Source organism: Geodermatophilus marinus, from assembly GCF_003428645.1.
Lineage (GTDB): Bacteria > Actinomycetota > Actinomycetes > Mycobacteriales > Geodermatophilaceae > Geodermatophilus.
In genome coordinates this window covers 62,997-120,667 of the sequence record NZ_QVQH01000002.1, presented here as the reverse complement: position 1 = coordinate 120,667, position 57,671 = coordinate 62,997, and the positions used below count along the sequence as shown (strand labels likewise).

At 75.3% G+C, this 57,671-nt stretch carries 50 protein-coding genes and 1 tRNA gene (1 of these 51 only partly in view); 15 read left to right on the top strand and 36 right to left on the bottom strand.

What is annotated here, in order from left to right; all coding sequences use genetic code 11:
* Together glpK and D0Z06_RS02860 are read right to left on the bottom strand one after the other, a co-directional pair.
* On the bottom strand, positions 1-696 hold the start of the coding sequence (gene glpK, locus D0Z06_RS02865) for a glycerol kinase GlpK (RefSeq protein ID WP_117375870.1). Its footprint begins 819 nt before the window's first position; only the first 696 of its 1,515 coding nucleotides appear in the window; it begins with the start codon at positions 694-696; the stop codon falls past the left edge of the window.
* Positions 697-1,443 (bottom strand): IclR family transcriptional regulator, encoded by a 747-nt coding sequence (locus D0Z06_RS02860; protein ID WP_117375869.1) that lies wholly within the window; start codon positions 1,441-1,443, stop codon positions 697-699.
* 247 nt (positions 1,444-1,690) lie between these two features.
* Between D0Z06_RS02860 and D0Z06_RS02855 the strand changes: the two genes are divergently transcribed.
* Positions 1,691-2,242, top strand: a complete 552-nt coding sequence (locus tag D0Z06_RS02855) for an AMIN-like domain-containing (lipo)protein (RefSeq protein ID WP_117375868.1) — start codon at positions 1,691-1,693, stop codon at positions 2,240-2,242.
* A gap of 21 nt (positions 2,243-2,263) precedes the next feature.
* Here D0Z06_RS02855 and D0Z06_RS02850 read toward each other — a convergent pair whose 3' ends face one another.
* A complete protein-coding gene (locus D0Z06_RS02850; protein ID WP_117375867.1) occupies positions 2,264-2,587 on the bottom strand; it encodes a hypothetical protein in 324 nt (107 codons plus the stop codon).
* On the bottom strand, positions 2,584-3,471 hold the full coding sequence (gene mca, locus D0Z06_RS02845; protein ID WP_117375866.1) for a mycothiol conjugate amidase Mca: 888 nt from the start codon (positions 3,469-3,471) through the stop codon (positions 2,584-2,586). The genes D0Z06_RS02850 and mca overlap by 4 nt, the downstream gene beginning before the upstream one ends.
* A gap of 214 nt (positions 3,472-3,685) precedes the next feature.
* On the opposite strand from mca, the gene greA reads away from it, so the two are divergent.
* Positions 3,686-4,189, top strand: coding sequence for a transcription elongation factor GreA (gene greA / locus D0Z06_RS02840; protein ID WP_117375865.1), 504 nt, complete (start codon positions 3,686-3,688; stop codon positions 4,187-4,189).
* Positions 4,190-4,217: 28 nt separating this feature from the next.
* On the top strand, positions 4,218-4,547 hold the full coding sequence (locus D0Z06_RS02835) for an RNHCP domain-containing protein (protein ID WP_117375864.1): 330 nt from the start codon (positions 4,218-4,220) through the stop codon (positions 4,545-4,547).
* A 205-nt stretch (positions 4,548-4,752) separates the two neighbouring features.
* Here D0Z06_RS02835 and D0Z06_RS02830 read toward each other — a convergent pair whose 3' ends face one another.
* From D0Z06_RS02830 to ilvA, 4 genes are all read right to left on the bottom strand, one after another.
* On the bottom strand, positions 4,753-6,822 hold the full coding sequence (locus D0Z06_RS02830) for a M3 family metallopeptidase (RefSeq protein WP_117375863.1): 2,070 nt from the start codon (positions 6,820-6,822) through the stop codon (positions 4,753-4,755).
* A gap of 73 nt (positions 6,823-6,895) precedes the next feature.
* Positions 6,896-7,705, bottom strand: a complete 810-nt coding sequence (locus tag D0Z06_RS02825) for an ABC transporter permease (protein WP_117375862.1) — start codon at positions 7,703-7,705, stop codon at positions 6,896-6,898.
* Positions 7,702-8,703, bottom strand: a complete 1,002-nt coding sequence (locus D0Z06_RS02820) for an ATP-binding cassette domain-containing protein (protein ID WP_117376091.1) — start codon at positions 8,701-8,703, stop codon at positions 7,702-7,704. The genes D0Z06_RS02825 and D0Z06_RS02820 overlap by 4 nt, the downstream gene beginning before the upstream one ends.
* A gap of 166 nt (positions 8,704-8,869) precedes the next feature.
* The gene (gene ilvA, locus D0Z06_RS02815; RefSeq protein WP_117375861.1) at positions 8,870-10,093 is read right to left on the bottom strand and encodes a threonine ammonia-lyase; all 1,224 of its coding nucleotides are present in this window, start codon (positions 10,091-10,093) and stop codon (positions 8,870-8,872) included.
* Between the two features lie 70 nt (positions 10,094-10,163).
* Here ilvA and D0Z06_RS02810 point away from each other — a divergent pair, with 70 nt between their 5' ends.
* The 3 genes from D0Z06_RS02810 to D0Z06_RS02800 all read left to right on the top strand — a co-directional run bounded on the left by D0Z06_RS02810 (position 10,164) and on the right by D0Z06_RS02800 (position 14,231).
* Entirely contained in the window at positions 10,164-11,630 is a 1,467-nt protein-coding gene (locus tag D0Z06_RS02810) for a sigma 54-interacting transcriptional regulator (RefSeq protein ID WP_117376090.1), read from the top strand.
* Between the two features lie 5 nt (positions 11,631-11,635).
* On the top strand, positions 11,636-13,627 hold the full coding sequence (locus D0Z06_RS02805) for a VWA domain-containing protein (protein ID WP_233517408.1): 1,992 nt from the start codon (positions 11,636-11,638) through the stop codon (positions 13,625-13,627).
* Between the two features lie 106 nt (positions 13,628-13,733).
* A complete protein-coding gene (locus D0Z06_RS02800; RefSeq protein WP_233517407.1) occupies positions 13,734-14,231 on the top strand; it encodes a GNAT family N-acetyltransferase in 498 nt (165 codons plus the stop codon).
* A gap of 28 nt (positions 14,232-14,259) precedes the next feature.
* Here D0Z06_RS02800 and D0Z06_RS02795 read toward each other — a convergent pair whose 3' ends face one another.
* A complete protein-coding gene (locus D0Z06_RS02795) occupies positions 14,260-15,621 on the bottom strand; it encodes a DUF2252 domain-containing protein (protein WP_199522091.1) in 1,362 nt (453 codons plus the stop codon).
* A gap of 62 nt (positions 15,622-15,683) precedes the next feature.
* On the opposite strand from D0Z06_RS02795, the gene D0Z06_RS02790 reads away from it, so the two are divergent.
* On the top strand, positions 15,684-16,730 hold the full coding sequence (locus D0Z06_RS02790) for an SGNH/GDSL hydrolase family protein (protein WP_117375859.1): 1,047 nt from the start codon (positions 15,684-15,686) through the stop codon (positions 16,728-16,730).
* Positions 16,731-16,790: 60 nt separating this feature from the next.
* Entirely contained in the window at positions 16,791-18,011 is a 1,221-nt protein-coding gene (locus D0Z06_RS02785; RefSeq protein ID WP_117375858.1) for an acetyl-CoA C-acetyltransferase, read from the top strand.
* A 167-nt stretch (positions 18,012-18,178) separates the two neighbouring features.
* On the opposite strand, the gene D0Z06_RS02780 is transcribed toward D0Z06_RS02785, so the two are convergent.
* The 5 genes from D0Z06_RS02780 to D0Z06_RS02760 all read right to left on the bottom strand — a co-directional run bounded on the left by D0Z06_RS02780 (position 18,179) and on the right by D0Z06_RS02760 (position 23,561).
* Positions 18,179-19,036 carry a Bax inhibitor-1/YccA family protein gene (locus D0Z06_RS02780; protein WP_117375857.1) on the bottom strand — a complete coding sequence of 286 codons (858 nt, stop codon included), beginning with the start codon at positions 19,034-19,036 and terminating at the stop codon, positions 18,179-18,181.
* Positions 19,037-19,255: 219 nt separating this feature from the next.
* Positions 19,256-20,851, bottom strand: a complete 1,596-nt coding sequence (locus D0Z06_RS02775) for a M28 family metallopeptidase (protein WP_117375856.1) — start codon at positions 20,849-20,851, stop codon at positions 19,256-19,258.
* Between the two features lie 365 nt (positions 20,852-21,216).
* A tRNA-Leu gene (locus tag D0Z06_RS02770) sits at positions 21,217-21,290 on the bottom strand.
* A 29-nt stretch (positions 21,291-21,319) separates the two neighbouring features.
* Positions 21,320-22,708, bottom strand: a complete 1,389-nt coding sequence (locus D0Z06_RS02765) for an NAD(P)/FAD-dependent oxidoreductase (protein WP_117375855.1) — start codon at positions 22,706-22,708, stop codon at positions 21,320-21,322.
* A 10-nt stretch (positions 22,709-22,718) separates the two neighbouring features.
* Positions 22,719-23,561: a uracil-DNA glycosylase gene (locus D0Z06_RS02760; RefSeq protein ID WP_117375854.1), complete on the bottom strand. Its 843-nt coding sequence runs from the start codon at positions 23,559-23,561 to the stop codon at positions 22,719-22,721.
* A 61-nt stretch (positions 23,562-23,622) separates the two neighbouring features.
* Between D0Z06_RS02760 and D0Z06_RS02755 the strand changes: the two genes are divergently transcribed.
* Positions 23,623-23,934, top strand: a complete 312-nt coding sequence (locus D0Z06_RS02755; RefSeq protein ID WP_117375853.1) for a DUF4235 domain-containing protein — start codon at positions 23,623-23,625, stop codon at positions 23,932-23,934.
* 1 nt (position 23,935) lies between these two features.
* Here the strand turns inward: D0Z06_RS02755 and D0Z06_RS02750 are convergent, their stop codons facing one another.
* The 4 genes from D0Z06_RS02750 to eno are packed head-to-tail and all read right to left on the bottom strand — an operon-like array spanning position 23,936 to position 27,293.
* On the bottom strand, positions 23,936-24,886 hold the full coding sequence (locus tag D0Z06_RS02750) for a Ppx/GppA phosphatase family protein (protein WP_117375852.1): 951 nt from the start codon (positions 24,884-24,886) through the stop codon (positions 23,936-23,938).
* Positions 24,883-25,407: a DUF501 domain-containing protein gene (locus D0Z06_RS02745; RefSeq protein ID WP_117375851.1), complete on the bottom strand. Its 525-nt coding sequence runs from the start codon at positions 25,405-25,407 to the stop codon at positions 24,883-24,885. The genes D0Z06_RS02750 and D0Z06_RS02745 overlap by 4 nt, the downstream gene beginning before the upstream one ends.
* The gene (locus D0Z06_RS02740; protein ID WP_117375850.1) at positions 25,400-25,999 is read right to left on the bottom strand and encodes a septum formation initiator family protein; all 600 of its coding nucleotides are present in this window, start codon (positions 25,997-25,999) and stop codon (positions 25,400-25,402) included. The genes D0Z06_RS02745 and D0Z06_RS02740 overlap by 8 nt, the downstream gene beginning before the upstream one ends.
* A gap of 13 nt (positions 26,000-26,012) precedes the next feature.
* On the bottom strand, positions 26,013-27,293 hold the full coding sequence (eno, locus tag D0Z06_RS02735; RefSeq protein WP_117375849.1) for a phosphopyruvate hydratase: 1,281 nt from the start codon (positions 27,291-27,293) through the stop codon (positions 26,013-26,015).
* A 102-nt stretch (positions 27,294-27,395) separates the two neighbouring features.
* Between eno and D0Z06_RS02730 the strand changes: the two genes are divergently transcribed.
* On the top strand, positions 27,396-27,773 hold the full coding sequence (locus D0Z06_RS02730) for a hypothetical protein (protein ID WP_117375848.1): 378 nt from the start codon (positions 27,396-27,398) through the stop codon (positions 27,771-27,773).
* A gap of 30 nt (positions 27,774-27,803) precedes the next feature.
* On the opposite strand, the gene D0Z06_RS02725 is transcribed toward D0Z06_RS02730, so the two are convergent.
* Positions 27,804-28,730, bottom strand: coding sequence for a MazG family protein (locus D0Z06_RS02725; RefSeq protein ID WP_117375847.1), 927 nt, complete (start codon positions 28,728-28,730; stop codon positions 27,804-27,806).
* Between the two features lie 4 nt (positions 28,731-28,734).
* Positions 28,735-29,727 (bottom strand): peptidylprolyl isomerase, encoded by a 993-nt coding sequence (locus D0Z06_RS02720; protein ID WP_158579861.1) that lies wholly within the window; start codon positions 29,725-29,727, stop codon positions 28,735-28,737.
* A gap of 126 nt (positions 29,728-29,853) precedes the next feature.
* On the opposite strand from D0Z06_RS02720, the gene D0Z06_RS02715 reads away from it, so the two are divergent.
* Together D0Z06_RS02715 and D0Z06_RS02710 are read left to right on the top strand one after the other, a co-directional pair.
* Positions 29,854-30,522, top strand: a complete 669-nt coding sequence (locus D0Z06_RS02715) for a 4'-phosphopantetheinyl transferase family protein (protein WP_117375845.1) — start codon at positions 29,854-29,856, stop codon at positions 30,520-30,522.
* Between the two features lie 37 nt (positions 30,523-30,559).
* A complete protein-coding gene (locus D0Z06_RS02710) occupies positions 30,560-33,493 on the top strand; it encodes an acetoacetate--CoA ligase (RefSeq protein WP_117375844.1) in 2,934 nt (977 codons plus the stop codon).
* A gap of 54 nt (positions 33,494-33,547) precedes the next feature.
* On the opposite strand, the gene mfd is transcribed toward D0Z06_RS02710, so the two are convergent.
* From mfd to D0Z06_RS02690, 7 genes are all read right to left on the bottom strand, one after another.
* Positions 33,548-37,078, bottom strand: coding sequence for a transcription-repair coupling factor (gene mfd / locus D0Z06_RS02705; RefSeq protein WP_117375843.1), 3,531 nt, complete (start codon positions 37,076-37,078; stop codon positions 33,548-33,550).
* 101 nt (positions 37,079-37,179) lie between these two features.
* Positions 37,180-37,311 (bottom strand): hypothetical protein, encoded by a 132-nt coding sequence (locus D0Z06_RS26670; protein WP_255419327.1) that lies wholly within the window; start codon positions 37,309-37,311, stop codon positions 37,180-37,182.
* A gap of 306 nt (positions 37,312-37,617) precedes the next feature.
* Positions 37,618-37,761 (bottom strand): hypothetical protein, encoded by a 144-nt coding sequence (locus D0Z06_RS25205; RefSeq protein ID WP_158579860.1) that lies wholly within the window; start codon positions 37,759-37,761, stop codon positions 37,618-37,620.
* A 34-nt stretch (positions 37,762-37,795) separates the two neighbouring features.
* A complete protein-coding gene (locus D0Z06_RS26080) occupies positions 37,796-37,945 on the bottom strand; it encodes a hypothetical protein (protein ID WP_233517406.1) in 150 nt (49 codons plus the stop codon).
* A 43-nt stretch (positions 37,946-37,988) separates the two neighbouring features.
* The gene (locus D0Z06_RS02700) at positions 37,989-38,762 is read right to left on the bottom strand and encodes a polysaccharide deacetylase family protein (RefSeq protein WP_199522090.1); all 774 of its coding nucleotides are present in this window, start codon (positions 38,760-38,762) and stop codon (positions 37,989-37,991) included.
* On the bottom strand, positions 38,759-39,229 hold the full coding sequence (locus tag D0Z06_RS02695; protein WP_117375842.1) for an adenylyltransferase/cytidyltransferase family protein: 471 nt from the start codon (positions 39,227-39,229) through the stop codon (positions 38,759-38,761). The genes D0Z06_RS02700 and D0Z06_RS02695 overlap by 4 nt, the downstream gene beginning before the upstream one ends.
* Before the next feature lie 159 nt (positions 39,230-39,388).
* Positions 39,389-40,060, bottom strand: a complete 672-nt coding sequence (locus D0Z06_RS02690) for a CDP-alcohol phosphatidyltransferase family protein (protein WP_233517405.1) — start codon at positions 40,058-40,060, stop codon at positions 39,389-39,391.
* A 539-nt stretch (positions 40,061-40,599) separates the two neighbouring features.
* On the opposite strand from D0Z06_RS02690, the gene D0Z06_RS02685 reads away from it, so the two are divergent.
* Together D0Z06_RS02685 and D0Z06_RS02680 are read left to right on the top strand one after the other, a co-directional pair.
* Positions 40,600-41,370 carry a 2OG-Fe(II) oxygenase gene (locus D0Z06_RS02685; protein WP_158579859.1) on the top strand — a complete coding sequence of 257 codons (771 nt, stop codon included), beginning with the start codon at positions 40,600-40,602 and terminating at the stop codon, positions 41,368-41,370.
* A 61-nt stretch (positions 41,371-41,431) separates the two neighbouring features.
* On the top strand, positions 41,432-42,694 hold the full coding sequence (locus tag D0Z06_RS02680; RefSeq protein WP_158579858.1) for a glycosyltransferase family 4 protein: 1,263 nt from the start codon (positions 41,432-41,434) through the stop codon (positions 42,692-42,694).
* A gap of 449 nt (positions 42,695-43,143) precedes the next feature.
* On the opposite strand, the gene D0Z06_RS02675 is transcribed toward D0Z06_RS02680, so the two are convergent.
* The 5 genes from D0Z06_RS02675 to D0Z06_RS02655 form a co-directional block, all read right to left on the bottom strand.
* Positions 43,144-43,755 carry an arsenate reductase/protein-tyrosine-phosphatase family protein gene (locus tag D0Z06_RS02675; protein WP_117375838.1) on the bottom strand — a complete coding sequence of 204 codons (612 nt, stop codon included), beginning with the start codon at positions 43,753-43,755 and terminating at the stop codon, positions 43,144-43,146.
* Positions 43,756-43,771: 16 nt separating this feature from the next.
* Entirely contained in the window at positions 43,772-46,657 is a 2,886-nt protein-coding gene (locus tag D0Z06_RS02670) for a tyrosine-protein kinase domain-containing protein (RefSeq protein WP_117375837.1), read from the bottom strand.
* On the bottom strand, positions 46,658-48,178 hold the full coding sequence (locus D0Z06_RS02665) for a lipopolysaccharide biosynthesis protein (protein ID WP_117375836.1): 1,521 nt from the start codon (positions 48,176-48,178) through the stop codon (positions 46,658-46,660).
* The gene (locus tag D0Z06_RS02660) at positions 48,175-49,254 is read right to left on the bottom strand and encodes a polysaccharide pyruvyl transferase family protein (protein WP_117375835.1); all 1,080 of its coding nucleotides are present in this window, start codon (positions 49,252-49,254) and stop codon (positions 48,175-48,177) included. Before D0Z06_RS02660 ends, D0Z06_RS02665 begins: the two co-directional genes overlap by 4 nt.
* Before the next feature lie 106 nt (positions 49,255-49,360).
* Positions 49,361-50,746 (bottom strand): Coenzyme F420 hydrogenase/dehydrogenase, beta subunit C-terminal domain, encoded by a 1,386-nt coding sequence (locus D0Z06_RS02655; RefSeq protein WP_117375834.1) that lies wholly within the window; start codon positions 50,744-50,746, stop codon positions 49,361-49,363.
* 200 nt (positions 50,747-50,946) lie between these two features.
* Between D0Z06_RS02655 and D0Z06_RS02650 the strand changes: the two genes are divergently transcribed.
* Positions 50,947-51,972: a glycosyltransferase gene (locus tag D0Z06_RS02650; protein WP_199522089.1), complete on the top strand. Its 1,026-nt coding sequence runs from the start codon at positions 50,947-50,949 to the stop codon at positions 51,970-51,972.
* 7 nt (positions 51,973-51,979) lie between these two features.
* On the opposite strand, the gene D0Z06_RS02645 is transcribed toward D0Z06_RS02650, so the two are convergent.
* From D0Z06_RS02645 to D0Z06_RS02630, 4 genes are all read right to left on the bottom strand, one after another.
* Complete coding sequence (locus D0Z06_RS02645) at positions 51,980-52,735, bottom strand: polysaccharide deacetylase family protein (RefSeq protein WP_199522088.1); 756 nt, start codon at positions 52,733-52,735, stop codon at positions 51,980-51,982.
* Positions 52,732-53,736, bottom strand: coding sequence for a glycosyltransferase family 2 protein (locus D0Z06_RS02640; protein ID WP_199522087.1), 1,005 nt, complete (start codon positions 53,734-53,736; stop codon positions 52,732-52,734). Before D0Z06_RS02640 ends, D0Z06_RS02645 begins: the two co-directional genes overlap by 4 nt.
* Positions 53,737-53,741: 5 nt before the next feature.
* The gene (locus tag D0Z06_RS02635) at positions 53,742-54,764 is read right to left on the bottom strand and encodes a glycosyltransferase family 2 protein (RefSeq protein WP_117375833.1); all 1,023 of its coding nucleotides are present in this window, start codon (positions 54,762-54,764) and stop codon (positions 53,742-53,744) included.
* Between the two features lie 157 nt (positions 54,765-54,921).
* Positions 54,922-57,671, bottom strand: a 2,750-nt coding sequence (locus D0Z06_RS02630) for a PKD domain-containing protein (RefSeq protein ID WP_199522086.1), incomplete at its 5' end; no start/stop codon positions are given.

Below are 57,671 nucleotides of genomic sequence, written 5' to 3'. Positions count from 1 at the left end.
GGCGACCGCCGTCCCGTGCCGGTCCATGGTCGGCCGGATCTCCGGCAGCGCGGCCCGGGGGACGTCGAGGGCGGCCAGCAGCTCGTCGTCCCAGTCGAGGGTCTCGAGGTCCACGAGCATCGTGCGGCTGGCGTTGGTGACGTCCGTGAGGTGCCGCCCGCCCGACGGCCCACCGGTGAGGTTCCACACCAGCCAGGACTCCATCGTGCCCAGCAGCAGCTCGCCGCGGGCGGCGGCGGCGCGCGCGCCGGGGTGGGCGTCGAGCAGCCAGGACATGCGGGGCCCGGCGAAGTAGGGGGCCAGCGGCAGGCCGCACCGCTCGCGCACCCGGTCGGCCAGCCCGTCGGCGGCCAGCCGCTCGACCCGGTCGGCGGTGCGCACGTCCTGCCACACGACGGCCCGGTCGAGGGGCGCCCCGGTCCGGCGGTGCCAGGCGACGACGGTCTCCCGCTGGTTGGCGATGCCGAGAGCCGCCACGTCGTCCAGGGACAGCCCGGCCCGGCGCAGCGCCTCGGGCACGACCCTGCCCACGTTGGCCCAGATCTCCGCCGGGTCGTGCTCCACCCAGCCGGGCCGCGGGTGGAACTGCCGGTGCTCGACCTGGGCCACCGAGACGAAGCGTGCGGTGCGGTCGAAGACGATGCAGCGGGTGGACGTGGTGCCCTGGTCGATCGCCAGGACGTGCCGGCCGGCCACTCAGATCCGGGCCAGCTCGGCGGAGACCGCCCGGACGGCGTCGGCGAGCTGCTCCAGCAACCAGGGGTGCGGGGCGCCGTCGCGGCCGAGCAGCCGCTCGGGGGTGCCCGTGACGCCCGCTGCCGCCACCACCCGGCCGCCCCGGCCGCGCACCGGGCGGGCCACCCCCGCCTCCCCGGTGACGCGCTCTTCGACCTCGACCGCCCACCCCCGGTGGCGGACGGCCGTCAGCTCGGTGGCCAGCCGCCGGGCGTCGGTGACGGTGCGGCGGGTGAAGGGGGTGAAGTCCGACGCCAGCTGGCCGCCGTTGGCCAGCAGCACCTTGCCCAGGGCGCAGGCGTGCGCCGGCCGCTCGGTGCCCACCTCCAGGACCTGCCGGCTGTCGTCGGGACGGAAGACGTGGTGGACGACCACGACGCGCCCGGCCTCGGGGACGGCCAGCCGCACCGACTCGGCCGCCCGCACCGCCAGCCCGTCGAGCCAGTTGGCCGCCAGGCTGCGCAGCTGGTGGACGTCGACGGGAGCGCCGCCCAGTTCGGCGAGGCCTCGGCCGACGCGGTAGCGGCCGGTGCCGGGGTCCTGCTCCACGAGCCCGACCTCGCAGAGGGTGCGCACGATGCCGTGGGTGGTGCTCTTGGCCAGCCCCAGCGACTCGGCCAGCTCCGTCACGCCCATCTCGGCCGGGGCGGTGGAGAGCAGCTCCAGCACCGCCGCCGCCCGCTCGATCGACTGGACGGGCCGGGCCATGAACCATTGTGCGCGACCTGCCACCCGGTCGCGCAACGCCTCCTCGGGGCTCCGGGGTGCAGGTCACCGACAGCACATACCGCGGGACGCACCGGGCAGGCGCGCCGAGGGATAGGCGAGGTTTGCCACGGACCAACGCGTGGCTTCGTCTACTCGGCGCCACATCGTCCCTGGTGGCCGCCCGGCGCGTCGGCGGATCCTGACGAACGCCGCACTGATGCGGCTTCCGCCAGGAAGGGGATCTGCCATGACCCGCACCCGCTCCCTCGTCGCCCTCGCCTCGGCCCTGACCGCGCTGGGGGTGGCCGCTCCCGCCGTCGCGAACGCCGGTACCGGCTGCTCGGTCACCTGGGGGTCGCTGCCCGAGCAGTCGGCGACGCACACCTCCGCGCCGGTCACCGGCCTGCGCAGCGGCGAGCACGCGTGCTTCGACCGGCTGGTGGTCGACGTCGGCGACGGCCACGGCGGCGTGGGATTCCGCGTCGGCTACGTCGACCGCGTGGTCCAGGACGGCTCCGGCACGACCGTCCCGCTGCGGGGGGCCGCCGACCTGCAGGTCGTCGTCCTGGCGCCGGCCCACGACGAGGACGGCGAGCCCACCTACGACCCGCGCCGCGACGCCGAGGTGCTCGACGTCACCGGCTACGACACCTTCCGGCAGGTCGCGTGGGCCGGCTCCTTCGAGGGCCAGAGCACCATCGGCCTCGGCGTCCGGGCGCGGCTGCCGTTCCGGGTGTTCGTGCTCGACGGCCCCGGCGACGGGCAGCGCCTGGTGGTCGACGTGGCGCACCGCTGGTAGCAGCCGGCGGCGGCCGGCCGGTCAGCCCTGCGGGCGGTCCGGCCGGCCCTCGGGCCGCGGCCGCGGGGGTTCGATGGCCCGCGGCGCGCGGCGGAGGGTGTCGAGCAGCTCCTGCCCGGGGCGGTCCGCCACGAGCTCGGCGGGGGTGTCGGGGACGACGACGTCCGGGCCGTCGGGCTCGTCGAAGCTGCGCGGCAGCTTCTTGAGGTGCCCCGTCATCGACCGGACCAGCAGCGCCGTGGCGATGAGCAGCACGAGGATGAGCGTCAGCCCCAGCGGGCCGGACTTGCCGACGTCCTCCGGCAGCTGCTCGGTCCCCTGGGCGACGGCGTCCAGCACGGTCATCGGACTCCCACCTCACTGCGCACGCCGGCGAACAGGTCGTCCTCCGGGACGGGCGCGTCGACGACCGACCGGGCCAGCTCGTAGTCCTCGGTCGGCCACACCTGCTGCTGGACCTCCAGGGGGCAGGCGAACCACCGGCCGAGGGGGTCGATCTGCGTGGCGTGCGCGATGAGCGCCGCGTCGCGGACGGCGAAGTAGTCGGCGCAGTGCACCTTCGTCGTGACCCGGTGCGACAGGTCCCGGTCGGGGTCCCAGTTCTCCAGCCACTCGGCGTACGGCGACTCCCCGCCGGAGGCCAGGATGGCCTCGTGCAGCGCCCGCGTGCGGGGCAGGGTGAAACCCATGTGGTAGTAGAGCTTCAGCGGCTGCCAGGGCTCGCCGAGCCCGGGGTAGCGGTCGGGGTCGCCGGCCGCCTCGAAGGCGTGCACCGAGACCTCGTGGGTCTTGATGTGGTCGGGGTGGGGGTAGCCGCCGCGCTCGTCGTAGGTGGTGATCACGTGCGGCCGGAACCGGCGGATCAGCTCCACCAGCGGGGCCGCCGCCTCCTCGGTGGGCACGAGCGCGAAGCACTCCTCGGGCAGCGGCGGCAGGGGGTCGCCCTCGGGCAGGCCGGAGTCGACGAAGCCGAGGAACTCCTGCTCGACGCCGAGGATCTCGCGCGCCCGGGCCATCTCCTCGACCCGGATCTGCGGCAGCCGCTCCCAGACGTCGGGACGGTCCAGCGCGGGGTTGAGCACCGAACCGCGCTCGCCCCCGGTGCAGGTGGCCACCATGACGCGGACGCCCTCCGCGACGTACTTCGCCATCGTCGCGGCGCCCTTGCTCGACTCGTCGTCGGGGTGGGCGTGCACGGCGAGCAGGCGCAACGGGTCTGCTTCGGTCACCGGGACATCATCCCCCGCCGTGGGGACACCGCGCCGCCGCCGGCGGCCACGAACGGGTGGACGTGGCGCGGGTCACGCGACGATCCGGTACCGTTCCGTCTCCACCGCCGTTCGGCCGGAACACCGGGCCGCCGCGAGGTGTTACGTTGACCGTTCTGAACGAGGCCGTCCCCCACGGTGGGGGGCGGCCACCGACATTTCAGGAGCAACCACCGTGTCCACCCCCACTGACGAGCAGCCCCAGGGCGTCTGGCTGACCCAGGAGGCCCACGACCGGTTGAAGGCCGAGCTCGACCAGCTGGTGGCGGGCCGTCCGGCCATGGCCGCCGAGATCAACGCCCGCCGCGAGGAGGGCGACCTCCGCGAGAACGGCGGCTACCACGCCGCCAAGGACGAGCAGGGCAAGCAGGAGGCCCGCATCCGGCAGCTGGAGGACCTGCTGCGCAAGGCCCGGGTCGGCGACGCACCGACGACGGCGACGCACGCGGCCACCGGCACCGTCATCACGATCAAGTTCGCCGGCGACGACGAGACCGAGAAGTTCCTGCTGGGTTCGCGCGAGATCGCCGGCACCACGGACCTGCAGGTCTACTCGCCGGAGTCCGCGCTCGGCTCGGCGATCCTCGGTGCCGCGCCCGGGACGACGGTCAGCTACGAGGCGCCCAACGGCCGGGAGATGACGGTCGAGGTCGTGGCGGTCGAGCCGTTCGCCCCCTGACCGGCGGGGCCCCGGTCGGGGTGGCGGCGTGAGCCGCCCGGCCCGCTCCCGGCGGGCGGAGAACACCGCGTTCGTGTGCGTGCACTGCGCAGCGTCGGTGCCGGCCACCACCGACGGGCACTACCGCAACCACTGCCCGGTGTGCCTGTGGTCGCTGCACGTCGACGACCTGCCCGGCGACCGGGCCAGCGACTGCGGCGCCCCGATGGAGCCGGTCGGCCTGGTGGAGAAGTCGGGCAAGGGCTGGCAGGTGGTCCACCGCTGCACCGCGTGCGGCCACCGCCAGCCCAACCGGCTGGTGCGCGAGGGCGCGGCCCCCGACGACCTCGACGAGGTGCTGCGGCTGCCCTGGTTGTGACCGGGCGGCGGCCAGGAGCGGGGCCCGGAGGGTCCCCCGACGCGCGACCCGACCGCAGCGGCTCCCCTCACCGGGGACGGCACCTGGCCGCGGTGGGTCGGGCGGAGCGGGGGCCCGGAGGGCCCCCCGACGCGCGACCCGACCGCAGCGGCTCCCCTCACCGGGGACGGCACCTGGCCGCGGTTGGAGGCCGGTAGGCCGACCATCAGCAGAGCCCCCGGCGGCGGAGCAGGGGCCCGGGATCGGCGTCCCGGCCCCGGACCGCGCGGAAGGCCGCCATCGGGTCCACCGAGCCGCCCACCGAGAGCAGCCGCTCCCGGAAGACGTCGCCGTTGACCCGCCGCAGGCCGCCGTTCTCCCGGAACCACTCCACGGTGTCCGCGTCGAGGACCTCGGACCAGATGTAGGAGTAGTAGCCGGCCGCGTACCCGCCGGCGAAGACGTGCTGGAAGTACGTGGTCCGGTAGCGCGGGGGCACCAGGTCGAGGGCGATCCCGGCCGCCTCCAGGGCGGCCCGCTCGAACTCCGCCGGGTCGCCGACCTCGGTGTCCGGGGTGATCCGGTGCCAGGCCTGGTCGAGCAGCGTGGCCGCGAGGTACTCGACGGTCGCGAAGCCCTCGCCCCACAGCCGGGCGGCCTCGAGCGCGGCCACCGCCGCCTCGGGCAGCGGCTCCCCGGTGTCGACGTGCCGGGCGTAGCCGGCGAGCACCTCCGGCCAGGGCGCCCACATCTCGTTGACCTGGCTGGGGAACTCGACGAAGTCCCGGGGAACGCTCGTACCGGCGAACCGTGGGTACGTGACCGCCGAGCTCAGCCCGTGCAGGGTGTGCCCGAACTCGTGGAACAGCGTGTTCACCTCGTCGAGGGTCAGCAGCGTCGGCTGCCCGTCCCCGCCCGGGGTGACGTTGAGGACGTTGACCACCACCGGCCGGGTGCCCAGCAGCCGGGACTGGGTGACGAAGGAGCTCATCCACGCCCCGCCGCGCTTGCCCTCGCGGGCGAGGAAGTCGCCGAGGTAGAGGCCCACGGTCCCGCCGTCGGCGTCGGTCACCTCCCACACCCGGACGTCGGGCTGGTAGCCGACCAGGTCGGGACGCGGGGTGAACCGGTAGCCGTAGAGCAGCTCGGCGGCGCGGAAGACCCCGTCGACGAGCACCCGGTCCAGCTCGAAGAACGACCGCAGCGCCGCGGTGTCGACGGCGTAGCGCTCGGCCCGGACCCGCTCGGCGTAGTACGCCCAGTCCCACGGCGCGAGGTCGGTGACCCCGTCGCGTGCCGCGTGCTCGGCGAGCACCCGGGCCTCGGCCCGGGCGTTGGCCACCGCGGCCGGCACCATCGGGCGCAGCATGGCGTCGACCGCGGCCGTGGTTCCCGCGGTCTGGTCGGCGAGCACCAGGTCGGCGTGGGTGGCGAAGCCCAGCAACCGGGCCCGCTCGGCGCGCAGGCGGGCGATCCGCGCGGCGACCGGCCCGTTGTCGTGCGCACCGGTGGAGGCCCGGCCCACCGAGGCCCGGTGGAGCCGCTCCCGGAGGCCCCGGTCGCGCAGCCGGGCGAGCACCGGCTGACCGGTGGGCAGCACGAGGGTGAGCAGGTACCCGGTCAGCCCGCGGTCGGCGGCGGCCCGCGCGGCCGCGGCGGCCGCCTCCTCCCCCAGCCCGTCGAGCTCGGCCGGGTCGGTCACCAGGACGGCGGCGGCCTCGGTGGCCAGCAGCAGGTTCTGGCCGAACGTCGTCGACAGCTCCGACAGCTCCCGGTTCAGCGCCGACAGCCGGGCGCGCCCGTCGTCGTCGAGCCGGGCGCCGGAGAGCACGAAGTCGGTGTGGTACCGCTCGACCAGCCGGACCGACTCCGCGTCGAGGCCCAGGTCGTGCCGGGCGGCGTGCACCGCGTCGACCCGGGCGAACAGCGCGGGGTCCAGCCGCAGGGCGTCGGCGTGCGCCGCCTCCAGCGGGGCGAGCTCGCGCTCGACCTCCCGCAGCCGGTCGGTGGCCAGGGAGGAGGCGAGGTTGTGGAACACCGCCGCCGCGCGGCGGTGGAGCCGGCCGGAGCGCTCGAGCGCCACGAGGGTGTTCTCGAACGTCGGCGGCTCGGGTGAGCCGACGACGGCCGCGACCTCGGCACGCTGCTCGGCCATGCCGGCCAGCAGCGCCTCGCGGCAGTGCTCGACGGTGATCGCCGCGAACGGCGGCAGCTCGAGCGGGAGGGCCGAGGGCTGCGCCAGCGGGTTGTCGGCGGGCAGGGTGGCGGGGGTGGCGGGGGCGAGGTCGGCGCTCATCGCCGTCCATCCTGCGCTGCCCCGCCACCCCCGGGGCACCCGGCCGGCGGGGACCCGCCGGCCGGTGCCCCGGTCACCGGGTGGACGTGCGCTGGTAGAGCCGCACCGACAGCGGGACGAACACCGCGAGGATGATCGCCGACCAGATCAGCGTGTAGAGCACCGGGTTCTGCAGCGCCCACACGTCGGGCACCGGGTAGGAGGGCGGCCAGTTGCCGAACAGCTCCCGGGCTGCCTGCACCACCGCCGACACCGGGTTCCACTCGGCGAAGGTCCGCAGCACCGCCGGGAAGGTCTCCAGCGGCACGAAGGTGTTGGCGATGAACGTCAGCGGGAAGATCACGATGAAGCTGGCGTTGTTGACCACCTCCGGCGTGCGGACCAGCAGCCCGACGACCGCCATCAGCCAGGACACGGCGTAGGCGAACACGAGCAGCACCAGGAACCCGGCGACCGCCTCCCCGATCGAGGAGTTGATCCGCCAGCCGACGACCAGGCCGGTCAGCGCCATCACCGCGATGGAGATGACGTTGAGCCCCGCGTCGGCGACCGTCCGCCCGATGAGGACCGCCGACCGCGACATCGGCAGCGAGCGGAACCGGTCGATCAGGCCCTTCTGCAGGTCGTCGGCGAGGCTGGCCCCGGTGATCGTGCTCCCGAACACCACCGTCTGGGCGAAGATGCCGGGCAGCAGGAACTCGGCGTAGCTGATGCCCTCCGGCAGCCCGCCGATCGCCCCGCCGAACACGTAGCGGAACAGCACCACGAACATGATCGGCGACAGCGTCGCGAAGACGATCAGGTCGGGCACCCGCTTGACCTTGATCAGGTTGCGCCGGGTGACCGTGGCGCTGTCGGACAGCGTCTGCGCGAGCGTGGTCATCGCGGCGCACCTCCCGTGGCGGCCGGCGTCCGGTCGCCCTCGGTCCCGGCCGGCTCCTCCTCGGCGGCGTGACCGGTCAGGGTGAGGAAGACGTCGTCGAGGTCGGGCCGGCGCAGGGCCAGGTCGAGCACCTCGACCCCGGTGCCGTCGAGCCGCCGCACCGCCTCGGCGATCACGTCCATGCCGCCGCTCACCGGCAGGCTGAGCCGGCGGGTCGAGTCGTCGAGGTGCGGCTCGTCGGTGCCCAGCGGCCGCAGCCGCTCGGCGGCCGGCACGAGGTCCCCGGCGCTGGCCAGGGTCAGCTCCAGCCGCTGGCCGCCGACCTGCGCCTTGAGCTCGTCGGCGGTGCCGCGGGCGATCACCCGGCCGCGGTCGATCACCACCATGCGGTCGGCGAGGCGGTCGGCCTCCTCCAGGTACTGGGTGGTGAGCAGGACCGTCGTCCCACCGGTGGCCAGGTCGGCGATGAACTCCCACATGGCCAGCCGGCTGCGCGGGTCCAGCCCGGTCGTCGGCTCGTCGAGGAAGACGATCCGCGGCCGGGCGATCAGGGAGGCGGCGATGTCGAGCCGGCGGCGCATGCCGCCGGAGTAGGTCTTCGCCGGCCGGTCGGCCGCGGCGGTCAGGTCGAACCGCTCGAGCAGCTCGCGGGCCCGCTCCCGCGCCTCCCGCTTCCCGAGCCGGTACAGCCGGCCGACCATCTCCAGGTTCTCCGTGCCGGTCAGGTACTCGTCGACGGCGGCGTACTGGCCGGTGAGGCCGATCGAGGAGCGCACCGCGTCCGGGTCCCGGAGGACGTCGACCCCCGCGACCTGCACCCGGCCCGCGTCCGGCTGCAGCAGGGTCGTGAGGATCCGCACCACGGTGGTCTTGCCCGCCCCGTTGGGGCCGAGCAGGCCCAGCACCGTCCCCTCGGCCACGGTCAGGTCCACCCCGTCGAGGGCGGTGGTCGCGCCGAAGCGCTTCACCAGCCCCTCGACGACTATCGCATCGGTCATGACCACCACGCTAGGACCCGGTGCGGACAACTCCCGACCGCTTTCCGACCGATCCACGCGGTGTTCGCGCACAGCTGACCCACGGTTCTCCCTCACCACGCCCCGCCGGGTGCGGGGCTCCGGCGGTAGGACCGGTGCGGCGCCGGGAACCGATCGCCGTCCGCCCTCAGCCGCGGGTCACCGGCCACCCGGCCCGGTCGAGGACGGCGACGACGTCGTCGGCGTGGTCGGGGCCCCGGGTCTCCACGACGACGAGGACCTCCACCTCGCCGAGGTCCAGTCGGGTCGACGTCCGCTCGTGCCCGACCTCCAGGACGTTGGCGCCGACGGCCGCCAGCTCGGCCAGCACCGCCACCAGCGAGCCCGGCCGGTCGGGCACCCGCAGCCGCAGCCGCAGGTAGCGGCCGGCCGCCGCCATGCCGTGCTGGACCACCTTGAGCAGCAGCACCGGGTCGACGTTGCCGCCGGAGACCACCGCGACCACCGGCGGCGGGAAGGCGGCGGGGTCGGCCAGCACCGCCGCGACGGCGGCCGCGCCGGCCGGCTCGACGACCAGCTTGGCGCGCTCCAGGCAGAACAGCAGCGCGCGGGAGAGGTCCTCCTCGCTGACGGTGCGCACCTCGTCGACGAGGTGCGCCACGTGGGCGAGGGTCAGCGCGCCGGGCGCGCCCACGGCGATGCCGTCGGCCATCGTCGCCATCGACGCCAGCGGCACCGGGCGCCCGGCGGCCAGCGAGGCGGGGAACGCGGCGGCCGCGGCGGCCTGCACGCCGACCACGCGGACGTCGGGACGGCGGCCCTTGACGGCGGCCGCGATGCCGGAGACCAGCCCGCCGCCGCCGGTGCACACCACCACCGTGGCGACGTCCGGGCACTGGTGGAGCAGCTCGATGCCGACCGAGCCCTGGCCGGCGATGACGTCGGGGTGGTCGAAGGGGTGGATGAACACCGCGCCGGTGCGCTCGGCGTGCTCACCGGCGGCGGCCAGCGCCTCGGTGAGCGTGGCCCCGCCGAGGCGGGCGTCGGCGCCGTACCCGCGGGTGGCGGCGACCTTCGGCAGCGGGGCGGCCTCGGGCATGAAGACCGTGGCCCGGATCCCGAGCATCTGCGCGGCCAGCGCCACCCCCTGCGCGTGGTTGCCCGCGCTGGCCGCGACCACGCCCCGGGCCCGCTCGGCCGGGTCCAGCCGGGAGAGCCGGGTGTACGCGCCGCGGAACTTGAACGACCCGGTGCGCTGCAGGTTCTCGCACTTGAGCCAGACCGGGCCGCCGACCCGCGCGGCCAGGGCCCGCGAGTGCTCCAGCGGCGTCCGCCGGGCGACGTCCTCGAGCAGCGCGGCGGCCACCGCCACGTCGGCGGCGCTGACGAGGGGCACCGGGGCAGCGGCCATGGCCGGATCCTCGCAGGCGGCGGACCGGGGACGGTGCCCGACGGGCGCCCGGAGTCGTACCGTGGCGGGGGTGACGGACCCCGGCACCACCGCCTCCGCTCCTCCCCCTCCGACCACCCTCGGCGAGCTCCGCGACGGCGGCGCCGCCTTCCGGCCCGTGAAGGCCGAGATCCGCGCCAACCTGCTCGCCCGCCTCGCCGACGGCGAGCCCACCCTCCCCGGCATCGTCGGCTTCGAGGACACCGTCGTCCCCGAGGTCGAGCGGGCCCTCATCGCCGGCCACGACCTCGTCCTGCTCGGCGAGCGCGGCCAGGGCAAGACCCGGCTGATCCGCACCCTCGTCGGCCTCCTCGACGAGTGGACGCCGGTGCTGGTCGGCAGCGAGCTCAACGAGCACCCCCTGCACCCGATCAGCGTGTGGGCGCACCGGCAGGTCGCCGAGCACGGCGACGACACCCCCGTCGGGTGGCTGCACCGCAGCGACCGCTTCGGCGAGAAGCTGGCCACCCCCGACACCTCCGTCGGCGACCTCATCGGGGACGTCGACCCCATCAAGGTGGCCGAGGGCCGCACGCTCGGCGACCCGGAGACCGTCCACTACGGCCTGGTCCCGCGCACCAACCGCGGCATCTTCAGCGTCAACGAGCTGCCCGACCTCGCCGAGCGCATCCAGGTCGCCCTGCTCAACGTGCTCGAGGAGCGCGACATCCAGATCCGCGGCTACCGGGTGCGGCTGCCGCTGGACCTGCTCCTGGTCGCCAGCGCCAACCCCGAGGACTACACCAACCGGGGCCGGATCATCACCCCGCTCAAGGACCGGTTCGGCACCGAGGTGCGCACCCACTACCCCATCGAGCTGGCCGACGAGATCCGCCTGCTGCACCAGGAGGCCGACGTCAGCTGGCGGGGCCGCGGCGGCGGCGAGGCCGCGGTGGACGCCCCGATCGTCCCCGAGCACCTGGCCGAGATCGTCGCCCGCTTCACCCGGCTGGTGCGCGAGTCCAACCACGTCGACCAGCGCTCGGGGGTGAGCGCCCGCTTCGCCATCGCCGCGCTGGAGACCGTGGCGGCCTCCGCCGTCCGCCGGGCCGCGGTGGCCGGGGAGACCCGGCCGGTGGCCCGCGTGGTCGACCTGGCCGGGGTCGTGCCCGCCAGCCGCGGCAAGGTCGAGTTCGCCGACGCCGGCAGCGACCCGGACGACGAGCGCGAGCTGGAGGTCCTCGACCACCTGCTGCGCCAGGCGACCGCGCAGACCTTCCGCGCCCGCTGCGCCGGACTGGACCTCACCGGGCTGCAGGAGCACTTCACCGGCGGTGAGACGGTGGAGTCCGGCGACCTGGTGCCGGCCGCGGCGCTGCTGGGCCAGCTGGGCACCGTCCCGCGGCTGGCCGAGCTGCTGGGCCGGCTCGGCGTCCCCGAGAGCGAGCAGTCGGCCGAGCAGGCCGCCGCCGCGGTGGAGTTCGCGCTCGAGGGCCTCTACCTGACCCGGCGGCTGGCCAAGGACACCGACGGCGGCCGCACCGTGTACGGGGCCTGACCGTGGTGAGGCGGCCCGGGAAGGGCTACCGGTACGGACGCTGGCGGGGCGGGCCCGACCCGCTGGCCCCGCCCTACGACCTGGGCGGGGCCGTCGACGAGATCGGCGACTCGGTGCTGGCCGGCAGCGGCGTGCGCGAGGCGCTGCGCGAGCTGCTCCGCCGTGGCATGGACGGCCGCCGCGGCCTGGACGAGCTGCGCCGCTCGGTCCGCGAGCGGTTGCGGCAGGCCCGCAGCGCCGGGCGCATGGACGGCACGCTCGAGGAGGTCCGGGAGCTGCTGGACCGGGCGGTGGAGGCCGAGCGGCGGGAGCTGTTCCCCGACCCGGACGACGCCGCCCGCCTGGCGGAGGCCGAGCTCGACGCGCTGCCCGACGACACCGCCGGCGCGGTCCGCGCGCTCAAGGAGTACCCGTGGCGGTCCGACGAGGCCCGCCAGGCCTACGACCGGATCCAGGACCTGCTGCGCCACGAGGTGCTCGACAGCTCCTTCCAGGGCATGAAGCAGGCGTTGCAGGCCATGCAGGACGGCGACTCCGCCGCCATGCAGCAGGTCAAGGACATGGTCGCCGACCTCTCCGCGCTGCTCGACGCGCACAACCGCGGCGAGGACACCGACCAGCAGTTCGCCGACTTCATGGACGAGCACGGCCAGTTCTTCCCGGACGACCCGCAGTCGGTCGACGAGCTGATCGACTCGCTGGCCCGCCGGGCGGCCGCGCAGGAGCGGATGATAGCCGGCCTGTCCCCCGAGCAGCGGGCCGAGCTGGCCGACCTGATGGCGCAGACGATGCAGGACATGGGGCTGGCCAGCGAGATGGCCCACCTGCAGGACGCGCTGCGCCAGGCCCGCCCCGACCTGCCGTGGGGTCAGCGCGGGCAGGTGCCCGACGGCGAGCAGGGCCTCGGCCTCGGCGACGCGACCAGCGCGGTCGCCGAGCTGGCCGACCTCGAGGCGCTGTCCAACCAGCTCTCCCAGGGCTACGCCGGCGCCTCGCTGGCCGACGTCGACGAGGAGCTGCTGCAGCGGGCGCTGGGCCGCCCGGCCGTCGACGACCTCGCCGCGCTGCGCCAGATGGAGCGCGAGCTGGAGCGGCAGGGGTACCTCAACCGCACCGACGGCCGGCTCGAGCTCTCCCCCAAGGCGGTGCGCCGGCTCGGGGCGACGGCGCTGCGCCGGGTGTTCGCCGAGCTCGACGCGACCGGCCGCGGGGAGCACGACGTCGCGGACGCCGGCGCCGCCGGGGAGCTGACCGGCGCCTCGCGGGAGTGGCACTTCGGCGACGAGCAGCCGCTGGACGTCGTCCGCACGGTGCGCAACGCCGTGCTGCGCACCGCCGGCGACCCCCGGTTGGACGCGGACCGCGGCGTCCGCATCGCCGTCGAGGACTTCGAGGTCGTGGAGACCGAGCGGCGCACCGGCGCCGCCGTGGCCCTGCTCGTCGACCTCTCCTACTCGATGGCGCTGCGCGGTACGTGGGGTGCGGCCAAGTCCACGGCGATGGCGCTGCACTCGCTGGTGACCACCCGCTTCCCGCAGGACGCGATCCAGATCATCGGCTTCTCCTCGACCGCCCAGGTGCTGCGCCCGGAGACCCTCGCCGAGCTCAGCGTGGACACGCTGCAGGGCACCAACCTGCAGCACGGGCTGATCCTGGCCCGGCGGTTCCTGGCCAGGCACAAGGACGCCGAGCCGGTGGTGCTGGTGGTCACCGACGGCGAGCCGACCGCGCACCTGGAGGACGACGGGACGCCGTTCTTCTGCTGGCCGCCGATGCCGGAGACCATCGCCCGCACCGTCGCGGAGGTGGAGCGGGTCGCCCGGTCGGGGGCGACCATGAACGTCTTCGCGCTCGACCCGGAGCCCGGGCTGGTGCACTTCGTCCACGACATCACCCAGCGGGCCGGGGGCCGGGTGTTCACCCCCGACAGCAACCGGCTCGGCGAGTACGTCGTCGCAGATTATCTGCGCACCCGGAGGGGGCGGCGGAGCCGGTGAGGCCTGCTCCCGGGCCCCGGCCCGAGCTTGCGAGGGCCGGGGAGGAGCAGGTCCTTCCACTGCGCACGCGGCGGGGACGGCGCGCCCGCTGAGGGAGACTGGGCGGGTGACCTCCGACGCGAGCGCCGCCCCGACCGTCGAGCCGGTGCCCGTCGACGTCGTCCTCCCGCTGCGCAGCGCCGTCCTGCGCGGCGGTGGGCCGGCCGGCCTCCCGGGGGACGACGACCCGGCCACCGTGCACCTGGCCGCGCGCGCCGCCGACGGCCGGGTGACCGGTGTCGTGCGGCTCGCGCCGGCCGCCTGCCCCTGGCGGCCGCACGCCCGGGCCCCCTGGCAGCTGCGCGGCATGGCGACCGACCCCGCGGTACGCGGCAGCGGCGCCGGCCGGGCGCTGGTCGAGGCCGGGCTGGCGGTGGTGGCCGGGCGCGGCGGCGACCTGGTGTGGTGCAACGCCCGGGTCCCGGCCGCCGGCTTCTACGCGCTGATGGGGTTCACGACCGTCACCGGCGAGTTCGACGTGCCCGGCATCGGCCCGCACGTCGGGATGCTCCTCGACCTGCCGGCCAGGGCACAGGAAGCTCTTCCCGCGTTCCCGGCACCCTGACGGGGGAAGAGCTTCCTGTGCCGGGGGGTCACCGGGGAACCGGGTGCGCCCCGCTCGAGCTGATGCCGGGGATCAGCCCGGCGCGGAAGGCGTCGACGAACGACCGGTGGTCCTCCTGGGTCCGCCGGGCGTAGTCGTGGGCGAAGGCGACGAGGTCCTCGACGAACTCGCCGCGCCGGTCCCCCACCATCGCGGTGATGGCCTCCTCGGTCTGGAAGGGCACCAGCGCGGGGTCGGCGTCGGCGTCCCCGACGCAGTGCATCTTCGCCGTGGCCCGCCCCAGCTGGGTCATCACCGGGGCGATCTCCTCGGGCTCGGTCAGGTCGTCCCACTCCAGGTCGGACTCGTAGGGCGAGAGCTCCTTGACCACGAAGCCGACGCGGTCGATCTCGGTCCAGCCGAGGAACTGGGAGGCGTTGGCCTGCAGCGCCCGCTCGGAGACCGCCGTCCGGTGCCCCTCGTGCTCGAAGGCGGCACGGATCGCCGGGTCCCGGACCACGCGGCTCGGCGCGGCCACGTTGCCCTGCTTGAGCGAGAGCACGACGTCGTTCTCCAGCGCCTGGTCGTACCCCTCCAGGAGCACGTTGTAGGCCGGCAGGCCGGCGCTGCCGATGCCGAATCCGCCGGTGGCCACGACGTCCTTCACGTCGTAGGCGACGTCCCGGCGGCGGGCCGGCGGGCGGACCGTCCCCCTCCAGCGCTCGAGGGCGTCGAGCACCCGCGCCCGCTCCTCCTCGCCCAGCCGCCGGGTGCGCGGGCCGTCGGCGAAGCGGCGCTCGAAGTCCTCGACGACGGTCGAGCGGGCCAGCAGGTCGAGGCGGGTGCGCGCGGCGGTCCGCAGGATGACGTCGTGCACCGCGCCCTCGGTGTTCTCGCGGACCAGCGCGAACGAGCGGTCGTCGGCGGTGCGCGTGAAGGCGGCCACCTGGTCGAGGTAGGCGCCGAGGTAGCGGCGGAGCAGGTCGGCGATGACGTCGTCGGAGAACGCCTTGCGCCAGGCCAGCAGGGCGAAGCTGGCGCAGAACCGGCGCAGGTCCCAGCTGACGTGACCCAGGTAGGCCTCGTCGAAGTCGTTGACGTCGAAGACGATCCGGCCGGTGCCGTCCATGTAGGTGCCGAAGTTCTCCGCGTGCAGGTCGCCCTGGATCCACACCCGCCGGGTCCGCTCGTCGCTCCAGCGGTCCTCGAGCCCGGCCATGTCGGCGTAGAACAGGCAGGCGCTGCCGCGGTAGAACGCGAACGGGTCCGCGGCCATCTTGCGGAACTTGGTCCGGAAGGCGTCGGCGTCGGCCCGCATGAGGTCGGAGAACGCCTCGACGAGGACGTCGACGATCTGGCGGGTGCGGACGTCGGGGGATCCCGGGGGCACCCCTGCGGGGGAAGCGGTCACGGCTGCACCGTAGGGGCGGTTAGCCTGCGGGGAACAGGAGGGACGGCGGGACGGGGGCGGCGGTGACGCGGGCGAGCACGGCACGCAGGCTGGCCACCGGGGCCGCCTACGGCAGCGGGGGCCTGGGCCTGGCCGGTGCCGGGATGGTCGCCCTGCTGCGCCAGCAGGCCCGGTCGGCGCGCCGCCGCGTGGAGGCCCGCAAGGAGGCCGACCCGCCCGCGGGGGACGGCGTCTACGGCCACGCCGCCGGGCGAGGCCGGGGCAAGCCGATCGTCTTCGCCGTGCTCGGCGACTCCAGCGCGGTGGGGCTGGGTGTGCAGCGGGCCGCGGAGACCCCCGGGGTGCTGCTGGCCGCCGCGCTGGCCGAGCTGGCCGAGCGGCCGGTGCGGCTGGTCCGCCTGGCGCGGTCGGGGGCGAGGTCGGCGGACCTCGGCGGGCAGGTCGCCGGGGCGCTGGCCGAGCGGCCCGACCTGGTCCTGGTGATGATCGGGGCCAACGACGTGACCTCCCGGACCGCCCTCGCGGTCTCCGTGCGGCACCTGCGGGACGCGGTGCGCCGCCTCACCGCGTCCGGCGCCGAGGTCGTCGTCGGCACCTGCCCCGACCTCGGCACGGTCCGGCCGATCGGCCAGCCGCTGCGGGGGCTGGCCCGCCGCTGGAGCCGGCAGATGGCCGCCGCCCAGACGATCGCCGTGGTGGAGGAGGGCGGGCGCACCGTCTCGCTCGGGTCGGTGCTCGGCCCGCGCTTCGCCGAGGACAGCGGGTTGTTCAGCGGCGACGAGTTCCACCCCAGCGCGGCCGGGTACGCCGCGGCGGCCGCGGTGCTGCTCCCCTCCCTGGCCGACGCGATCGGCGTGTGGCCGGCGGCGGCCGACCGCGGGCTGCGCAACCTGCGCCGGGACACCATCCGCCCCGTCGACCGGGCCGCGGTCCGCGCCGCGGGCCGGACCGGCACCGAGGTCCAGCCGACCGCGGTGCGCGGCTCGGAGACCGGCCCGCGCGGCCCCTGGGCGCGGCTGCGCCGCCGGCGGCCGCCGGACCTGCCGGCCCCCGGCGAGGCCGAGGACGCCACCCCCGCGCCGGGCACCACGCGCGTTACCGCGGAGTAGGTTCAGGGGGACAGCACCGCCCGGCCCACCGTGCCGGCCAGCCCTCGCCGTGGAGGACCCATGCCCGAAGCAGTCATCGTCTCGACCGCCCGCTCGCCGATCGGCCGGGCGTTCAAGGGGTCGCTGAAGGACCTGCGTCCCGACGACCTGACCGCCACGATCGTGCGCGCCGCGCTGGACAAGGTGCCGGCGCTGGACCCGACCGACATCGACGACCTGATCCTCGGCTGCGGCCTGCCCGGCGGGGAGCAGGGCTACAACATGGGCCGGGTGGTCAGCGTGCTGCTCGGCATGGACCACCTGCCCGGGACGACGATCACCCGCTACTGCTCCTCCTCGCTGCAGACGACCCGCATGGCGATGCACGCCATCAAGGCCGGCGAGGGCGACGTGTTCATCTCCGCGGGCGTGGAGATGGTGTCCCGCTTCGTCAAGGGCAACTCGGACTCGCTGCCCGAGACCCACAACCCTGTGTTCGCCGACGCCCAGGCCCGGGTGGCCAAGACCGCCGAGAGCGGCGCGGACTCCTGGACCGACCCGCGGGAGAACGGCGAGATCCCCGACATCTACGTCGCGATGGGGCAGACCGCCGAGAACCTGGCCCTGCTCAAGGACGTCTCCCGCCAGGACATGGACGAGTTCGCCGTGCGCAGCCAGAACCTGGCCGAGCAGGCGATCGCCGACGGGTTCTGGGCCCGGGAGATCACCCCGGTGACCACGCCGGACGGCACCGTGGTCAGCACCGACGACGGCCCCCGCCCGGGTGTCACCCTCGAGGCCGTCTCGCAGCTCAAGCCGGTGTTCCGCCCCGACGGGCGGGTGACCGCCGCCAACGCCTGCCCGCTCAACGACGGCGCGGCCGCGGTGGTCGTCATGAGCGACGCGAAGGCCCGCGACCTCGGCCTGACGCCGCTGGCCCGGATCGTCTCGACCGCGGTCACCGGCCTGTCGCCGGAGATCATGGGGTACGGCCCGGTCGAGGCCTCGAAGCTGGCCCTCCAGCGGGCCGGGATGAGCATCGGCGACATCGACCTCGTCGAGATCAACGAGGCCTTCGCCGCCCAGGTCATCCCGAGCTACCGCGACCTGGGCATCGACATCGACCGGCTCAACGTGCACGGCGGGGCGATCGCGGTCGGGCACCCGTTCGGCATGACCGGCGCCCGCATCACCGGCACGCTGCTCAACGGGCTGCAGACCAAGGACAAGACGTTCGGCCTGGAGACCATGTGCGTCGGTGGCGGCATGGGCATGGCGATGGTGCTCGAGCGCCTGAGCTGAGCCGCTCCCCGCGCTCCCCGCGATCATGAGGTCCGGGACGCGGCACGCCGGTGACCCGCGGCGTGCCCGTTCCCGGACTTCATGATCGCGGCGCGACCGGGCCCGGACAGGCCGGTGGCCCGGCCCCCTCGCGGGGACCGGGCCACCGGTCTGCGGTGCGCTGCGGGTCAGTTGTCCTGGAAGTAGGACAGCAGCCGCAGGATCTCCAGGTACAGCCAGACGACCGTCACCAGCAGGCCGAAGGCGATGTACCAGGCGAACTTCGCCGGGGCGCCGCGGCGGATCGCCTCGTCGGCCATGTCGAAGTCGAGCAGCAGCGAGAAGGCCGCCACACCGATCACGACCAGGCTGAACACGATCGCCAGCGGGCCACCGTCGCGCAGGCCCAGGCCACCGTCGACGAAGAAGCCGGCGACCAGGTTGACCAGCACCAGGGCCAGCACACCGAACAGCGCGCCGACGATCCAGCGGGTCAGCTTCGGGGTGACGCGGATGGCACCGGTCTTGTAGATCACCAGCATCCCGGCGAAGACGCCGAAGGTCCCGATCAGCGCCTGGCCGACGATGCCCGGGTAGATGCTGTTGAACGCCTCGCTGATGGCACCGAGGGCGATGCCGTACAGCGCGCCGTAGGACAGCGTGGCCACCGGGTTGGCGATCTGCTTGAAGGCGATCACCAGGCCGAGGACCAGCGCCACGAGCACGGCCGGCAGGGTCAGGCCCCACGCCAGCGACTCGGGGAGGACCGCCCACGTCACGGCCGCCGAGAGCACCGTGACGAGGAACGACAGACCCGTCTTCTGGACGACGTCGTCCATCGTCATGTACTTGGTGGTGGTGCGCGTGTACGGCGCCTGCTGGTAGGGCGCCGGCGCACCGTACTGCTGCGGAGCCCCGTACTGGGGGGCGCCGTGCTGCGGGGCACCGTACTGGGGGGCGCCCCACTGGCCGTACTGCTGGGCCTGCGGCCGGCCGTTGCCGGCGTCGCCGAAGGCCCGGCTGAAGGCCGGGTTCTTGCTGGGCATCGTCATCTCCTCGAGGTGACTGGCGGTCCGTGGGGTCTACGGTCCTGCACCCCACTCGATGAGGTCAACGCCGGAGGTGGCCTGCGCGTTCCTGGGCGCCCACGGGACACCCGGACGGGGGGGTCCCGGCGTGCCGACCACGCTGCGCGACCCCCGAGCACGCGACCGCGGCGCCGCCCCCGGGATCGGGGACGGCGCCGCGGCCGTGCGCTCAGGAGGTCAGGCCTCGACCCCGCCGTGGTCGTGGTCGTGGTCCGGCGAGAGCCCGCCACCGCCGGCCTTCTGCTCCGCGGTCACGCGGAACTGGCGGTCGGTCGGGTCCTCCTGGAAGGTGCCGCCCGGCACCGGCCGGCCCTGGACGCCGTTCACCCGTGAGCTGTCGTAGGCCAGGGTGAGCACCGCATAGGCGATGGCGTCGGAGTTCGTGTCGAGCGCCTTCGGGTCGACGTTGTCGATCGTGTCCCCGGCCTCGTGGTAGTTCGGGTCGTAGGCGACGCCGGCGGTACCGCCGTACAGCGGCACCTGGTACCCCTCCTTGAGGACCTCCGCGCCGGTGAACAGGCCGCCGGAGGGGATGCCGTTCTCGATGAAGGCCTGGTAGTCGCTGCGGCCGCTGAACTCGCTGCCCTCGTACCACAGGGAGTTGGCCTCGAAGTAGTCCTCGAGGACGTACTCGATCTGGTCCGAGCCCGCGGGCACCTCGACCGGCGCCTCGAAGTCGGACTGGTCGCCGTCGTAGATGAACCGGGCGAAGTTCGGCGAGCCGACCATGTCGAAGTTCAGGTACAGCCCGATGTCGGCCCGCTGCTCCTCGGTCAGCTGCGCGACGTAGTGCTCGGAGCCGAGCAGGCCCAGCTCCTCGGCACCCCACCAGGCGAAGCGGACCGTGTTGGGCAGCTTGGCCTTGGTGAGGTTCTCGGCCACCTCGAGGATGGCGGCGCTGCCGGAGCCGTTGTCGTTGATGCCCGGGCCGGCGAGCACGGAGTCCAGGTGCGCCCCGGCCATGACGACGTTGTCCGACGTGCGGCCGGGCAGCTCCGCGAGCACGTTCTCGGTGGTGCGGGTCTCGCTGGTCGAGTCGACGGCGAGGTCGACGGTCGTGCCGGTGGCGGCGAGCTCGGTCCCCAGCTCCGGCGTCACGCCGACGACCGGGATGCCGGTGCCGGGCTCCCCCAGGGTGCCGTTGAGCAGCCCGGGCACGTTGTTGACGACGATGACCGCGCTCGCCTCGGCCGCCTCGGCGTTCGCCGCCTTGACCGCGAAGGCGCACGCTCCCCGCTCGACGAGGGCGACCGTCCCGGCGGCGAAGCCGGCGAAGTCCTCGGCCTCGCAGCCGCTGTTCCCCGAGCCGAGGTCGACCGGCGTGACGGCGCCGTCGTCCACCGTCCCGGAACCGGTGTAGGTCATCGGCGCGTAGTCGGTGTCCGCCTCGTACGGCGCCGGCGTGGGGGCGACCCGGCTGAACGAGCTGCTCCGCAGCTCGAAGAACGGGAACTCGAACTGCTGCCGGGTGACCGACCAGCCGGCCGCCTTCAGCCGCTGCTCGACGTAGTCGACGGAGGCGTCGTAGCCCGGGGTGCCCGAGGCCCGGTTGCCGTCGTTCGCGTCGGCGATCGCCTGGAACGCCTCGAGGTGCTCGGTGACGCCGTCGACCGTGACGCACTCGGTCAGCTTGGCCACGGTGTTGTTGTTCCGGTGCTCGCAGCCGTTGGCCGCGGACGCCGGCAGCGCGGTGACCACGCTGCCCGCCAGAGCGAGCACACCGGCCGTCCCGGCCACGGCGAACCGCGACCGGCGGAGGTGGGCATGGGTCATGGACTTCCCCCTCGATCCGTTGCGTCACTCCGTTGCGACGCCCCGTACAGAACCTTGCGGACCTGTTGCGAGGTGCGTCAAGCCCTGGATTTCTTCGCGCGCATCAGGTAGGGACCCGGAGGAAGTCGTTACCGGTGCGAACCTCGAGTGGTGGCCGTGCGAGCCCCGGCGTAGCGTCCCGGCCGGGCGGCGACCGGTCGAGGAGGCGCCGGTGCGCGGGGCAGCAGAGCCCCTGGGCCGCAGGGCCATGCTGCACCGGGCGGCACCCTCCCGCGACTCGACGAGGGGGGATGACGGATGACGCCGGGTGGCCGGCGGGACGGGCGGCGCGGGCACCAGGTGGCGGCCGCACGGGCAGCGCGGGGTGCCCCCGGTGGGGTTCGAACCCACACTCGGACCCTTTTAAGGGGCCTGCCTCTGCCGGTTGGGCTACGGGGGCGGTCGTCGGGACGGCGGGCGGAGGGGAGCTCAGCCCGCCTTGGCCGCGCCACCCCCCGACGGCGCGTCGTCCTCCGCCGGGGGCGGCGGCAGCTGCCCGGCGCGCCCGCTGCCCGCCGCGGCCACGAACTCCTGCCGCGGGTTCTGCAGCTGGCCGAGCGAGATGACCTCGCGGCGGAACAGCAGGGCCTGGGTCCAGTCGGCGATCACCCGCGCCTTGCGGTTGAACGTCGGCACCCGGCTCACGTGGTACGTGCGGTGCATGAACCAGGCGGGGAAGCCCTTCAGCTTCACGCCGTAGACCTGGGCGACGCCCTTGTAGAGCCCGAGGCTGGCGACCGAGCCGGCGTAGGAGTGCTGGTAGGGCACCGGCTGCTCGCCGCGCAGCGTCAGCACGACGTTGTCGGCCAGCCGCTTGGCCTGGCGGACGGCGTGCTGGGCGTTGGGCGCGGTGGTCGCGCCGTCCGACCCCTTGGTGAGGTCCGGGACGGCGGCGAGGTCCCCGGCGGCCCAGGCGTCGGGCAGCCCGCGCACCTGCAGCGTGGGCTCGCAGACGACCCGCCCGCGCTCGTCGAGGGGGAGGTCGGTGTTCGCCAGCATCGGGTTCGGCTTGGTCCCCGCCGTCCACACCAGGGTGTCGCTGGCGAAGGAGTCGCCGTCGGAGAGCCGGACGACGCACTCCCCCGACACCGACTCCAGGCGGGTGTTGAGCCGGACGTCCATGCCGCGGGCGGTGAGTTCCTTGACCGTCCAGGCGGCCATGTCCAGGTCGACCTCGGGCAGGATGCGGCCCATCGCCTCGACCAGCACCCAGTGCATGTCGGCGGTCGACAGCCGCGGGTAGTAGTGCTCGATGGCGTAGCGGGCCATGTCCTCGAGCTCGGCGAAGGCCTCGACGCCGGCGTACCCGCCGCCCACGAAGGTGAACGTGAGCGCGCGGCGGCGCACCTGCGGGTCGTCGGTGGAGCTGGCCGCGTCCAGCCGGGCGAGCACGTGGTTGCGCAGGAAGATGGCCTCGCCGACGTTCTTGAAGCCGATGCCGTGCTCGGCCAGGCCGGGGATCGGGAGGGTGCGGGCGACCGAGCCCGCGGCCATGACGAGGACGTCGTAGGAGAGCTCGAAGGTCTCGCCCTCGATGGGGGCGACCGTCGCCCGCTTCTCCGCGTGCGACAGCCCGGTCACCGCGCCGGTGATCACCCGGCAGCGGGGCAGGGTGCGCCGCAGCGGCACCACCACGTGCCGCGGCTCCACGGACCCGGCGGCGGCCTCGGGGAGGAAGGGCTGGTAGGTCATGTGCGGCTGGGGGTCGACGACGACGATCTCCGCCCGCCCGCGGGAGAGCTTCTTCTGCAGCCGCAGGGCGGTGTAGAGACCGACGTAGCCGCCACCGACGACGAGGACCACGGGACGCTGCGCCATGCCTGCGAGCCTAGGGGCGCGGGTGGGGGTCGGGCACGGTCGCGGCCAACTCGGTGGCCCGGGCCAGGACGGCGTCGAGCATCGGCTCGGTGAGCCGGCCGGTGAACGTGTTCTGCTGGCTGACGTGGTAGCTGCCCAGCAGGGTCAGCGGCCCGCGGGGGCCGTCGAGGGCCACCTCCGCGCCGTGCCCGAACGCCGGCCGCGGCCGCGGCAGCGCGTACCCGGCCCCGGCCAGCACCGGCCACAGCGCGCTCCAGCCGAACCCGCCGAGGACGACGACGACCCGCAGCCGCGGCAGCAGGGCCAGCTCGCGCGCCAGCCACGGCGAGCAGGTGTCCCGCTCCGCGGGCGTCGGCGCGTTGCCCGGCGGCGCGCACCGGACGGCCGCGGCCACGCGGACGTCGTGCAGCCGCAGCCCGTCCCCCACGTGCGTGGACGTCGGCTGGTTGGCCAGCCCGGCCCGCCACAGCGCCGCGAAGATCCAGTCGCCGCTGCGGTCGCCGGTGAAGACCCGGCCGGTGCGGTTGCCGCCGTGCGCGGCCGGGGCCAGCCCGACGACGGCGATGCGCGCATCCGCAGGGCCCAGACCGGGCACCGGGCGACCCCAGTAGTCCTGGTCGCGGAAGGCCGCCCGCTTCACCCGCGCGACCTCCTCGCGCCACGCGACCAGCCGGGGGCAGGCGCGGCACCCGGAGACGCGGGCGTCGAGCGCGGCGAGGTCGCGGGCGGCCCGGGCCGCGCGGGGAACGCCGGCCGGGGTGCGGGCGGCCCTGGTGCAGGGGCCCGCGGCGAGCTCGCGAGGCGCGGGGGCATCGGGGTCCTCTCTCGGGAAGCCGGCGGGGTCGGGAGCCACGGCGGACAGCAGACCAGACGCCCACCGGGTGCCCGCGACGGACCCGGGGCATGATCACCCCGTGGCCAGGAAGACGACAACCAAGCCGCCGAAGGCGCCGATGACCTGGAAGCTGCTCTCCGCCGGGTTCGCGGTGCCCGCCGGGATCGCCGTCCGCAAGCTGACCGACGCCGCCTGGTACGGCGTGCGCGGCACGACGCCGCCGAAGAACCCCGCCGCGCCGGGGGTCAGCTGGGGCGACGCCCTGGCGTGGGCCGCGGTGTCCGGGCTGGCCGTCGCCGCCGGCCGGCTCCTGGCGGCCCGCGGCGCCGCGGCGAGCTACGAGAAGCTGACCGGCAAGCTGCCGCCCGGGCTGAACCAGGGCACGACCTGAGTCAGCGGCCGGCCAGCCGCAGCGCGATGCCGTCGAGGATGTCGTGCTCGCTGACGACCACGTCGTCCAGCGCCAGGGCGTCCATCACCACCCGCAGCACCAGCGAGCCGGCGCCGATGACGTCGACCCGCCCCGGGTGCATGACCGGCTCCGCGGCCCGCCGTGCCCGGGTGGCGGTCAGCAGGCCGGCGGTGACCGACCGGACGGCGGCCACCGGGATCCGCGAGCCGTGGATGGCGACCGGGTCGTAGGCGGGCAGGCGGAGGGCGAGCGCGGCCACCGTGGTCACCGAGCCGGCCAGCCCGACGAGGGTGGCCGCCTCGCCGACGGGCACGGCCGTGACCACCTCGGCGAGGGCGGCGCGGATGTCGGCCTCGGCCCGGCCGATCTCGTCGGGGGTCGGCGGGTCGCCGTGCAGGTGGCGCTCGGTGAGCCGGACGCAGCCGACGTCCACCGACCGGGCGGCGCGGACCCCGCCGGCGTCGCCGAGCACGAACTCGGTGGACCCGCCGCCGATGTCGACCACCAGGTACGGCGGCCGCGGCGCGGGCTGCCCGTGCGCGGCGACCGCGGCGTCGAGCGAGGCCGTGGCGCCGAGGAAGGACAGCCGCGCCTCCTCGTCCCCGGGCACCACGTCCGGCGGCTGGCCCAGGGTGGCCAGCACCATGTCCTCGAAGTCGGCGCGATTGGCGGCGTCCCGGCTGGCGCTGGTGGCGACCATCCGGACCGCCGTCACGCCGAGGTCGCGGGCCTGGGCGGCGTACTCCGCGAGCACGCGGCGGGTGCGCTCGACGGCCTGCGGGGCCAGCCGGCCGGTGGCGTCGACGCCCTCGCCGAGCCGGACCACCTCCATGCGGCGCAGCAGGTCGGTGTGCGGCCCCTCCGGGGGCACGTCGGCCACCAGCAGCCGGATCGAGTTCGTGCCGCAGTCGACGGCGGCCACCCGGGTCATCGGTCCTCCTCGGGGAGCACGCAGGGGCCGGCGGCCCACCACTCCCCCATCTCGGCGACGGCCCGGTCGCCGACCGGGTTCGCCCCGGGACCGGCGGCCAGCGCGTGCCCGGCCAGCGCGTGCAGGCACTTGACCCGGTCGGGCATGCCGCCGGCGGTGGTGCGGGTGGGCAGCTCCCCGAGGGCGTCGCGCTCGGCGAGGTACTGCTCGTTGGCGGCCCGGTAGCCGGCGGCCAGGGCGGGGTCGCGGGCCAGGTCGGCCTGCCACTCGCGCATCCGGCCGGCCGACTCCAGCCGGCTGGCGGCCGCGGCGGCCCGCGGGCAGGTCAGGTAGTACAGCGTCGGGAAGGGGGTGCCGTCCTCCAGCCGCGGGGCGGTCCGCACCACGTCGGGGAGGCCGCAGGGGCAGCGGTGCGCGACCGCGTGCAGGCCGCGCGGGGGCCGGCCGAGCTGCCGGGCGACGACCTGCCGGTCGTCGGGGCCGACGGGGCCGCGCTCCCGCCGTCCGGGGTGCTCAGCCACCCGGGCTCCCGTCGGCGGTGTCCCCGCCGGAGGTGTCCCCGCCGGAGGTGTCCGCGTCCGCCGTGGCGAGCGACCCCATCAGCGCGTCGTACCAGGGCACCTCGGCGGCCGGTTGCGCGGGCAGGGTGCCGGCGTCCCCCTCGGCGGTCTCGCCGTCGACCACGACGACCAGCCGGTCGCCGGGCAGCACGTAGCGGAGCCGGTCCCGGGCCTCCCGGGCGGTCCAGCCGGGGTCGGACTGCCGGTCCAGCTCGTCCTGCAGGTCCTCGATCCGCTGGTCGAGCGCGGCCCCCTCCGCGGCCAGCCGGGCCAGCTCCGCGCGCCCGGACAGGTACTGCCGCACCGGGCCGGCGAGGGTGAGCGCCAGGAGCAGCACCAGGCCGGCCAGCAGCACCGCCCGGCCGGTGAACAGCGGCCGCCGGGGCTGCCCCACCGCCGTCGCGCCCCGGGCGGTGCGGCGGCCGGGACGGCGCTGGTCCGGCCGGCCGCCCGCACCGGAGCGAACCCCGGCCGGGACCGGGCGGGAGGCCGCGGAGGCCAGCGGCCGCCCGGTGGCGCGCCGGCCGCCGCGGCGGGCGCGCGGACCGCTCATCGGGGGACCGGGCTCACCGGCCGCCCAGGCGCGGGAAGGCCCCGGCGCCGGCGTACCGGGCGGCGTCGTCCAGCTCCTCCTCCAGGCGCAGCAGCTGGTTGTACTTGGCCACCCGCTCGCTGCGGGCCGGGGCGCCGGTCTTGATCTGGCCGCAGTCGGTGGCCACCGCGAGGTCGGCGATCGTGGTGTCCTCGGTCTCGCCGGAGCGGTGGCTCATCATGCAGCGGTAGCCGCTGCGGTGGGCCAGGCCGACCGCGTCGAGGGTCTCGGTCAGCGTGCCGATCTGGTTGACCTTGACCAGCAGGGCGTTCCCGGCCTTGCGGGCGATGCCGTCGGCCAACCGGGTCGGGTTGGTGACGAAGAGGTCGTCGCCGACCAGCTGGACGCGGTCGCCGAGCGTCGCGGTGAGGGCCACCCAGCCGTCCCAGTCGTCCTCGGAGAGGGCGTCCTCGATGGAGACGACCGGGTAGGAGTCGACCAGGTCCCGGTAGTAGTCGGTGAGGAACTCCGCCGAGCGGGTCTGGCCCTCGAAGTCGTAGCCGTCGTCGCCGTGGAACTCGGTCGCGGCCACGTCGAGGGCGAAGGCGATGTCCGTGCCGAGGCCGTAGCCGGCCTTCTCCACGGCCTCGGCGATGAGGTCGAGCGCGTCGCGGTTGCTGGGCAGGTCGGGGGCGAACCCGCCCTCGTCGCCGAGGCCGGTGGACAGCCCGCGGCCCTTCAGCACCGCCTTGAGCGCGTGGTAGGTCTCGGTGCCCATGGCCAGCGCCTCGGAGAAGGTCGCCGCGCCGATCGGGGCGATCATGAACTCCTGCACGTCGACGTTGCTGTCGGCGTGGGCGCCGCCGTTGAGGATGTTCATCATCGGCACCGGCAGCAGGTGCGCCGAGGGGCCGCCGACGTAGCGGAACAGCGGCAGGCCGGCGGAGTCGGCGGCCGCCTTGGCCACGGCGAGGCTCACCCCGAGGATCGCGTTCGCGCCGAGCCGGGACTTGTCCGGCGTCCCGTCGAGGTCGATCAGCCGCTGGTCGATGAGCCGCTGCTCGCTGGCGTCGTAGCCCACGAGTTCCGGGCCGATGACGTCGAGGACGCCGTCGACGGCCTTGGTCACGCCCTTCCCGCCGTACCGCTCGCCCCCGTCGCGCAGCTCGACGGCCTCGAAGGCACCCGTCGAGGCACCGCTGGGGACGGCGGCGCGGGTGATCGTCCCGTCGTCGAGGGCGACCTCGACCTCCACGGTGGGGTTTCCGCGCGAGTCGAGGATCTCCCGCGCGCCTACGGCGTCGATGCTGGCCACGGTGGGCAGCCTAGCCAGCCACCGCGCCGCCCACCGCCTGCCGTGCCGCGTCCCGCGCCACCGCCGGGATGCGCGGGCGGGCGGCCGGGCTACGGTGCCGCGGTGGTCACGGTCGCCGCGGTGGTCGCCACCGCCCTGCTCGTCGCCCTGGCGGCGCTGCAGGTCGCGCTGGCCGCGGGGGCGCCGCTCGGCCGGCTCGCCTGGGGCGGCCACCACCGCGTCCTGCCGACCCGGCTGCGGGTCGGCAGCGCGGTGTCGGTGCTGCTGTACGCGCTGTTCGCCTGGCTGGTGTGGCGGGCCGCCGGGATCGCCGCCCGGCCCGGGGAGGAGCCCGGCGGCGTGGCGATCTGGGCGCTCACCGTCTACTTCGCCGTCGGCGTGGTCGCCAACGCCGCCTCCCGCAGCCGGCCCGAGCGGGCGGTGATGACGCCGGTGGCCGCCGTGCTCGCCGCCTGCTGCCTGGTCGTCGCGCTCGGCTGACCCCGGTGCCGGCCGCGGCCGCGGGGACGGTCAGTCCGCCGGGCGCTCCAGCGCCGCGGCGTCCAGCTCGCCGGCGTAGCGGCGCACCGCCTCCCGCAGGGCGTCCTCGACGTCCCAGCCGCGCCCGGCCGCCGCGCTGACCACCGCGAGCAGCCGCTCCCCCAGCTCCTCGGGGCTGCGGGCCGCGAGATCGGCCGGCTCCGGCACCGGGAGCCCGGCCCGGCCCGCCCGCCGCACCAGGGCCGCGCCCCAGGAGGCCGCGGGCTGCGAGCGGGACACCCCCTCGGTCGGCGACCGGCGCTGCTTCTCGGCCTTCTTGATCTCCTCCCAGCCGGCCTCGACCGCGGCCGTGTCAGGGCGTGGCCCCGCGCCACCGGCGTCCCCGAACACGTGCGGGTGCCGGCGCACCAGCTTGCCGACCAGCTCGCCGGCCACGTCGTCGACGTCGAAGCGCCGGCCGGGGGCGGCCTCCGCGGCCACGCGGGCGTGGAACACCACCTGCAGCAGCACGTCGCCGAGCTCCTCGCGCATGGCGACCGGGTCGTCGTCCACGATGGCGTCGTAGGCCTCGTGCGCCTCCTCCAGGAGGTAGCCGCGCAGCGAGGAGTGGGTCTGCTCGGCGTCCCACGGGCAGCCGCCCGGCGAGCGCAGCCGGTCCATCACGGCCACCACGTCGAGCAGGCCGGCGCCGACCGGCTCGGGCGCACCCTCGACGACCTCGGCGCCCTCGGGTCGCTCGTCGCCCACGAGGGCCACGACCGCGTCGGGCCGGGCCTCGGCGACGGCGGCGCCCGGGAGGTCGGTCACCGCCCAGCCGGCGGCCCGCAGGGCGGCGGCCGTGGCGGCGGCACCCGGCAGCGCCACGACCGGGCGCTCCCCGGTCAGCGCCCGCCAGCCGGCGGGGCCGAGCAGCCCGGGCAGTCGGGGGCTGACGGTGACGGCGAGGGCGACGGGCACGCCGTCATTCTCCGGCACCCGCCGCGCCGGCCCCGTCCCCGGTCCCGAGGATGTCCACGACCTCCTGGTCGACCGGCACGACCTCGCCCTCGGAGATCGTGCCGTATCGCGGGTTCACGGTGATGTCGACGTCCTCGCGCACGCCGCCGACGACCTCCTGGGCCGCGGCGTCGGCGGAGGACCGCGCCGCCTCCTCGAGGTCGGGCCGGACCTCCTCGAAGGTGGGCACGACCGGCTCGCCGACGAAGACCACCAGGACGCCGCTGATGCCCGGGTCGGTCACGGTGAACGCGGTGTTCGGCGCGGCGGCCGCGACCTGGTCGGCCAGCACGCTCGGCACCTGGTCGGCCGCGCGCGGCTCCACCGCCGGCAGCGTCGTGGGCCCCGGGTACTGCGCCGCGACCGCCGGGTAGGCGCCCGGGTCGGCCTCCAGCTGGGCGACGACGGCGTCCGCCGTGGCCTGGTCGGGCACGGTGACGTACCCGAGCGCGGTCTGCGTGAGCCCGGGCAGCGCCTCCTCGTAGGCCGCCCGCAGCTCCTCCTCCGACGCCCCCTGGACCAGCCCCTCCTCCTCGGCGATGCGCTGCCGGACCAGCTGCTGGCGCACCGTCGCCAGGACGTCGGCCCGGCCGACGCCCTGGGCGGCGGCCTGCGCGTAGAGCGCCTCGGGGTCCTGGCCCTCCAGCAGCTGCTCGAGGCGGTCGCGCACCTCGGCGTCGGTGGGCGCGACGCCGTACCGCTCGGCGACCTCCGCGTAGACCTCGGCCTCCACGAGCCGGGTGAGCACCAGGCGGGTGTACTCGTCCTCGCGGCCGGCGACCGCCTCGGCCAGGGCGGGGTCCTCCAGGCGCTGCTCGACGGCGGCGTCGAGCTCGTCGACGGTGACCGTCTCCTCGCCCACGTAGGCGGCGACGGTCGGCGAGGTCCGGCAACCGGAGAGCCCGGCGAGCGCGACCAGGCCGGCGGCCAGCGATGCGGTCAGGCGTCGGGTGCGCACCAGCGGAGGGTGCCACACCCGGTGTGACCGGCGACGCAGGCGGCCCTCCCCCGGTGAGGGTGTTCTGGGGAGCCCGTCCCCCCGACGGGGGATCCGGGCGGCGGGCGCCGCTGCCAGCATGCGCGCGTGACCGCCCTGCTCCCCACGCCCCCGGGTCGCGCGACCACCGCGCCCCCGGTCGCCGTGCGCTGGGTCGACGTGCGGCTCGTGCACCTCGGCAGCGCCGCCGACCTCGCCGCCGCCGAGCGGGTGCTCGCCCCGACCGAGCTGGTGCGCGCCCGCCGGGGCACGGCCCCGGTGCACCGCCGCCGCGTCCTCCTCCGCGCCGCGCTGCGCGGCGCCGCGGCCCGGCACCTCGGCTGCCGGCCGCGGGAGGTCCCCCTCGACCGCACCCCGGCCGGCCGGCCGCACCTGCCCGGCACCGGTCTCGACGTCAGCTGCTCGGCGAGCGGGGTGGTGGGCCTGGTCGCCGTGGCCGCCGGCTGCCGCATCGGGGTCGACGTGGAGGCGCTGGCGCCGTGGTCCGACGACGTCCTCGACGAGGGCTGGCTGGCACCGGCCGAGCAGCGGGCGCTGCGGGCGCTGCTCCCGGCCGGGCGACCGCAGGCCGCCGCCCGCGCTTGGACGGTCAAGGAGGCCGTGCTCAAGACCCACGGGAGCGGGCTGGCCGGCGGCCCGGCCTCCGTGGTCACCACCGACCCGCTGGGCGCCGGCTGGGCGCTGCAGGAGATCCCCGTCCCCGACGGCTGGGTGGCCAGCCTCGTCACCGCACCGGAGCAGGAGCCCACGTCATGACCCAGGGAGCCGAAGGCACGACCCAGGAGCCGAGGGCATGACCCTCGCCCCCACCGCCCCCGTCGCGGTGCCCGGCCGCCCGAGCCCCCAGCTGGCCGGCTTCCGCGCCCGCTGCGCCGAGGTGGCCGGCGTGCCGCTGGAGGCCCCCGGCGCCCTGCACGCCTGGTCGGTCGGCTCCCCGGAGGCGTTCTGGCGGACGCTGCTGGAGTGGAGCGGGCTGCCCTGGTCCGGCTCGGCCGACGTCGTCCGCACCGGGGACGACGTGCGCACCGCCCGCTTCTTCCCCGGCGTCTCGCTCAACTACGCCGAGGCCCTGCTGCGGCCGCTGCCCGACGCGGGGGACGACGCCCCGGCGCTGACCGCCGTGCACGCCGACCGCCCGGCCGAGCACCGCACCCGCGGGCAGCTGCGCGCGGAGGTCGAGGCCACCGCCGCCGCGCTGGCCGGGGCCGGCCTGTCCGCGGGCGACCGCGTCGTCCTCGTCGCCCCGCACGCCCTGCCGGCCACCGTCGTCGCCCTGGCCGTGGCCGCGCTCGGCGCCGCCGTCGCCACCGCCGCCCCGGACATGGGGGTGCCCGCGCTGCTTGGCCGGTTCACCCAGGTGGACCCGGCCTTCCTGGTGGTCGACCGGGCCGCCACCGGGCGGGGGACGGCGGACGCGCTGCTCGCCGGCCTGCCGACCGTGCGGCGCCTGGTCGTCCTCGACGACCTGCCCCTGCCCGCCGCGGACCTGCCGGCCGACCGGCTCGCCGACCTGGTGGCCGGCGCGGGCCCGGCCCCGGCGTGGGAACGCCGGCCGTTCGACACCCCGCTGTTCGTCATGTTCTCCTCCGGCACCACCGGCCCACCCAAGGCGATGGTGCACGGCGCCGGCGGCACGCTGCTCGAGCACGTCAAGGAGCACCGGCTGCACGGGGCCCTCTCCCCCGCCGACACCCTGTACTTCCACACCACCACCGCCTGGATGATGTGGAACTGGCAGCTCTCCGCCCTGGCCGTCGGCGCGCACGTGGTCAGCTACGACGGCCCGGTGAGCGGCCCGGGCACGTTGTGGGAGCTGGTCGCCGGGCACGGCGTCACCGTCCTCGGCACCAGCCCGGCCTACCTGCAGCTGTGCCAGGACGCCGGCTACCGGCCGGCCGACCGGGTCGACCTCTCCCGGCTGCGCGCCGTCCTGGCCACCGGCGCGGTGCTGCACGACTGGCAGTTCGACTGGGTGGCCGACGCGGTGGGCCCGGTCCCGCTGCAGTCGATCTCCGGCGGCACCGACATCATCGGCTGCTTCGTGCTGGGCGACCCCGAGGCGCCGGTCCGCCGCGGCCGCTGCCAGACCCGCAGCCTGGGCCTGGACGTCGCCGCGGTCGACGAGGACGGCACCGAGGTCGTCGGCGCGGTCGGCGACCTGGTCTGCCGCAACCCCTTCCCCTCCCGCCCGGTCGGCTTCCTGCGCGACCCGGACGGCGCCCGCTTCCGGGCCGCCTACTTCACCGAGCACCCCGGCACGTGGAACCACGGCGACCTCGTCGAGTTCGACGCCGACGGCTCGGCCCGGCTGCACGGCCGCTCCGACGGGGTGCTCAACGTCGACGGCGTCCGGATCGGCCCGAGCGAGATCTACACCGTGCTGCGCGACCTGCCCGAGGTCGCCGACGCCATGGCGGTGGAGCAGCGCGACCCCGAGCGGCCGGGCACGGCGCGCGTTGTGCTGCTCGTGGTGCCGCGCGACGGCGCGGCCGTCGACCGGGAGCTGGCCCGGCGGATCCGGCGCACCCTGCGCGAGCGGGCATCGGCCGCGCACGTGCCGGCGCTGGTGGTCGGCGTCCCCGAGCTGCCGCTCACCCACAACGGCAAGCGCTCGGAGCGGGCGGCGCGCGACGCCGTCAACGGCGACCCGGTGGCCAACGCGAGCGCGCTGCGCTCCCCCGGCTGCCTGGATGCGATCCGCGCCGCGGTGGCCGCGGCGACCACCGCACCGACGGCGGCCCCGACCCCCGGCAGCGACGTGCTCGCCGCCGTCACCGCGCTGTTCGGGGAGCTGCTCGGCACCGCGGACCTCGGCCCGGACGACGACCTCGGCGACCTCGGCGGCACCTCGCGCCAGGTGCTGAGCCTGCTGCGCCGCGTCCGGCTGGACCTCGGCGCCGACGTGCCCGTCGAGGTGTTCGCGCAGGCGCCGACCCCGCGCGGCCTCGCGGCCGCAGTCGAGGCGGCGGTCGGGTCCCCGGCCGAGGACGTCGTCGTCCTGCGCCCGGGCACCGGCCGGCCGGTGTGGCTGCTCCCGGACGCCTGGGGCCAGCTCAACCTCTACGCCGGTCTCGTGCAGCGGCTGGCCACCGACCGCCCGCTGCTCGGCCTGCGGCTGCGGCTCACCGGCACCGACGGGGGGCACCTGCCCGTCGCGGACGTCGCCGCGCAGGCCGTCGAGCGGATCCGCGGGCACCAGCCGGAGGGGCCGGTCAGCCTGCTCGGCTACTCCTTCGGCGGCCTGGTCGCCTGGGCGGCGGCGACGTCGCTGGGCGAGGGCGGTGCGGAGGTGGCCTGGGTCGGGCTGCTCGACGTCCGCCCGCCGCGGGCCGCGCTCACCCCCGGCGAGCTCGCCCGCCAGCGCTGGACGGCGCGGGCTCGGACGCTGTCCTCCCGCCGGGCGCTGGCCGGGCGGCTGGCCCGCACCACCCTCCCTGCCGTCGCCGCCGCCTCGGCCGACCCCGAGCTGGCGTTCTTCACCGGATCGGAGGAGGTCGGGGAATCCTTCCGCCCCGGCCGGTTCGACGGGCCGGTGACGTACTACCTGGCCGAGGGCTCACGGGACGCCGTGCGCGGAACGCTGCGCGCCTGGCGCCGGGTGGCCCCGGGGCTGGCGGTGGTCGACGTTCCCGGGCACCACGGCGACGTCGACGACGACCGGGTCGGCATGCTCAGCGAGCAGCACGTGGGCACGCTCGCGGCCCGGGTCTCCGCCACCCTCCGATGATCGGAGTGGATCCGCCGGGGTCACATCGGGGTCACGCCGACGGATCCACTCCGCTCACGCGGCGGCCGGCTGGTCCAGGAGGGCCGTGAGCAGGGAGTGCAGGTTCTCCAGCAGCGCCACGTCGCGCAGCGGGGTCCGCCGGTCCGGGCCGACGGGCACCCTGAGCGAGATCGTGGCGACGGCGGACTTGTACGTGGCGCCGTCGGCGAGCCGGGCCAGCCGCATCTGCTTGGACTCCGGCAGCGGCACCGGGCTGATCCGGATCGTGCGCCCCTGCATCGACACCTCGGTGATGCCGAAGCGCCGCACCGCCGCCCGGAAGCGGGCGACGGCCAGCAGGTTGAGCACCGGCGCCGGCGGGGCCCCGTAGCGGTCGGTCAGCTCGTCCAGGACCGCCTGCGCCTGCTCGTCGGACTGCACCGAGGCCACCTTGCGGTAGGCCTCCATCCGCAGCCGCTCGCCGGGCACGTAGTCGTGCGGCAGGTGCGCGTCGACCGGGAGGTCCACCCGCACCTCGACCGGCTCGGCCGGGGCCTGCTCGCCGGTGACCTGGGCGCGGTAGTCGGCGACCGCCTCGCCGACCAGCCGCACGTAGAGGTCGAACCCGACCCCGGCGATGTGCCCGGACTGCTCCCCGCCGAGCAGGTTGCCCGACCCGCGGATCTCGAGGTCCTTCATCGCCACGGCCATGCCGGCACCGAGGTCGGTGTTGTGCGCGATGGTCGTCAGCCGGTCCACCGAGGTCTCGGTGAGCGGCCGCGACGGGTCGTAGGTGAAGTAGGCGTAGGCCCGCTCCCGGCCGCGGCCCACCCGGCCGCGGATCTGGTGCAGCTGGGAGAGGCCGAAGGTGTCGGCCCGGTCGACGATCAGGGTGTTGGCGTTCGGGATGTCCAGGCCGGACTCGACGATGGTCGTGGCGACCAGGACGTCGTACTCCTTCTCCCAGAAGCCGACCATGATCCGCTCGAGCTCGGCCTCCTTCATCTGCCCGTGCCCGACCGCCACCCGGGCCTCGGGCACGAGCGCCCGGATCTTCGCCGCGGCCTTGTCGATCGACTGCACGCGGTTGTGGATGACGAAGACCTGCCCGTCGCGCAGCAGCTCCCGGCGGACCGCCGCGGCCATCTGCTTGTCGTCCCAGGCCCCGACGTAGGTCAGCACCGGGTGCCGCTCCTCCGGCGGGGTGAGGATCGTCGACATCTCCCGGATGCCGGTCAGGCTCATCTCCAGGGTGCGCGGGATCGGGGTGGCCGACATCGACAGGACGTCGACCGCCGTCCGCATCGTCTTCAGGTACTCCTTGTGCTCGACGCCGAAGCGCTGCTCCTCGTCGACGATGACCAGCCCGAGGTCCTTGAACCGGGTGGTCGGCTGCAGCAGCCGGTGGGTGCCGACCAGGATGTCGACCTCGCCGTCGGCCAGCTCGCGCAGGATCTGCGTGGTCTCCGCGTCGGACTGGAACCGGGAGAGCACCCGCACCTCCACCGGGAACTGGGCGATCCGCTCGGAGAAGGTCTTGTGGTGCTGGTTGGCCAGCAGCGTCGTCGGCACCAGGACGGCGACCTGCTTGCCGTCCTGCACCGCCTTGAACGCCGCCCGCACCGCGATCTCGGTCTTCCCGTAGCCGACGTCGCCGCAGATGATCCGGTCCATCGGCACCGGGCTCTGCATGTCGGCCTTGACCTCGTCGATCGCGGCCAGCTGGTCGGGGGTCTCCTGGAACGGGAAGGCGTCCTCGAGCTCGCGCTGCCACACGGTGTCCGGGCCGTAGGCGTGGCCCTTCGTGGCCATCCGCGCGGAGTACAGCCGGATCAGCTCCGCGGCGATCTGCTTGACCGCCTTGCGCGCCTGCCCCTTGGTCTTCTGCCAGTCCGCGCCGCCGAGCTTGGACAGCGCCGGCTGCTCCCCGCCCACGTAGCGGGTGAGCTGGTCGAGGGCGTCGGTGGGCACGAACAGCCGGTCCGGCGGCTGGTTCCGCTTGGACGGCGCGTACTCGACGATGAGGTAGTCGCGCTGCCCGCCGTTGACCGTGCGGCTGACCATCTCCACGTACCGGCCGATGCCGTGCTGCTCGTGGACGACGAGGTCGCCCGGCTGCAGCTGCACCAGGTCGACCGCGTTGCGGCGGCGGGCCGGCATCTTCACCGCGTCGCGCATCGTCGTCCCGCGCTGGCCGGTGATGTCGTGCTCGGTGAGCAGCGCCAGGCCCACGCCGGGGAAGGCGAAGCCGGCCTCCAGCGTGGCCGTGGTGACGTGCACCAGGCCCGGGGCCGGCGCGTGCGCCACGTCGGGCACCAGCCGGACGCCGAGGTCGGACTCGGTGAGCCGGTCGGCCGCGCGCTCCGCCGGGCCGTGGCCGGGGAAGGTCAGCACGGTGCGCCAGCGCGCCCGGTGCCAGCCGTGCAGCTGCGCCAGCACCTTGACCTGGTCGCCGTGGAACCGCTCGACGGTGGTGGCGTCGAGGGTGAGGTGGGTGTCGTCGTCCTCTGCCTGGAGCGTGAAGGCGCCGGTGGTCCACCAGGGCAGGCCGCGGCCGCGGGCGGCGGCCTCGACGTCCGCGAGGTCGCGGAAGGACGACGCCCCGAGGTCCAGCGGCGCCTCGCCGGCCTCCGCGGCGTTGGCCCAGGAGGCGGCGAGGAACTCCTCGGCGGTGCGCACCAGGTCCGCGGCGCGGCCGCGCACCCGCTCGGGGTCGCAGACCAGCACGTGCGTGCCGGCGGGCACCAGGTCGGTGAGCAGCTGCAGCTGCCCCTCCACCAGCGCCGGCGTCAGCGACTCCATGCCCTCCACCGCGATGCCCTCGGCCAGCTTGCCGAGCAGCTCGGCCAGGCCCGGGTGCTCGGCCGCCAGCTCGGCGGCCCGCGCCCGGACGGCGTCGGTGAGCAGCAGCTCCCGGCACGGCGGCGCCCACAGCCGCTCGGGCCGCTCGTCGAGGGAGCGCTGGTCGGCGGCGGAGAAGTAGCGCAGCTCGTCGACCTCGTCGCCCCAGAACTCGACCCGCACCGGGTGCGGCTCGGTGGGCGGGAAGACGTCGAGCAGCCCGCCGCGGAGGGCGAACTCGCCCCGCTTCTCGACCAGCTCCACCCGGGTGTAGGCGGCGTCGACCAGGGCCCGGGCGACGTCGTCGAGCTCGGCGCCGTCACCGGGGCGCAGTTCCACCGGCACGAGGTCGCCGAGGCCCGGGGCCAGCGGCTGCAGCACGCTGCGCACCGGGGCGACGAGGACGTCGATGCCCCGCTCCCCGGGGTGGGTGAGGTCGCGGAGCACCGCCAGCCGGCGGCCCACGGTGTCCGCGCGCGGGGAGAGCCGCTCGTGCGGCAGCGTCTCCCAGGCCGGGAACACCTCGGTGCGCCGCTCGGGCACGAAGCAGCGGAGCCCTTCTGCGACGGCGTCGGCGTCCCGCTCGCCGGCGGTGACCACCAGGACGGGGACACCGCCGTCCGCGCCGCGCGCGAGGGCGGCCGCGACCAGCGGCTGGACCGGCGGCGGGGCGGTGACGGCCAGCTCGGCGCTGCCGGTGGCGGCCACGACGCGGGCCATGCCGGGGTCGGTGAGGACGACGTCGAGCACGCCGCGCAACGTCACTGGGGCACTCCTGGGGTCCGGGGGCCGCGCACGACCGCCGGGTGCGGCGGGGGCCGGCTCCCCAGGTTAGTCGCGCACCACCGGTGCCGCGCCCGCCCGGCTCAGGGGGCCGCCGGCCGCCACACCCGGACCCAGTCGACGAACACCGCGCTGCCCGGCTCCGGCTGCTCGCCGGCGTACACCGCCAGGTTGAGGATCACGAAGTGCGCCAGGTCGTCGGCGCGGATGGGCACGCCCACCTCCGGCCGCGGCTGCCCGTCGGCCGAGCCGGACGAACGGCGTCTCCACCAGCCGGTGCGCCAGGTCGGCGGCCAGCTCCCCCGGAGTGATGCCCCCATGGCAGCGCGCGAATGCAGCTCGCACAAGAGCTGACGAAGTACTGCCAGGCGGACGGGCAGCACACTGCGCGGACGGCGCCGTCCAGGCGGACCGGGGACAACGCGCTCAGGGCCCCACCCACCCCCGAGCCGTACGCCGCGTCGATCGCCCCGGCGAACTCGTCGTTGACCGACCCCAGGTCACACAGCGGTTGGATGCCGTCATAGGTCCGCAGGCCGGGGGTGCGCCTGCCCTCGACGAGCCGGGGCGCCCGCCAGGTCGCCCATCGACTCGGCCACCAGGGAGACGTCCGTGGCGTCGAACAGGTCGGTCACGGCGGCGGCCACCGCCACGTGGAACTCCACGCTGGCCGCGTCACACCAGGCGTCGCCCCCCACGTCACTGGCGGGCTATCACGTACCCCGCGCCGACGAGCCCGTCGGCGAGCGCGCCAGAGGCCTCGTCCTTGAGCACGGCCGTGGCCCGGGCGTCAAGGCCGTGCGCGTAGACGACCACCCCGCCGTCGGGTCGCTCCGGCAGGCGGACCACCGCGTCGGGCGACCGGCCCGACGCGGTGACCTACCCGGCCGGGTCACCGGGCCGGGGCAGGGGCCACGCTGCGCATCCGCCACCGGTACCGGCCGAGCTTGGCCAGCAGGTGCGGCGCCCCGTCACCGGGGGCCACGTAGGCGCGGGGCAGGGTGAAGCGGTCCCCGGGCAGGTGGTCACCGGTGACGCAGGCATGGTCGTACCCGGCCCTCCGCACCGCCTTTGCGGCGGCGCCGTCGAAGCGACCCCACGGGTAGCAGAAGCCCGGCACCTCGGCCTGCAGCACGTCCTGGAGCACCCGGCGGCTCTCACCCACCTCGTGCGCCAGGGTCACCGGATCGGCGCCGCGCAGGTCGGCGTGGGTGAGGGTGTGGCTGCCGACCTCGTGCCCGGCCGCAGCCACGGCACGCACCCCTGCGGCGTCCAGCAGGTCCAGCCGCGGGCCGTCGTCCCAGTCGTTCCGGCCGCCGAGCAGCCCGGCGACGACGTACAGCGTGGCGGTCACCTGGTGCCGTGCGAGGACGGGGAGCGCGTGCTCGACGAAGTCGGCGTAGCCGTCGTCGAAGGTCAGGGCGACCAGCCCCGCGGCCGCGCCCCGCTCCCGGGCTGCGAGCAGTTCGGCGAGCGAGACCCCCCGCAGGCCGAGCCGGCGCAGCAGGCGCAGGTGACGGTCCAGCCGGTCGGGTGAGACCCGCACCCGGTGGGGGTCGGGCTGCGCGGACGGGCTCACCGAGTGGTACATGAGCACGGGCGGGATGCGCACCCGCCGCCGGCCGGCGGCGTCGAGTTCCCCGGCCGTCGGCGCCCGGCCACTCACCGGCGGCCGTCCGCGGCCAGCGCCGGGCGCGGCAGGCGGCTGTCGCGGGCGGCACCGCCCTCGAGGGCGATCAGGGCCCGGCGCAGGGCCGTGCTCGAGGTGTGCACCGTGTACGGGAAGTAGCGGACCTCGACGCCGACCGCGGCGAAGTCCCGCTCCAGGCGCAGGCCCTTCTCCGTGCCGCGCCAGTCGTCGCCCTTGAAGATGACGTCGAAGCCGACCTGGCGCCACGTGTCGAGCTTGTCCGGGACGACCTCGGCGTGGACCTCATCGACGATCCGCAGGCTGCGCACGATCTCCATCCGCTCGGCCAGCGGGATCACCGGCGGGCGGCCCTTGGTCAGGACGAGCATCTCGTCGGAGACCACGCCGGCGATGAGGTGGTCGCACTGCTCGGCGGCCTGCCGCAGCAGGTTGAGGTGGCCGATGTGGAACAGGTCGTAGGCGCCCGGCGCATAACCGATCATGTTTCCCCCGTGCTGCTCAGAAGGTGGCTCCGGCTCGATGAGTCATCCCCGACTCGACCACGGAGAGTGAGCGAAACCGCTCGCGTCCACGCTCATCTTCGCCGTCGTCGGCTCACGTTAGCCAGGGCGGTGACATTGAGTAACTGGCGGCGGCGGCCTTCACCTCATCGGGTGCGCCGTCGTCCCGGTGGCGGGCAGCGCTCGGGCGCCGAGCCGGACCATCTCGCTGCGCCAGTGCGGGAGCGCGAGGAACAGGTAGCCGGCAGTGCCCACGAGCATCAAGCCGTACGCCGACAGGAAGGCGACCGGCGAGCCGAGGAGGACGAAGACGAGGCAGAGCACGCCGTAGTCGGTGGGCAGGACCACCACCGACCGGAGCACGCTCGGTCGCCCCTCCGTCGGCGTCGACCGGGTCGTCGCTCCGTGCTGGCTGCGCAGCGCTTCGTTGAGCAGGGTGGCGAAGAAGTGCACGACGTCCACGACGCAGAACGCCAGTGGTATCAGCAGCCAGGCGTGGTCGACGTCCTCTCGGCGGTAGAGGCCGACCAGCACGGCTTGGTGGAGGCTGGCCGACTTCGCCGCATCGACCATGTGATCGAGCCACTCCCCAGCCGGCGAGCCTCCGCCCCGGAGCCGTGCGAGCTGCCCGTCGGCGGCGTCCAGCGCGTAGCCCACCACGAGGCACGTGGCCACCAGGATGCCGACGACCCAGGTGTGCGGCGCGAGGGCGATCGCCGCGATGCCGACGGCCGTGCAGCAGGCACTCAGGCCGGTCACGGCGTCGGGGGTGAGCCCCCGGTGGAAGGCCGCCGCGGCCAGCAGGCGACCCATCGGTCGGTTGACGAAGCGACCGTAGGCAGGTGCTCCCCGCGCTCCCTTCTGCACACCCACCAGGCGGCGCACGGTCTCCCCCACCGTCTCGCCCGGGGCAGGTGCCAGTGCCGCGGTGACCGGACGCGTGGCCACGGCGCCCCTCGGGGGCTCGACCGATCGCGACGTCATCGGACGCCGCCCCCCCGTCCCGACACCACGACGACAGTTCGCTGCAGCACGCTTCCCCCTTGCGGCGATCCCGCGATCCCACGACCTCGCTGCCTGCCGGGGGTCTCGGTGGCACGACCTCCGTCGCAGCGCACTGGCAGTCTCCACAAGAAGTGATCCGATCGGCCCTGCACCAGTGGAGCCCTCACCCGATGGAGGGCCGGAATGCTCCTCTGGCACGGCACTCCGGAAATGGCACGGACACCTCTTCCCCCCAAAGGGGTAACCGCGGGTGGAGCGAGGTGGCCGGCCTCATTAGCGTCCTGCCCCTGCGAGGCGTGTCCTCGCCGACGGAAATGCAGACATCCGCCTCGCCAGGGAGAGAGACGTTGTTCAACGCATGGATCAACCAGGCAGATGAACTCGCACACGAGTTCCGGGCAGCGCGACCGTTCCCGCTGCTCGTCCTCGACGACTTCCTCGACACGTCCACCGCGGAGCAGCTGCTCGAGGAGTTCCCCGCACCCGACGCGATGCCGAAGTCGCGCGACTACGTCTTCGGCAACAAGCACGAGCTGTCGAGCGTCGCGGAGCAGGGGCCCACGAGCAGGGCGTTCTACGACGCCCTCATGGGCGAGGAGTTCAAGCAGTTCATCAGCACGCTCAGCGGGAAGGACCTCTTCGTCGACCCGGATTTCCACGGTGGCGGCTTCCACCAGAGCGGTGACGGCGGCTTCCTCGACACGCACGTCGACTTCAACATGCACCCGCTGCACCCGAACTGGCGGCGGACCCTCAACGTCCTGCTCTACCTCAACAAGGACTGGAAGCCGTCCTACGACGGACGACTGCTGATCAAGGCGAGCGCCGACGAGGAGCCAAGGGCCATCGAGCCGCTGTTCAACCGCGGGCTCATCATGGTGACCGACGACCACACCTACCACGGGTTCAAGAAGATGAGCCTCCCGCCCGGCGTCACGCGGAAGTCCATCGCGACCTACGCCTACGAATTGGTCCCTGAGGGGAGCATGGTCGCCCGCACGACGGGTTGGTCCCCGGAATCCGCCGGACCTCTCAAGCGCGTCTTCGCCCGCCACTACGACGCGGCGGTGAAGGTCAAGACGAAGCTGTTCGGCAGCGCGACCGCCCACAACAGATGACCTCATGGGTCCGGCTGTCCAGCAGGTGCAGGGCCTGCACTGGCCGGACAGCCGGACCGCCGTGAGCGCGCGCGAGGCCCGCGCTCGATGCCGGATCACGCGATCGGTCCACGCACGACGCCTCGGCCGCGCCGGCCAGGACACCCGAGCCCCGGTGGATGGGAGTTTCGCTGTGGTGATCCCACGGGCCGGCCGCACCGTGGCCGTGCACCCTCATGCGGACCTGTACGGCAGCGACCGGGTGTTCCTCGAGAGCGTCTCCACCATGGCGACGGATGTCCTCGCGGTCGTGTCGAAGGACGGGCCCCTGATCGACGCTCTGCGGCACCGGGACGTCCCTCATGTCATCAAGGACTTCCCGGTCCTCCGCAGGGTCGAGATCAGGACACCGCGCCATGCGCTGGCCTTCCTCCTCCGGCTGCTCCGCTCGGTGGTCAGCCTGACGTGGTGGCTGCGTGCGCAGCGGACGTCGGTGGTGTACGTGAGCACGATCGCCGCGCCCGAGTGGCTGCTCGCGGGCCGGTTGAGTGGCGCCCGCGTCGTCTGCCACGTGCACGAGAGCGACGTCCCGATGTCCCGTCCGACCAGGACCCTCCTCCTGTCGCCCCTCGTGGCGGCCCACCTGGTCATCGCCAACAGCGAGAACTGCCGGGCGTGGATCAGGTCCTCCCTCGGTGATCGTGCGGCCCGCCGCAGTCGCGTGATCCACAACGGCGTCGCGGACCCGGCACCCGCTGCCGTTGCCCCGCGACCGAGCCGAAGTGGAGCCCGCCGCAGGCTCGTCGTCGTCGGCAGGTTGTCCGCGAACAAGGGCCAGGACATCGCGATCTCCGCGACGGCGCTCGTCCGACGAGCCGGGTTCGACGTGACGCTCTGCCTCGTCGGTGACAGCTACCCCGGATACGAGGACTACCTGGCCGGTCTGCACACCCTGGCTGCCGCCGAGCAGGTCGATGACGTGACGGTCTTCACCGGGTTCCAGGACCCGAGGCCCCACGTCGAGGCTGCCGACGTCGTCCTGGTGCCGTCGCGGATCGAGTCGTTCGGGCTCGCCGCCGTGGAAGCACTTCTCCTCGGGCGACCGGTCGTCGCCACGCGGGTCGGGGGCCTGCCGGAGGTCATCCGGGCCGGCGAGACGGGCTTGCTCGTCGATCCGGACGCCCCTCGTGCGCTGGCCGACGCGATCATCGACCTGCTGGGCGATCCGGAGGCGGCCGCCGCCATGGGGCGGGCGGGACGGGAGGACGCGCGCGCACGCTTCTCCATGGCGGCGTACTCCGAGCGCCTGTCGGAAGCCGTCTTCGGGCCCCCGGGGAGCCCGTGAGGGCAGCCGCACCGTGACCGAGCCCGCCCGCCTCGGCCGAGCTGCCCCACGTCCGGTGCCGGCCACGCGGGACGTCACCTGGTGGCCGGGCAGCTGACGCCGCGACGGTAGCGCCTGCCACGAGGGCGCGGTGAGCGCGTCGCGGCGGTGACGGAGGTCCCCGGACCGCCTCCCTCCCGGTCCCGCACGACCGGGATGTCCGGCCCCGGGGAGGATCTCCGGGCGGTCGGATCCGGCTCGCACCGGAGCAGGGGCGTGGCAACTGCCGGCGCGGTCGCAGACGTCGGTTCCCGGGCCTGCGGTCGGGTTCCCGCGCTGGCCTGGCGGACGTATCCCTGGTGGGCGTCCAGCCCTGGGATGACCCGGTGGGCGTCCAGCCCTGGGATGACCTGGCCGGGTCGGGCCGTGGGGCTTCGGCGTCCTCCCGGCGCTCCTCGGGTGATCGTCCGTCACACCCCGCGGAGGGCGTCCACGTCACCCGGCGTCCGGCCGGGTGCCGGGGCGCCGGGTGGTGCCGGCTGCAGCAGGGCGCCGACGAGTCCCTGCACTGCGTCCTCGATCTGGGCGACCACCCGGCCGGTCACCGCCGCGTCGCGGCCGTAGGGGTCCTCGACGTCCTCGCCGCCGTCCGGGGGCCGCGCGGAGCGGCGGGCGGCCAGGAGTGCGGGCAGGGTGAGCAGCCGCTCGGCGGCGTCGGCGCCCGGTACGGCCGTCCCCGGCGTCGCGAGCAGCCGGGCCAGCTGGCGGAGCGGGAACGTCCTGCGGACCGCCGCCGGGTCCACCGCGACGACCGCCGACCGCTGGGCGGCGGTCATGACCACGACCACGTCGGCGGCGCGGAGCGCGGCCCGGTCCAGCTGCCGGGCCGGCGCAGGAGGCACGTCGACACCCCGGGCCCGCAGCTGCGCGACCACCAGGGGATCGGCCGGCGCACCCGCCAGCGCGTGGGTGCCGGCGCTGCCGACCGTGATACCCGTCCCGGCCAGCCCGGCGCGCAGCAGGTGCTCGGCGGCCCGGGACCGGCAGACGTTCCCGCGGCAGACGACGAGGAGCCGGCTCACGGTCTGCGGTGGGCCGTCACGGACGCGGCCGGCCGGCGGCCGCCGGCGCCCGCTGCCCGGCGGGGACCGCGTCGTGGGTCTCCACGGCGTGCTGACGGCCGACGGCGGCCGGGCGGGCGCCCTTGCGCCACCACCGGCCTGCGTCGACGTCGTCGCCCTGGTCGGACCCGTACGCCCCGTAGCCGTAAACCTGCTTCTCCCGGACGAGCCGGTTGAGCACGACACCGAGGGGCCGGGTGTCCACGTTGCCGAGCTGCCGCAGGGCCTCTGCCAGCTGGTTGCGCCGCACCCGGTGGGTGTCGACCACGACCAGCGTCCCGCCCGTGCACCGCGAGAGGAGCAGCGCGTCGGTCACCGGGAGGACGGGTGGCGAGTCCACCACCACCGCATCGTACCGGGTCGCCAGCTCGGCCATCAGGGCCGTCATGCGCGGGCTGTCCAGGAGCTGGGCCGGGTTGGGGGGCACCGCGCCCGCCGTCAGCACGTGCAGCCCGTGGGGGCCCCACTCCTGGACGACGTCGTCGACCGCGGCACGTCCGACGAGCACGGTCGACAGGCCGGCCGATCCCTCGAGGTCCAGCCGGTGGGCGACCGCGGGGCGCCGCATGTCGGCGTCGACCAGCAGCACGCGCTCGTGGACCTCGGCCAAGGCCAGCGCCAGGTCGAGCGCCACGGTCGACTTGCCCTCGCCGGGCAGCGACGAGGTGACGGCAAGGCTGAGCGGTTCGCCGTCCAGGCGGAGGAAATCGAGGTTGGTCCGCAGCTGGCGGAAGAGCTCGGCCTGCGCGGACCGCGGGTCTGTGGCGAGGACCAGTTCCTCGCCCGCCCGCTGGGTCCGGGCCGCGATCAGGCCCAGGACCGGGGCGTCGGTCAGCGCCCGCACGCGGACGGCGTCCCGGACGCGCGTGTCCAGCGACTCGCGCAGCATCGCGTACAGCACGCCGAGCGCCGCACCGGCGACCAGGCCGACGAGCAGGTTCAGCGTGGTGTCCGGGGACGACGGGCCCGTGGGGACCTGCGCCGGCGCCACCGGGGTCACGAGCACCGTGGCCCGTCCCTCCGTGTCGGCGGGGGCCACCTCCTCGACCACCTCGGCGAGCCGGCCGGCGACGGCGTCGGCGATCCGCGCGGCCTCGGTGGGCGAGGTCGCCGACGCGGACACCTGGAGCAGCACCGTGTCGTTCGGCGCCGTGGCCGACACGCGACCGGCGAGGCCGCCCGCGGTCGTCTCCAGGTCGAGCCGGTCGATCACGGGGTCCAGCACCGCCGGCGTCGTGGTGAGCGTGGCGTACGACGCCATCTGGGCACGGGTGAACGTCGCCCCCTGGGCCAGGTCGCTGGCCGTGTTGCCGTTCTGCAGCGAGAAGAACAGCCCGGCCGTGGAGGTGTAGGTCGGGGTGGCCAGCAGGCTGGCCGACAGTGCGGCTCCGCCCGCGAGCGCCACGCAGACGACGACGCCCCACATCCGCCGTCGGAGGACCTGCAGGTAGCCAGCGACGCCCACGATTCCGTCTCCCCCCGGGCGGTGACCACTTCGGTCACCCACTGCAACGACGGTAGCCATCGATCTCCTCGGATTCGGCTGTGTTCCCCACAAGGAGTGAGGACGGTGGGGGTCCCGGGCGGTGGCGTCGCCCGGACCCGGCGGATCGGCGGCTCGCTCCCCGCGTGGTGCCAGCGCCTGGGCCGCCACGGCCAGGCCGGCGACGAACCACACCAGGCTCGCGTACTGCGTGATCAGGGCCACCGTTGCGAACGCGGGCAGCTGGGCGACCAGCGCGACGGTCGGTGCGGTCGCCTGTCCCCTGACGACCACGACCACCGCCGACAGCACCGCCGCTCCCAGGAAGGCCAGCGGGATCCAGCCGTAGGTCAGCGTGGTCAGCACCAGGGCGCTGTCGATGGAGCGGAACGTGCCGAAGGACGCCTCGCCGGTGGGCGAGCGCCAGTAGCTCGGCGACAGCCCCAGCAGTCGCGCTTCCCCCAGCAGGGACAGCAGGTCCGCGCGGTACCCGGCGCTCCCCGACGCCTCGTCGCCGGCCGCGGCGAAGACCTGGGTCACCAGGGGGGCGGCGGCCGCCGCGCCCACGAGGAGGCCACCGCAGATCAGCAGTCGCAGACGGCCGGGCAGCCCCGTCCGCAGGAACGCGATGGACAGCAGCACACCCAGGACCGCCGTCCCCAGCCCGATCCGGCTGAAGGTCACCGCGCAGGCCGCGCCCATCAGCACGGCCATCCCGAGCCGGACCGCGGGCCGGAGCGGCGCCGCCAGGGTGAGGGGCAGCGCGAGGGCGAGGCTGCCGCCGAGTGCGATGGAGTGCCCGAAGGCCCCCTCGGCGCGCGCCACGCCGCCGCGTTCCTGGATGGTCGCCCAGACCTCCCGCAGTCCTCCGGAGCCGGGCACGAGGTGGAACGGGTTCCATCCGGCGACCCACTCCACCAGGGCGAGGACCGCAACCGCCGTGAAGGCGACGGCGACGAGGGCGTACACCCGCCCGAGGGGAAGGCGGTGACCGGCCAGCCGGCCGAGCAGGTAGGCGCTCGCCCAGTGCGCCAGCAGGACGAACACGCCGTTCGCGGTGCCACGGCCGACGAGGGCGGGCAGCAACGCGGACAGCGCGAAGGCCGCGATGAGCAGGTCGGCTCCCACCGGGCTCAGCGGCACGCACCGGCGGACGAGGACGAGGGCTCCGACGGCGGCCAGCCCGGCCAGCACCTGCGGCTCGAAGTAGGCCCCGAGTCCGACGCCTGCCCAGACGGGGACGAGGCAGACGACGGCCAACCACCCGCCCACCCCCAGCTGCGGCGAGCGGCGCAGCAGGACGACGGCGAGCACGCCGAGGGCCGCTGCACCGCCGAGCCGGACCAGCTGGTCCGCCGTCGCCGCGGAGAGGCCGGCCATCTAGCGGTCCCCCTGCCCGGTTCGGCGCCGGGACAGCGCCAGGCGGCCGACCTCCGCCACACCGACGACGTCACGGCGCAGGGCGGGGACGGCGGACACCACCGCAAGGGTCACCGCCACGCCGGTCAGGACGCCGCACCCCAGGGACACCGCGGCCGGGAGGTCCCCGGCCAGCGCCGTGCCGGCCCAGGCGCCCCCGGCGGTGGCGGAGGTGAGGCCCAGGATCCGCAGCGCCCCGAGGAGCAGTTCCCGCCGCGGCAGCGGCGTGTGGCGGGACAACCACCAGAAGGACAGCGGCCAGCTGACGGCCGGCGCCAGCGCGAAGCCGGCCGCGACACCGACGACGCCGAACGTGCTGCCGCCACCGATGCACACCACCCGGATGACGACCTGGACCAGGGAGTAGCGGAACAGCGGTCCGGTCAGCCCGCGGGCCAGGTAGACCCAGTAGTTGACCAACGCCAAGGTCTGGAACACACCGGCCAGGGCCAGCCAGTGCAGCAGCGGGACGACGTCGGTCCACTGGCCGCCGAGGAGGACCACCGTGGCCGGGTCGGCCACGCCCAGCACGAGACCGAGTCCGACGACGAGGGTGTAGCCGAGCGCGAGCTGACCGCGCTGCAGGAAGGACGAGAAGCGACGCGGATCGTCCTGCAGGGACGCGAGGACCGGCAGCACGACCTGGGTGGACGGACCACGCAGCTGACCGAGCGGCGTCATCAGGAGCTGGAACGCCCGGTTGTACAGCCCGAGGGGTCCGGCGCCGAACCGCGCGCCGATGACCAAGGAGTCGATGTTGTTGCCCAGGTAGCCGATCACCTGGGTGCCGACCATGCCGGACCCGAACCGCAGCAGCCCGCCCATGGGGACGCTCCGGTCCGGCGGGCCGGGCACCCACCGGCCCGCTGCCAGGACGACCACCAGCATCACCGCGTACTGGACCAGCTGCTGGCCGACGAGGGTCCAGTAGCCGGCGCCGCCGAGTGCGAGCGTCACCGCGGCGGCGAGCCCGGCGACCGGCGACACGACGTCGGCGACCGCGAGGCGCCCGAACTGCAGGCGCCGGGTGAGATTGGCCCGGTGCTGGGTCGCCGTGCCGTTGAGCAGGAACGTCCAGGCGAGGGCCTGGGTGATGCCGACCAGCTCCGGCTGGCCGTAGACGCCGGCGAGCGCGGGCGCGAGGGCCCACGCGAGCACGCTGAGCACCAGCCCGAACGCGGTGTTGAGCCAGAACAGGTTGCTCCGCTGCTGCGCGGACAGGGTCCGGGCCTGGATCGCCGCCGTCGACAGCCCGAGATCCCGGAAGACGTCGGCGACGCCGAGCACGACCATGACCATCGCCAGGAGCCCGTAGTCCCGCGGTGACAGCAGCCGGGCGAGGATGACCACGGACAGGACCTGCAGGGCGATCCGCCCGCCCTGCGCCGCGAACGTCACCGCGGCACCGCGGGCGGCGCGGTTGCGCAGGGTGCTGTCGTCGGGCGGGACGGTGTCCGCCGGGGGGACGGCCGGTCCGGTCACCGGAGGGTCCGCAGCGACTTCTCCGCCTCGCCGAGCAGGTCCTGGGCACGCCGGCGGACGTCGTCGGCCGTCGCGGTGAGCTCCGGTTCGTCGTCGAGGACCCGGAGCACCGCCTCGAGCGGGGCCTGCTCGGCCCGGAGGTCGACCGAGTGCCGCCAGCCGAGGTCCTGGAGCAGCGGCTCGAACTTGCGCGAGTAGGCCAGCGGCACCGCGGGGGTCCCCACCGACAGTGCGTTCAGGCAGGCGTGCATCCGGGACCCCAGGACCAGCGACGCCCCGGCGACCACCTCCCGGACCTCCGCGAGGGAGGTCGGCACGACGACGTCCACCGGTCCCTCGTGCGCCGCAGCGAACTCCTCGACCGCCGGCACGTCGTTGTCACCGCGCGCCCAGCCGACCACGTGGGCGAGGAGGGTGACCTCCCGGCCACGGGTCACGAGCTCGCGGTAGAGCCGGCTCACCGTGTCCCGGTACGCGGCGGAGTCCACGTGCCGGTCCCCCTGCCACAGCAGCCCGGAGACGTTGAGGACGACGTCCCGGGTGGCCGTCCGCGCGGGAGTGTCCAGGGCGAAGACGACGTCGGTGGTGCGGGCGTCCACGGGGTGGCCCAGGTCCGCCGCGAGCGCCGCGCTGCGGTGGTCGCGGGCCATCGTGCGGGTGGCCGCTCGCAGGCTGGTCCGGCCCAGCACCCGGCCGCGGCGGCTCTCGAAGGGTCCGATCGTCTGCGGTCCGAGGACGAGCGGGACGCCGCTGCGTCGGACGAACTCGGCGACCGCCGACATGGTGGCCAGCCGCGGGAGCCCGTAGATGTCGGCGAAGCTGTCCCCGGACCGGGTGTCGACCACCAGGTCGAACTCGCGCAGCCACGACCGCAGCCCGCGGGTGCCGGTCACCCACTCCCGGGCCAGCTCCCGCGGGTCCCCGATGCGGACCGGCGGGGCGGTGCCGCCGTAGTCGTGGAAGGAGCACTCGGCGTCCGGCCACACGCGGCGGACCAGCGCGGCGGTGCCCTCGGCGAGGGCCCGCACGCCGTAGTTCGGCGCCTCGGGCGCAGCCCAGAGGATCAGTACGCGCATCGGTTCCCCCAACGAGACGTGGTCCGCGGACGTCGGGTCGGACGGCCGGGAGCCCAGCGATGCAAGCACCCGGAACGACCCGTCCGACGACTGCGGAGAGGGCGGCTCATCCGATCGGGCGAGGCCGCCCGGCGGTGCCGGCCGCCGGGCCGTCGCGCCGGTCCCGGCTGCGCCGGTGCGTGCCCCGAGCCGTCCGCACGGTCTCGCGCGGCTGACCGGAGGCCAGGCGGAGGAGGCCGAACCCGCGGACGGAGGGCACCGGACGCCCCGCCAGCCGGGCGCCCAGCAGCCGGCCGAGGAGGGTCGCCCGGCGCCGGACCTGCAACGGCTGCACCGCGGCCACGCTTCCGGCGGTGATCGGGCGGACCTCGAGGACGCCGGCGGCGACGGCCCGCTCGACAGTGGCGCGCCCGCGCTCGGTGCGGGCGACCAGGACGCTGACGCCGCTCCCCTCGGTGAAGTCGGGGTAGCCGCGGTCGTCGCTGCGCCAGTAGTCACCGGCGGCGATGTCGGCGCTCTCCCCGACGCCGTCCGGGCAGATCTTGCACCGCCACTGCACGGCCGGGCCGAGGTGCCGCCCCCACGACTCGTCGTAGGATGCCCTGACCTGCCGGCCGGCCCGGGTGACGGCGGTGAACTCCCCCGGCCAGCCGTGCCCGCGGTAGCGCAGGGACTGCAACTCCTCCCCCTGCGGGACGCCGAGAGCGGTGAGCAGGTCGGAGGTGGCGTGCTGGGACGGCACCCCGGCGCAGAAGAAGGACAGCAGCAGGGGTCGGGCGCCCCCGTGGCCGGCAGTGGGGAGCGCCCGCAGGGCGGCGACCTCGCAGGGCCGGCCGATGACGGCACCCCCCGGGTCGGTGGCGGCCGGGTGGCCGGCGGTGGCCACCGGCGCGTACCGGGACCCGGCCGAGGTCAGCGCGTCGGCCCGGGTGGTGATGCGGACCGGGACCGTCCGGCGGGGCTCGTCGGCGTCGGATCGCGCGCCTACGACCTGCGCGGCCTGCCCGGTCTCGGCGAGCCACGCGGCCAGCGCTGTGAGCGTGCCACCGCTGCTGCCGCGATGGCGGATCTCCGGGTCGACGGCCCAGGCCTCCCAGACGGCGACGACCGGTCCAAGCTGCGGATCCCGCCGGGATCCCGCCGGCCGTTGTGCGCGCACGCGACGGCCGGGGCAGGCCGCCCGGAAGGCGCGCTCCTGGGCACGGGAGGCGACCGGCCGTGGACCGCTGCCGACCGGCACCGGCCGGATGAAGCCCTCCGGGTCCAGCCGCATCGTCAGCCCCGGGTCGAGCAGCGTGCAGGCGCCGCAGCCGGAGCAGTTGCCGGCGTCGACAACCCGTGCGACCGAGCGCTCGAGGCTCCCGGGAGGCCCGTCCCCCGGACCCGCGGTCGTCCCCGTTCCCGCCGGCCGCGCCGGTGCCGGGGTCACCGCGAGCGGGTCCCGGCTGGTCCGGGTCCCGGGGTGCAGGGCGCACGGGTCGTCGGCTCGCATCGTCGTCTCTCGTCCGGGAGCCCCGCGCCGGGACCGGCCGGGGACGCACCGGATGCAAGCACGGGCCCGCGTCCGCCCACCGGCTCCGCAGGAGGTGGCTCACCCCATGGGGCGAGGACTCCCGTCCCCCGCTCCGGGGAGGATCGGGGACGTCCCGGCGACCACCCGCGTCGCCTCGCCCGGGTGGTCGGAGGTCGATCGTGCGGTCCAGTCAGCGAGAGGACCAGCTGGTCGTCCTGCAGTCGTTCCCCGAGCCCCGGGCGACCACGAACCCCTACGTGGTCATGCTGCACACCGCTCTGGACGAGCTGCCCGGCGTCCGGGTGCTGACCTTCTCCTGGCGACGGGCACTGACCGCCCGCTACGACGTGTTCCACGCGCACTGGCCGGAGATCCTGGTGTCGGGACACAGCCCGCTGAAGGAGCTCGTCCGCCAGGTCCTGTTCGGGCTGCTGGTGCTGCGGCTGCGGATCACCCGCACCCCCTTGGTGCGGACCGTGCACAACCTGCACCTGCCCGAGGGCATCTCCCGGCGCGAGGTGGCGCTGCTGCGCTGGGCCGAACGCCGGACCACGCTGCGCATCCGGATCAACGAGCGGACCGAGCTGGACCCCGGCACCCCGGTGGAGACGGTCCTGCACGGTCACTACCGCGACTGGTACGCCGCCCATCCGCGGGGCGACCGGAGCCCGGGACGGTTGGCCTTCGTGGGACAGGTGCGGCGGTACAAGGGCGTCGACCGGCTGGTCGAGGCGTTCCAGGAGATCGACGCCCCGGACCTCACGCTGCGGATCGCGGGCCGACCGACCTCCGGCGACCTGGCCGACCGGCTGCAGACCGCAGCCGGTCGGGACCCGCGGATCTCCCTGGCCCTGGACTTCCTGACCGACGCCGAGCTGGTCGCCGAGGTGTCCGCCGCGGAGCTGGTCGTGCTGCCCTACCGGGAGATGCACAACTCGGGAGGCGCGCTCGCCGCCCTCTCCCTGGGGACGCCGGTGCTGGTCCCGGACAACCCGGTCAACCGGGAGCTGGCCGAGGAGGTCGGTCCCGGGTGGGTCCACCGCTTCAGCGGCCCGCTCACCGGCGCCCACCTGCTGGCCGCACTGACGGAGCTGCGGGAGGCCCCGCCGTCGGCCGCCCCGGAGCTCTCCCGCCGGGACTGGGACCGGGCCGGGCGCGCGCACGCGGCGGCCTACCGCCGGGCGCGGGACCTGCTGCGGACCTGACCCCCGGTCAGCCGACGAAGCGGGCCTCGCGGATCAGCGTGCCCGCCGTGAGGGCCTCGGCCAGCGACCGCGTCGCCAGGCCACGCGCGGCGTACCCGGCGAGGACGTCGGCGATGAGCCGGCCGCGGTCGAGGACCGGCCCCGGGCCGTCCCAGGCGAGGTCCTCCGGACCGGCGAAGCCGTCGTGCGCCAGCACGATCGCGCCGGGTCCCACCCCCTCCTGCGCCTTGGCCAGCCGCTCGGCGTGGCTGACGTCGCGCCAGTCCCAGGTCGTGGGTCCCCAGAGCACCGGCAGCAGACCGGCCTGGACCACCGCGCGCCAGGTCCGCGGGGTCTGCCGGCCGTACGGGGGACGGTGCCAGCGGACGGCGCGCCCGGTGGCGTCCTCGAGCTCGGCCTTCCCGGTGCGGACCAGGCGGGCGACCTCGGCGAGCGGCAGGTCGGGCAGTGCCCGGTGGTCGACCCCGTGCAGCGCCACCTCGTGGCCGGCGGCCACGACCTCCGCCAGCAGGCCGGGGTACCGGCGGGCCCGGCTGAGCAGCACGAAGAACGTGGCAGTCGCCCCGGCGTCGGCCAGGGCGGCGAGCACCCGGTCGGTGCCGCCCGGCTCCGGGCCGTCGTCGAAGGTGAGGACGACGTGCCGCTCAGCGGTCCGGACGGCGACAGCCGACCCGGCCAGCCGGCCGGCGCCGCGGCGCGCGGCCCCGACGAGGCTGCGACGGCCGGACCGGGCCACCCGGACCGCAGCGGTGCGGCCGGTCACCGCGCGGCCACCCGGGCGAGGTGCCAGCGGCGGCCGTCGCGGGCGTATTCCTCGTACACCACACCGACGGCGCCACCTGCCATGCCCGCCCCGCGGAGGACCGTGCGCAGTCCGCGGGCCTGGTGGCGGTGCGACCGGCTCAGCACACCCCACGTCCACCGGACCCCTCCGCCGGCGACCCGCAGGGCACCCCGCCCGAGGCCGCGCGCCCGCACCGCGAGCCGGGGCAACGCTGCGGGGGTGAGCCGCAGCTCGGTGAGCAGCGCCGCGTTCCCGTGGCTCCAGGCCCGGGCGAGCACCCATGCGCGGGTCATCCGCTCGGCCGGCACCTGGTCCACCACGGCCGACTCGTCACACCACACCATCCGTCGTCCGGCGCGGACCAGGGAGCGACTGAACAGCGTGTCCTCGCCACCGGCCATGCCGAGGGCCGCCTCGAAGCGGGTACCGGTCTGGCGGATCTGATCGAGGTCGAGCAGCAGGTTGCCGGTCGCGGCGATGTCGATCTCGGTGCCGGTGGGGAGGCTGCGGCGGACGAAGAAGTCCCCGGCCCGCAGCCACGGGTCCAGCTCCCCGGCGTACTCGGCCAGCACCCGGCCCGACACCGCCGCAGCTCCGGTCGTATCCCAGGCGTCGAGCAGGCACGCCAGCCAGCCCGCCCGCGGACGCTCGTCGTCGTCGATGAAGGCCAGCAGCCGCGCACCGGACGCCTCGTCGAGGGCCCGGTTGCGGACGGCGGCGATCCCGGGACGGGGCTCGGCCGCGTACCGGACGCCTGGCAGCGCGACAGCGGTCACGACCGCCGCGGCGCTGCCCTCCGGGTCGTTGTCGACCACCAGGACGTCGACGGTGTACCGCCCCCGTGAGGCATCCGTGACCTCGGCGGCCTGCACGACCAGCTCGGGCAGCAGCGCGCGCAATTCGGCCGGTCGCCGGTAGGTGGGCACGGCGACGGTGACCGGCACGGGTGCGGTGGGCAGCGGCGCGGCGGCGACGGACACCGACGTCACCCTCTTCCCCGGGCCAGGTGCCGGCGACAGCGGGCCGGCGCATGGCGACCGCCGGGCCCGGACCGCCGCCGCAGCAGCAGGGCGGCTATGCCGATCGCCAGGCCCTCCCCGGTACCGCGCACCGCCGCCAGCAGGGGGCGCGGGGAGTGCAGCAGCTGCCGACGTCCACCGCGCAGCAGGATCTCCCAGCTGACCGCCGGGGTCCGCAGCAACCAGCCGAGCAGCTGCGGACGGGACAGGTTGCGCGCGGCGAACAGCAGCCGGTTGCGGGTGTTGTAGCGGTAGTAGAGGTCGGACTTGGCCCTGCCCCGGCGCTCCCCCTGGGTGCCGCCCTCGTCGTGGACGGCGACCAGGTCGGTGCGGATCACCAGCGAGCCGCCGGCCGCGAGCACGCGGTGGCAGAGATCGACGTCCTCCCAGTAGAGGAAGTAGTCCTCGGCGAACCCGCCGGTGCTGTCCACCATCCCGGCGGAGAGGACCAGACAGGCGCCGGTCAACCAGTTCTCGACCGGGCCGCGCGACCGGGTCGGGCTGTGCGGTGCGCCGGTGCGGCCGTCCGCGAGGCCGAGCGTGGAGCCGGCGAACACGGTCCGGCCGGTGGAGTCGACGATGCGCGGTGCCAGCACCGAGGTGGCGTCGGCGAGGCTCGCGACCCGGAGCTGCTCGACCACCTCGGGGGTCACCGAGGCATCGGGGTTGAGGCAGCAGAAGGTCTCGCAGCCCAGCTCACGGGCCCGTGCGATGCCCACGTTGGTGGCCGCGCCGAAGCCTCGGTTGTCCGGCAGGCAGACCACGGTCCAGCCGTGGGCCTGGCCGAGCTCCGCGACGGCCCGGCGGTTGGCCGCCGTGGAGTAGTTGTCCACCACGACGACGCACACGTCGTCGCCGCCCAGGCCGGAACGGCCGAGGGTGCGGCGGAGCAGGTCGGCCGAGCCGTACGAGACGACGACGACCCCGATGGGTCCCCCACCCGCCGGGAGGTCCGGGGCTGGAGCTGCCGTCGCGGCAACGTGCGTCATGGTGGTCCTCCCCCGCTGCCCGGACGCCGGTCTGCCCGGCCGGGCGCGTCGATGGTGCGCGCCCCCGGGTCCGGTCGTCGTCCCCCGGCAGGGGGATGCCGGGACGACCTCACCCCCGACGGTGAGCCGTCGGGGGTGCGGTCGTCGAGAGGTGCGGTCAGCGCGCCTGCGGCGCCTGGCCGGCGGGTCCGACCCACAGGTCGTCGAACCGGACGGCGTTGCCGGCGGTGGCCGACCGGGCGGTGTAGACGTCCACCTTCAGGCCGCCGGCCCGCTGCAGCACCACCGTGCCGTCGGTCGCCTGCACCTGCCAGTCCGGCTCCACCGTCCCGGCCGTCCAGGCCTTGGCCCGGAGCGCCGCGGGGGCGTCGCCGCCGACCTCGTACCGGACGGTGAGCGCCGTGCCGGGCGTGTACGTCCCCGGCAGGGTGACCCCCGTGAGGAAGGTCTCGGCCCAGTCGACCACCCGGACCAGCTCCAGCCGCACGCGGCCGTCGGCGGCGAACCACAGCTGGGCCTTGTACCGGGTCCCGCCGACGTCACGGGTACCCAGCGACACCCACATGCCGCCGCCGGTGGGCGTCCGCTCGAGGACGACGTCGGCCTGGACGGCCACGTCCGCCGCCGTGACACCCAGCAGGCCGCCGACGCTGGTGCCCGGGTTCGCGGTCAGCCGCCCCGCGCCGTCGGTCACCGCGACGTTGGCCGCGCCACCGTAGGTGGTCCAGCTGCCGCCCAGGTCCGCCTGGCCGAAGCCGCCGGTGACCTCGCGGCCGAAGGCGTCCGCGGCGATCGGCTCGGCACCCGGCTGCGGCTCGGGTTGCGGCTCCGGCTCGGAGGCCGGCGCGGTCACCGTCACCACCCGGCTGGTCGAGGCGGTCGCCCCGTCGTCGTCGGTCACCGTCAACCGCACCGTGTAGCTGCCCGCCGCCGCGTAGCCGTGCGACGCGGTCACCCCGGTACCGGTGCCACCGTCGCCGAACTCCCACGCGTAGGAGGCCACCGAACCATCGGCATCAGCCGAACCCGACCCGTCGAACGCCGCGCTCAACTCCGTGGGTACCGCCGTGAACGACGCCGACGGCGCTTGGTTGACCGGAGCCGGGTCGACCGGAGTGCCGGTCGGCTCGCCCGGAGCGGTGCCGGCAGCCCCGACCCACAGGTCGTCCACCCGCACAGTCGAGGCCCGGGTCGCGCTGCCCGAGACGTACTCGTAGAGGAACACCGCACCCTCCCGCTGCAGCGCAGCGGTGCTGTCGGTGCCGGTCACCAGCCAGGCCGCCGGCTCCGGGGCCCCGCTCGCCCAGGCCTTGGCCCGCAGCGTCGTGGTTCCGGTGCCCTCGGTCTCGAACCGGACCGTCACCGACTGGCCAGGCGAGTACCCGCCGGACAGCGCCGTCCCGGTCAGGATTGTCTCCACCCCGTTCACGTGCCGGGCGAGCATGACCTCGACCACGCCGTCACCGCGGTAACGCAGCAGCAACCGGTAGTCGCTGGTGCCCCCCCGCCGGGTGGCCACGCTGACGTAGGTCCCGCCACCGGTGGCCAGCTCGGGCACCACCAGCTCGGCCTGCACCGCGGCATCCAACGAGGAGACCCCCGCCAGCAGAGCCGAGGCGTTCCGCCGGGCCTCGGCGCTGAGCTGACCGGCGCCACCGGTCACCGACGTGCTCCCCGAACCACCCACCGTCCAGGCGCCGCCCCGATCGGCGGTCCCCCAACCGGAGACCACCTCACGGTCGAACGCATCCACCGCCAGCGCACCATCACCCGGCTGCGGCTCGGGCTGCGGCTCCGGCTCGGCGGCCGGCGCGGTCACCGTCACCACCCGGCTGGTCGAGGCGGTCGCCCCGTCGTCGTCGGTCACCGTCAACCGCACCGTGTAGCTGCCCGCCGCCGCGTAGCCGTGCGACGCGGTCACCCCGGTACCGGTGCCACCGTCGCCGAACTCCCACGCGTAGGAGGCCACCGAACCATCGGCATCAGCCGAACCCGACCCGTCCACCGCCACCGCCAGATCAGCCACCGCAGCGGAGAACACCGCCGACGGCGCGGTGTTCGGCACCTGACCGGTGCGACCCGTCGTGTTGTGGCCGGCCACCTGCTGCGCCGACAACGCGGTCGGGTAGACCGCGACCTCGTCGATCTGCCCGGCGAAGAACTCCGCGGCGCTCTGCCAGCCGCGGTCCCCGCCGACCCGCCAGAACCCGCTGTACGGGTTGGCGGCGGTCACCTGCGGTCGGGTCCCCGCGAGGACGCCGTCGACGTAGAGCTCCATGCCCCGGTGGCTGAGCGAGGCGACGACGTGGTGCCAGCGGCCGTCGTTGTAGGTCGCGGTGGTGCCGACCCGCTGCTGGGCGCCGTTCCAGACGCCGAAGTGCAGGCGTCCCGCCGCGTCCATGAACACGTGCCGGTCGTAGCTGGTGCTCGTGCCGGTCGCGCGGTTGCCGTACCCGACGATCTTCCCGCCGGTCCGCGACGTGGTCTGGACCCACGCCTCGACCGAGAAGACCTGCGGACTGGTGGCCGCCGCCGTGGTGGCCAGGAAACCGGTGGACGTGCCGTTGAAGGAGAACGCCGTGCCCCCGTCACCGGCCAGGGCCCCGGCCTGGTTGCGGGTGACGCCGGAGTTCATGGTCATGTCCCGGGTTCCGACCCGGTCGTAGGCCGTGGAGCCGGAGAGCTCACCGAGCGACCAGTGGGCGCTGGCACCATCGGCGGCGACGAGGTCGCCGTAGGTCCCGGAGGGGCCGCTGTTGGCGGCACCCACGGTGGCGGTGACCCAGCTGGAGGCCAGCTCGTTGCCGGCCGCGTCGCTGGCGACCACGAGCCAGCGGTGCGACCCTGCGGAGGCCCCGGTGTCGGCGCAGCCGTACGTGGGCAGGTCCCACCACCGCGAGGGCCGCG

Excerpts from the sequence above, each read along its gene's own strand:
- D0Z06_RS02860 (WP_117375869.1), bottom strand. The coding sequence starts at position 1,443 with ATGGCCCGGCCCGTCCAGTCGATCGAGCGGGCGGCGGCGGTGCTGGAG.
- D0Z06_RS02855 (WP_117375868.1), top strand. The coding sequence starts at position 1,691 with ATGACCCGCACCCGCTCCCTCGTCGCCCTCGCCTCGGCCCTGACCGCG.
- D0Z06_RS02850 (WP_117375867.1), bottom strand. The coding sequence starts at position 2,587 with ATGACCGTGCTGGACGCCGTCGCCCAGGGGACCGAGCAGCTGCCGGAG.
- D0Z06_RS02830 (WP_117375863.1), bottom strand. The coding sequence starts at position 6,822 with ATGAGCGCCGACCTCGCCCCCGCCACCCCCGCCACCCTGCCCGCCGAC.
- D0Z06_RS02825 (WP_117375862.1), bottom strand. The coding sequence starts at position 7,705 with ATGACCACGCTCGCGCAGACGCTGTCCGACAGCGCCACGGTCACCCGG.
- D0Z06_RS02820 (WP_117376091.1), bottom strand. The coding sequence starts at position 8,703 with ATGACCGATGCGATAGTCGTCGAGGGGCTGGTGAAGCGCTTCGGCGCG.
- ilvA (WP_117375861.1), bottom strand. The coding sequence starts at position 10,093 with ATGGCCGCTGCCCCGGTGCCCCTCGTCAGCGCCGCCGACGTGGCGGTG.
- D0Z06_RS02785 (WP_117375858.1), top strand. The coding sequence starts at position 16,791 with ATGCCCGAAGCAGTCATCGTCTCGACCGCCCGCTCGCCGATCGGCCGG.
- D0Z06_RS02780 (WP_117375857.1), bottom strand. The coding sequence starts at position 19,036 with ATGCCCAGCAAGAACCCGGCCTTCAGCCGGGCCTTCGGCGACGCCGGC.
- D0Z06_RS02775 (WP_117375856.1), bottom strand. The coding sequence starts at position 20,851 with ATGACCCATGCCCACCTCCGCCGGTCGCGGTTCGCCGTGGCCGGGACG.
- D0Z06_RS02765 (WP_117375855.1), bottom strand. The coding sequence starts at position 22,708 with ATGGCGCAGCGTCCCGTGGTCCTCGTCGTCGGTGGCGGCTACGTCGGT.
- D0Z06_RS02750 (WP_117375852.1), bottom strand. The coding sequence starts at position 24,886 with ATGACCCGGGTGGCCGCCGTCGACTGCGGCACGAACTCGATCCGGCTG.
- D0Z06_RS02740 (WP_117375850.1), bottom strand. The coding sequence starts at position 25,999 with ATGAGCGGTCCGCGCGCCCGCCGCGGCGGCCGGCGCGCCACCGGGCGG.
- D0Z06_RS02710 (WP_117375844.1), top strand. The coding sequence starts at position 30,560 with ATGACCCTCGCCCCCACCGCCCCCGTCGCGGTGCCCGGCCGCCCGAGC.
- D0Z06_RS02695 (WP_117375842.1), bottom strand. The coding sequence starts at position 39,229 with ATGATCGGTTATGCGCCGGGCGCCTACGACCTGTTCCACATCGGCCAC.
- D0Z06_RS02690 (WP_233517405.1), bottom strand. The coding sequence starts at position 40,060 with ATGGGTCGCCTGCTGGCCGCGGCGGCCTTCCACCGGGGGCTCACCCCC.
- D0Z06_RS02670 (WP_117375837.1), bottom strand. The coding sequence starts at position 46,657 with ATGGCCGGCCTCTCCGCGGCGACGGCGGACCAGCTGGTCCGGCTCGGC.
- D0Z06_RS02660 (WP_117375835.1), bottom strand. The coding sequence starts at position 49,254 with ATGCGCGTACTGATCCTCTGGGCTGCGCCCGAGGCGCCGAACTACGGC.
- D0Z06_RS02655 (WP_117375834.1), bottom strand. The coding sequence starts at position 50,746 with ATGCGAGCCGACGACCCGTGCGCCCTGCACCCCGGGACCCGGACCAGC.
- D0Z06_RS02635 (WP_117375833.1), bottom strand. The coding sequence starts at position 54,764 with ATGACGCACGTTGCCGCGACGGCAGCTCCAGCCCCGGACCTCCCGGCG.